Source organism: Pseudomonas reinekei, from assembly GCF_001945365.1.
GTDB lineage: Bacteria > Pseudomonadota > Gammaproteobacteria > Pseudomonadales > Pseudomonadaceae > Aquipseudomonas > Aquipseudomonas reinekei.
Map to the genome: position 1 here is coordinate 57672 of NZ_MSTQ01000011.1, position 56266 is coordinate 113937.

Consider the following 56266-nt stretch of genomic DNA (forward strand, 5'->3'; position numbering starts at 1 on the left):
CGGTGAGCAACAAATGCTCGCCATCGCCCGTGCGCTGATGAGCCGGCCGAAACTGCTGTTGCTTGATGAGCCCAGCCTTGGCCTGGCCCCCATCGTGGTCAAGCAGATCTTCGCCACCCTGCGGGAACTGGCGCAAACCGGCATGACCATTTTCCTGGTCGAGCAGAACGCCAACCATGCCCTTCGCTTGTCCGATCGCGCCTATGTGATGGTCAACGGCGAGATTCGCATGGCGGGCACCGGCAAGGAGTTGCTGGTCAACGAGGATGTGCGTAGCGCTTATCTCGGCGGGCATTGATTTGTAGCTTGCAATAAAAACGCCCTGACAAAATCAGGGCGTTTTTTTATACCCGCGTAAACCCTTCAGGAGCTGCCGAAGGCTGCTCCTGCAAGAGCGGCGATGTGAGCTGAGGGAAATTGTGGAAAACAATATTCCGAAGCTTCCAAACCGCGACATAAAGCCGCTGCAAATAGTTGTTTTGTCACAGTTTTGACTTGTCCCCGATTACTGTGGAGCTGGCTGTGAATAACGTGGGAGTAGCTGGCTGAAAGCCTTTGAAACCGTGGCTTGCAGAGGTGTGGTTGTTTTTTGATCAGGCGTTTTTACTCGGCTGAAACAGCGCCTTGTCAACCTTTTTGTTGCTGGTGAAATCCACAGTATTCGGCTTGCACAAGCCTGTGGATAAGTCTGTGATTAAACTCTGGAAAGACTCGGCTGAAGGCCGTGGTTACTGGCTTGGCGCCATCGCCGGTTTGACCTGTCAGTCATGCAAATGGCCGAGGGCTACACAGCAGGACCTTGAGGGTCAAGCGAAAAAGTTTCAAAAACCGGCGCAAAGCCTTGTGGATAGAGGCTTGCAGCTTTTTCACTTGCCCCCAAAGACTGTGGACCGGCCTGTGGATAACGTGCGCGCACATGGCTGCAAGCCACGATCTGTATGGCTTTCCCGATGCTGATCATTTTTTGAGCAGAATGTACCCCAGCAGGCTCTGTTACTGGGGGAACGTGGTTGCCGGTATGAGCGTGGCCGGGCATGCTGGCGGCTGATTTTCTATTCCAATGGCTGGCGACCAGCCGAAGCAAGGAGAACACGATGTCCAACACCCTGTTTATTACCGGCGCGACTTCCGGTTTTGGTGAAGCCTGTGCCCGTCGTTTTGCCGAGGCTGGCTGGAAACTGGTGCTGACCGGCCGTCGTGAAGAACGCCTCAATGCGCTGTGCGCCGAGCTGTCGGAGCAGACCGAAGTGCACGGCCTGGTGCTCGATGTACGGGATCGCAAGGCGATGGAAGAGGCCATTGCCAACCTGCCGCCGTCCTTCGCGACACTGCGCGGGCTGATCAACAATGCCGGCCTGGCGCTGGGTGTTGACCCGGCACCCAAGTGCGATCTCGATGATTGGGACACCATGGTCGACACCAACGTCAAAGGCCTGATGTACAGCACTCGCTTGCTGCTGCCGCGCCTGATCGCTCACGGTCGTGGTGCGGGCATTATCAACCTGGGTTCCGTCGCCGGTAACTATCCGTACCCGGGCAGCCACGTGTATGGCGCCACCAAGGCGTTCGTCAAACAGTTCTCCCTGAACCTGCGCTGCGACCTGCAAGGTACGGGCGTGCGAGTCAGCAACATTGAGCCGGGCCTGTGCGAGAGCGAGTTCTCGCTGGTACGTTTTGCCGGTGATCAGGAGCGTTACAACGCGACCTACGCCGGTGCCGAGCCGATCCAGCCGCAAGACATTGCCGACACCATTTTCTGGGTCCTCAATGCCCCGGCGCACATCAACGTCAACAGCCTGGAGCTGATGCCGGTGAGCCAGACCTGGGCCGGGTTTGCTATCGAACGCAAATCTTAAGACCGCATAACGGCCAATCGCGGGCAAGCCCGCTCCCACTGGGTTTTGCGGTGTGCATACGCCCTATGCCGCGCGAGAAATCACTGTGGGAGCGGGTTTGCCCGCAAAAGCTATCTGGAAGTCAACGCAGATAATCAGCCAACCCGCTATAACAGGTCGCCAGGTGATACGGCGTGGTCGACGGCATGTCCCGACGGCTGACCGCGCCGTGAGCATCGCGGCACTCATGCCAGCCACCGGCATGCAGGAAATGCTCTTGCAAGGCCCGTAACTGGCGTAACACCGCCGCTTCGCTGTGCGGGCGCAGTGTCAGCGCCCTCAGGTATTCGGCCTGAGCCCAGATGCGCTGGGTGGCATCTCGCGAGCCGCCGTCAGGGCCGAGGTCGAGCATGGCTTGCACCGCACCGGACGATTGATCGACGCCCAATTGCTCGGTAAAGGCGAAGGCCCGTTCCAGTGAGGCATGCAATTTCGAGCCGCGCAGCAGCGCCGATGATTCCAGCAGGTAATACCATTCGAACTGGTGCCCCGGCTCAAACCAGTTATCCACAGCTCCCAAGGGCTTTTCCATCAACACGCCGTGTTGCGTATCTATAAAGCGTTTCTGCAGGGCTGTGCATAACTCGATGAGCCCGCGTTCCACAGCAATGTCTTCACGTACCGATAAGGTCGCGAGGAAGGCTTCGGCCAGATGCATCAACGGGTTTTGCAGGGGGCCGCTGCCGAGTGACGACCAGTCTCTGTCGAGGCTGGCTTCGTACAAGCCATCGCCTGTGGAAAATCGCCGGGCGATCACTTCCAGCGCGGCGTTGAGCACCGATTCCACCAGCGGCTCGCGAACCTTCTCCCAGTAATGGGCGCAGGCGAACAGGATAAAGGCGTGGGTGTAGAGGTCTTTGCGTTGATCCAGAGGGGCACCCTGTGGATCGATGCTGTAGAACCAGCCGCCATGCTCGGCGTCGTGAAAGTGCCGTTGCAAGGAACGGAACAGCGCCGCCCCACGCTCTTCGGCGCCCGGCACCTGGCCGATCAGGCTGGCGAACAGATACAGCTGGCGTGCGCAGGCCATGGCCCGATAGCGTTGCGGTGGCAGTGGCTGGTGCCCGGCGTCCAGCGCCTCATAGGGCAGTGCCATGTCGGCATTCCAGCCGGGACCTTGCCAGAGCGGCACGATGACGCCCTGGAAGTGCTGTTGCACCGAGGCGAACAGGGTGGTCATTTCAGGCTGGGAGGCGGAGCGGGGAACATGCGGCATTGGCTGGCGTCGTCACGGCAGGGGCGATTGCGCGACATGTTATCAGGCCTGAGAGATGTGGTGTCTGTCTGACCGCCATCGCTGGCAAGCCAGCGCCCACAGGGTCAGTGCAAACCCCTAGGGGAGCTGGCTTGCCAGCGATGAAGCCTTAAGGGGCGCGAAAGAAATCAGCTGGCCAACAACCAGACCCCGGTCGCCGCCGACGCCGCACCTGCCAGTCGTACCAACGGCGCAGCCGCCTGAGGCAACACCCGCACCAACGCATAACCCGCCGCATGCAACGCGGCAGTCGCCGCCACGAACCCGACGGCATACGCCCAGGGGCTGGACATGTCCGGCAGCTCCAGGCCATGGGCGACACCATGGAACAAGGCAAACATCGCCGTGGCTGCCACCGCCAGGCTCAACGGCGGACGCACCGCCAGCGCAACCGCCAGGCCCAGCGCCAACACCGATGCGGCAATCCCGCTTTCCAGTGCTGGCAGGTTCAGCCCTTCAAAGCCCAACAGGCCGCCGAGCAACAGGGTCCCGACGAAGGTGCACGGCAGCGCCCAGCGCGCGGCGCCTTTTTGTTGTGCCGCCCACAGGCCTACAGCGAGCATCGCCAGCAGATGGTCGAGGCCGCCGATGGGGTGGCTGATGCCGGCGATCAAGCCATTGTCGCCGTGCCCCGGGTGGGCGAAAGCGAGGGTCGGGGTGAGCAGCAGGGCCGCGGCGGCCAGGATGCGTTTCAGTGTCATGGATAAGCTTCCTTGTTGGTAAATGTCGATCAGGCTGCGGTCAGCAAGCCTTGGCGTTCGATGAAGGCAATGATGTCTTCCAGGCCTTGGCCGGTTTTCTGGTTGCTGAAGACGAATGGCTTGCCGTTGCGCATGCGTGTGGTGTCGCTGTCCATCAGGGTCAGCGATGCGCCCACCAGGGGCGCCAGGTCGATCTTGTTGATCACCAGCAGGTCGGACTTGCAGATACCCGGCCCGCCCTTGCGTGGCAGCTTGTCGCCCGCGGACACGTCGATCACGTAGATGGTCAGGTCCGACAGTTCCGGGCTGAAGGTGGCCGATAGATTGTCGCCACCGGACTCCACCAGAATCAGGTCCAGCCCCGGAAAGCGGCGGTTGAGCTGGTCCACGGCTTCGAGGTTGATCGAGGCGTCTTCGCGAATCGCCGTGTGCGGGCAACCGCCGGTCTCCACGCCAATGATCCGCTCCGGTGCCAGCGCTTCGTTGCGCACCAGGAAATCGGCGTCTTCGCGGGTGTAGATGTCGTTGGTCACAACGGCCAGGTTGTAGCGGTCGCGCAGGGCCAGGCACAGGGCCAGGGTCAGGGCGGTTTTGCCGGAGCCGACCGGGCCGCCGATGCCGACGCGCAGAGGTTGTGTGTTCATGTGGTTCTCCAAAATAACAGGCCCTAGGAACGGAACAGACGGCTGTACTGGCGCTCGTGGGCCATACACGCCAGGGACAGGCCAAACGCGGCGCTGCCAAAGTGTTCGGGGTTGATCTGGCTGGCGTCCTGCTGGGCTTGTTGCAGCAGCGGCAGCAGTTCGCTGGTCAGGCGCTGGGCGGCTTGCTGGCCCAGCGGCAGGGTTTTCATCAGCACCGCCAGTTGGTTTTCCAGCCAGCTCCAGAGCCAGGCGGCCAGCGCATCCTGCGGGCTGATTTGCCAGGCACGGGCGGCCAGCGCCCAGCCCAAGGCCAGGTGGGGTTCGGGACGTTGCTCAAGGAAGGCGCGGGCGGCTGCATCGAGTTCTGGCAGGCCGTTAAGCAGCTGTTGCAGGGAATAACCCATCTGCCGGCTTTCCTGATGCAGTTCGCGGGTTTCGCGGCTGGCGCGGTGTTCTTCGCAACGTTGCAGCAGTTCGCACCAGTTTTCTTCGGTGGCAGCTTTGCAATGGGCAAGCAGCAGCGGGGCCTCGAAGCGGGCGAGATTGAGCAGCAGTTGATCGCTGATCCAGCGCCGCGCGCTATCAGAATCGTGGACGCGGCCATTCTCCACCGCCATTTCCAGACCTTGGGAATAGCTGTAGCCGCCAATCGGCAATTGCGGACTGGCCAAACGCAGCAATGCCCATGCGGGGTTCACAGGCGCACGCCGAACTGATGCAGCTTGGGCGGGTAATTGAAGTCTTCATCGCCGTGACGTGAGTGGTGATGACCGCCGCCGTAGGCACCGTGTTCCGGCTGGAAGGGGGCCTCGATGTTGTCGGCGTGGGCGCCCAATTGTTCGAGCATGGCCTTGAGTACGTAATCGTCGAGCAGGCGCAGCCAGCCGTCACCGACTTGCAGGGCGACGTGACGATTGCCCAGGTGATAGGCCGCGCGGGTCAGTTCGAAGGCATTGGCGCAGGTGACATGTAGCAGTTGTTCGGGGCGGGCACAGACGCGGACGACGCGACCGTCTTCGGCCTGTAGACATTCGCCGTCGTACAGCGGCGATTGCCCGCGCTCCAAAAACAACCCGACGTCTTCACCCTCGGCACTGAAACAGCGCAAACGGCTTTTGCTCCGGGCTTCAAATGTCAGGTGCAACTCGGCGGCCCAAACGGGTTGAGGGTCGATTCTGCGATGAATCACCAGCATCGGAAAGCTTCCAGCAATGGACAATGCTGAGGCTAGAGCAAGGGGCTTGCCAATCGGCGTGATGTGTAGGAAATGCCTGAAGGAAGGGTAGGGCGTGCGGCGCAGCGCTGGGGGTTTTGGTTGAAGTTGGTGCGAGTTATTTTTCGATGCACCAACTTAAGGCGGCTCAGGGCTTGCCTGTGGGAGTGAGCCTGCTCGCGATTGGGGCGTCACGGCTCTTCAGGTGCAGCGCGTTCTCGTTCTTCGCGCGCAGGCTCGCTCCTGCAAAGGGCGTTACTCGGTACTGCCCAGACCCTGCCAATGTTTGAGGCCGATAAAGATGAAGCGCAGTTGCTGGGTGATCTTCGCCTGGGGCGTCAAATGCTCGGGTAACGCCTCGGCCGGTGGGTCGATGATGTCCGGCAGGGTAGCGAACACGCTTTTGACGATCAGGTCGGCCATGACGCTCAAGCCGGCGATGTCGAGGTGTTGCAGCTTGGGCATCAGCGACAGGTCTGCGGCCAGGTCCGAACTGATGTTTTCGCGCAGGCGACCAATCGCCTGGCGCACGGGCTGCGAGCCACCGTACTGCTCGCGGGCCAGAAACAGAAATTGCGAGCGGTTGGCGCTGACCACATCGAGAAAGATCCGCACCGACGCATCAATAATGCCGCCCATCACGAACTCGTTGTGCCGCACCAGGCGAATGGTTTCGCGAAAGGTCTGGCCCACTTCGCTGACCAGCACCAGGCCCAGTTCGTCCATGTCGGCGAAATGCCGATAGAAACCGGTGGGCACGATCCCGGCAGTTTTCGCCACTTCGCGCAGGCTCAGGCTGCCGAATCCCCGGCCGCCTTCCATCAAATGACGGGCAGCGTCCATCAGGGCGTTGCGGGTTTGTTGCTTCTGTTCGGCGCGGGGCAGCATCGCAAGGGTGTTTTCTGAAGTAGGACAGCGGCGCACTCTAGCAAATCGTCTTCGCTGGCGTCGAACGGGGACAGGGAGATCGAACGGGGAAGTATTCGGCTTCTACAAACGCTACATCCAGAAAGTCAAAAGCCCAATCCGGTGATTGGGCTTTTTTTCAAGGCCACCATGGGCTCAGCTCATAGCGCTGTTGCGTTCGATCACACGGTCACCACCACCTTCAGCCAGGGTTTGGCCAGGGGTGCGATCGGAACCGTCAGCAGCAACAGCTTGACCTTGTGGGGTTTGGTCGTAGCCGTCTTCAGTGATCAGGTTTTTTTCTTTCAGGCGATCGTTACCGCCTTCAGCCAGGGTTTGGCCTGGGGTGCGGTCCGAACCATCGGCAGCGACGGTGTGGCTGAATACCGAATGATGGTCTTTGGCTTGTGGGGTGGCCTGTTCGGCGGCTGGCAGGGCGAAAGCGGTGCTGGCCAGCATTGAGAGGGTAAGACTAAGCAGTAATTGGCGTTTCATGATTGGGTGCTCCGTAGGAGGGCGATAAAGTGGGTACGAGGGCAATGCTACTCTCGATAAGTCGATATAAAAGTTCATAAACGCAATGTTAATAATCAACGGAATTGATTGTTCTCTGCAGGCCTTGTAAACCGGGGCTTTGCGGCCGTTGCTTTTGCACCGGGGTGGGTATTTTCGACTCACTCGTGCCACGCAAAAGTGCGGGGCCGGTAACGTTGCAGGAGGGTAGAGAGCGGAAAGCGAGGGTTGGATTGCGGGAAAATCAGGTATTCGATTAAACCTGCCGACCGTTTTTCAGTCGTAGATTTCATAACGGGCCGTTTTTGGTCCCGCGTTTTTCATGGGCGTCGCCGTCGGGGCGTTCAGTCGTATCAGGAGTTTTGTGCAATGACGCGCCCCCGTAGAATTATCGCCTGGACCACGGCCACCCTCGTTGTATTGCTGGCGGTGCTGGTGCTGATCATCGTGTTTTTCGACTGGAACCGGATCAAGCCACCCCTCAATGCCAAAGTCTCCGAAGAGCTGCATCGGCCATTCGCCATCAACGGCAATCTGGCGGTGATCTGGCGTCGCGAGCTCGACGAGGGTGGCTGGCGGGCCTGGGTGCCGTGGCCACATGTGGTGGCCGAAGACCTGACCCTTGGTAATCCGGACTGGTCGAAAACCCCGCAGATGGCCAGCCTCAAGCGGGTTGAATTGCGCCTTTCGCCGTTGGCCTTATTGGGGCAGCGCGTGGTCATCCCGCGCATCGATCTCACTGAACCCAATGCCGAGCTGCAGCGCCTGGCTGACGGGCGCGCCAACTGGGTGTTCAAGTTCGACCCGAAAGACCCGAACGCCGAACCTTCGTCGTGGGTTGTGGACATCGGTGCAATAGGCTTCGACAAAGGCCATGTCACCCTTGACGATCAAAACCTGAAGACGCAACTCGACCTGCTGATCGACCCGTTGGGCAAGCCGATTCCCTTCAGCGACATCGTCGGCGACAAGGCCGCGAAAAAAGCCTCGGATGGGGGCGCAGCCCCCATGGACTATGCCTTTGGCCTGAAGGTCAAAGGCCAATATCACGGCCAGAAGCTCGTGGGTCAGGGCAAAATCGGCGGACTGCTGGCGTTGCAGGATGCGACCCGGCCGTTTCCACTGCAGGCGCAGGCAAAAATCGGCGATACCCGTGTCGAGCTGGCGGGCACCCTGACCGACCCGCTGAACCTCGGCGCCTTGGACCTGCGCCTCAAGCTGGCCGGCAGCAGCCTGGGCAATCTCTACCCGCTGACGGGCGTGACCCTGCCGGATACCCCGCCGTATGCCACCGACGGACACCTGATCGCCAAGCTGCACGAGCCTGGCGGTGCGGAGTTCCGCTATGAAGCATTCAACGGCAAGATTGGCGAAAGTGACATCCACGGCAGCCTGACCTACGTCGCGGGACAGCCTCGGCCAAAACTCAGCGGCTCACTGCTTTCCAATCAATTGCTGTTTGCTGACCTCGCCCCGCTGATCGGTGCCGACTCCAATGCCGAGCAAAAGGCCCGTGGTGGCGAAAGCAAGCAACCGACTGACAAAGTATTGCCGGTCGAGGAGTTCAAGACTGAACGCTGGCGCGATATGGACGCCGACGTCGAGTTCACCGGCAAACGGATCGTGCACAGCGAGAAATTGCCGTTCAATGATCTTTACACCCATCTGGTGCTGACCGACGGTGTCCTCAGTCTTGAACCGCTGCGGTTTGGCGTGGCGGGCGGCAAGCTGGATGCGCAGATCCGCCTCAATGGTCACACCGAGCCCTTGGAGGGGCGGGCGAAGCTCACCGCGCGCGGCTTCAAGCTCAAGCAGTTGTTCCCGACCTTCGAACCGATGAAAACCAGTTTCGGCGAGCTCAACGGCGATGCCGACATCACCGGTCGCGGCAACTCGGTGGCCAAACTGCTGGGCAGTGCCAACGGCAACCTGAAAATGCTGATCAACGACGGCGCCATCAGCCGCGAGTTGATGGAACTCGCGGGGTTGAACGTGGGCAACTATGTGATCGGCAAAATCTTCGGTGACAAGGAAGTGAAGATCAATTGCGCCGCGTCCGACTTCGACATCAAGAACGGTCTGGCGACGACGCGATTGTTCGTCTTCGATACCGAGAACGCGATCATCTATATCGATGGCACGGCGAACATGGCCACCGAGCAACTGGACTTGACCATCACCCCGGAATCCAAAGGCTGGCGTTTGATCTCGCTGCGTTCACCCTTGTATGTGCGTGGCCAGTTCATCAAGCCCGACGCGGGCGTTAAGGCAGTGCCATTGATGCTGCGCGGCGCCGGGATGGTTGCGCTGGGCGTGATCGCGGCTCCGGCGGCGGGACTGCTGGCGCTGGTGGCGCCGAGCGGCGGCGAGCCGAATCAATGCGCGCCGCTGCTGGAGCAGATGAAGTCGGGCAAGGCGCCGGTCACCGTCAAGCCAACAAAATAATCGGGCGCCTGTCAGGGCCTCATCGTCGGAACGCAGCCCGGAGCAGGCTTGCGATAGCGATCTTTCATGCCAACGCATCCCCCGACGCCGACGCTTCTTCACGCAACCAGGCAAAAAACGCCCGCACCGGCGGATGCCGCTCGCGACCGGGCACGCACAGGGCGCTGTAACCGGCGCCATCCACCTGCACATCTCTCCGATAAGGCGACAGCAATCCGTTGGCGACACTTTCCGACACCAGAATATTGCTCGCCAGCACCAGGCCTTGCCCGGCGATGGCCGCTTGCAGGGCGTAATGCTCTTCGTCGTATTCACGCACGGCGGGTTGGCCGCTCAGCCATGTCTCGCCGGATTGTGCGCACCACGCCTCCCAGCCGTGTGCGTAAAGCTTGGAGTTGTGCCAGTGCACGCTGATCAGCGTTGGCGTGCGCTGGGTTGCCAGCGCCACTTGCTCGGGCGAGCCATAGACGCCAAAGGACTCATCGAACAGGCATAACCCGTACAAGTTCGGGTAGTCATCAAGGCTGTAGCGCACCACCAGGTCGACGCTGGCGTCCTGATGCAGGTCGATGACTTCGCAATGGGTGTCGAGGCGAACATTGATGGTCGGGTGCCGAGCGTAAAAGCGTCCCAGCCGTGGCACCAGCCACAGCGCGGCGAAGGCAGCAGTGGTGGAGATCGTCAGGCTGGTGCCACTGCGCTGCGGTCGCAGGGTGTCGACGCTTTGCGCCACATCGAGAAAAGCCCCGTGCAGGCTGTGGAACAGCCGTTCGCCGCATTGCGTCAAGCGCACTCTGCGGGGCAGGCGCTCGAACAGCGGCACCCCGAGCCAGGCTTCCAGCGAGCGGATCTGATGGGACACCGCCGTCGGTGTCACCGACAGTTCTTCGGCGGCGGCCTTGAAGCTCAGCAGGCGCGAGGCGGATTCGAAGGCACGCAGGGCCGTCAGCGGCAACGAGGCAAACATTGAATGCTCCATGGATGAAATAGATTCATCCAGAATGATTTTTGCTCATTTGAATGAACGCAGTTGTGCGCTTCAAGCTGAGAGCCACAAGTGTTTCAGTCTAGCCGTTGAGGAGATTCAGATGAGTAAAATTCTTGCTATTCATGCCAGCCCACGAGGTGAGCGTTCGCACTCGCGGCGATTGGCCGAGGTGTTTCTTTCGGCGTTGCAAGCGCATCATCCGCAGGTGCAGGTGACCCGCCGTGAAGTCGGGCGGGCGCTCATTCCCCCGGTCAACGAAGCGTTTGTGGCGGCCGCGTTTTATCCCGAACCCCAGGCCCGGCCATTGTCGATGCAGGCGGATCTGGCGTTCAGCGATGAACTGGTCGGCGAATTGCTCGGCCACGATGTACTGGTGATTTCTACGCCGATGCACAACTTCAGCGTGCCCAGTGGCTTAAAGGCCTGGATCGATCAGATCGTGCGGCTTGGGTTGACCTTCAATCACACCCTCGACAACGGTATCGCGCAATACGAGCCGCTGGTGCAGGGCAAAAAGGCCGTGATCGTCACCAGTCGCGGCGGCTTCGGTTTTGGTCCGGGCGGCGAACTGGAAGCGATGAATCACGCCGATCCCTTGCTGCGCACGGTGCTCGGTTTCATTGGCATCACTGACGTCACGGTGGTCGCGGCGGAGGGCGAGGAATCCGAGGCTCGCACTTTCGCGGTGTCCGCCGCCGAGGCCGAACAGCGCTTGCTCGCGCTGGCCAGGGCGTTCTGAAAGCCTGTCGGAGGTCAAGTTGCTGTCAGTGGGGCTGATCGTCGCGGGCGTGGTTGGGCTGAAGTAGGGCGGATGTCATAGACTGGTCGTCGAGTTGTCATCTTCGCTGGCGATGCTTGGCGGATGTCTTGCATCACGCCTTGCGTCACCTTTCGATCACAAGGATGTCCGCCCATGTCGCAAGGTTCTGCCCCGCGTTACCCAATGGTGCTGGTCCCGGGAATGCTCGGGTTTATCCGCCTGGTGTTCTATCCGTACTGGTACGGCATTGTCGATGCCCTGCGCCGGGGTGGTGCGACCGTGTTCGCTATTCAGGTTTCGCCGCTCAATTCCAATGAAGTGCGGGGTGAGCAACTGTTGGCGCGGATCGAAGAGATTCTGCGCGAGACAGGGGCGCAGAAAGTCAACTTGATCGGCCACAGTCAAGGCTCGCTGACCGCCCGTTATGCGGCGGCCAAGCGTCCGGACCTAGTCGCCTCGGTGACGTCGGTCGCGGGGCCGAACCATGGTTCGGAACTGGCCGACTACCTGCACCGGCACTATCCCCATGACAGCACCCAAGGTCGCTTGCTGACCTTTTTGCTGCGCATGATCAGCGCCGTGATGTGCTGGCTGGACACCGGTTATCGGGGGCCGAAACTGCCGGTGGACATCCATGGCTCCCACCATTCACTCACCACTGAGGGCGTCGCGCTGTTCAACCAGCGTTATCCGCAGGGCCTGCCCGATACGTGGGGCGGGCACGGGCCGGAGGAGGTGAACGGAGTGCGTTACTACTCCTGGTCCGGGACTCTGCAACCGGGCAAGACCGATCGCGGGCGCAACCTGCTCGACGGCACCCATCGCAGTTGCCGATTGTTCGCCAAAACTTTCGTGCGTGAGGCCGGACATTGCGATGGAATGGTCGGCCGCTACAGCTCGCACCTGGGGACGGTGATTGGCGATGAATACCCGCTGGATCATTTCGACATCGTCAACCAGTCGCTGGGGCTGGTGGGGAAGGGGGCCGAGCCGATCAGACTATTTGTCGAGCATGCGGCGCGGCTAAGCGCGGCAGGGCTTTAGGCCGACTGTGGCGAGGGAGCAAGCGCCCTCGCCACGAAAGAATTACGCACGGCCCAGCACAGTGGTCCAGCGCTCTGAAACGATCACCCCGCCCAACGTCAACACCCCGCCCACCAAGTGATACAGCGCCAGTTGCTCATGCAGCACCACCGCTGCGATCAGCGCAGTCATCACCGGCAGCAAATTGAAGAACATCACCGTCCGGCTCGGTCCCAGGCGCACCACCGCCTGCATCCACGCCAAAGGCGCGACCATCGAAGCCAACAGGCAGGCGTACAGCACCAGCGGAATATTGTGCAAAGTGGGACCGGTTTTCGCTGAAGCGAGAAACAGCGGAAACAGCACCACCACCGCCACCAGCACCTGCAGATACAGCAACACCAGCGGCGGCAATTTCAGCTGCCATTTCTTCAGCAGGGTGCTGTAGACCGCATAGGCCAGTGTGGCGACCAGCATCATCGCGTCGCCCCGATTCACGCCATGTTCCAGCAGCAAACCCAGGCTGCCGGATGACACGACCACCAACACTCCGGCGAACGACAGTACCGCGCCGGCCAGTGCGCCGGCGGTCAGGCGTTGGCCGAGGCTGATGATCGCCATGGCGAGGGACATCAACGGCATCAACGACAGAATGATGCCCATGTTGGTGGCCGAGGTCAGGGCCGCGGCGAAATAGGCCAGGCTCTGGTACACCGCCATGCCCAGCACGCCGAGGATGACAATCTTGCCCAGGTTCGGGCGAATCTGTGGCCAATGGGCAATCACAGGCTGGAGCATGAAAGGCGTGAACAGCACACCGGCCAGCAGCCAGCGATAGAAACCGATCTCGGCGGGGAAAATTACCCCGGCCGACATTTTGGTGATCACGGTGTTGCCGGCCCAAATGAAAATGGCCAGCAGGGGATAAGCGTATTGCATCGGGAAAAACCAGAACGTTAATGAAGAGCGATTATCCACTGTCTGGATGCAAGCCTATACTCCGATCCAGACAACCCGCCTTTGATTCCGGACAGCATGACCCGTAAACACATCGACTTGCTGGATTTCAGCGAACTGCCGGCTCCGGTGTACTTCCGTTATGCCGACTTCGGCACCCACGAATACGCTTCGGCGCACCGGCATCCCTGGGGCACGCTGGAATATGCGGCGCACGGCGTTTTGCACATGGATGTCGACGGCCGCCGATTCCTCTCGCCGCCGCACTACGCGGTGTGGGTGCCGCCCGAAGTCGAGCACAGTTTCTACAGCCATCAGCCGATCAATTACCGTGCGGTTTGCCTGGCACCGGCGGTCTGTGATGATCTGCCGCAACAGGCCTGCACACTCGCCATCAGTGACATCCTTAAGTCCATCCTCAAGGATTTCGCCGCCCGTGACGTAAAGATTCCCGAGCACGCTGCGGATAAACGCCTCGCCCAGGTCCTGGTGGACCAGTTGCAACAGGCGCCGGTGCATGAGTGTTACCTGCCCTATGCCTGCACGCCGGGACTGCTGGGCATCTGCGAAGCCCTGCAAGCCGATCCGGGTGATAACCGGGCTTTGGCGCATTGGGCGGCGCAGGTTCACGTCAGCGAACGAACTCTGGCGCGGCAGTTTGTCCGTGAGTTGGGCATGAGCTTTGGGGAGTGGCGCCAGCGTCTGCGTTTTCTGGCCGCGATTGACGCGCTGGACAGTCATCGCAGTATTCAGGAGGTTGCTTTCGACATGGGCTACAGCACGGCTTCGGCATTTATTGCGATGTTCCAGCGTCAAGCGGGTTGTTCGCCTGATTATTATCGGCGATCCATGCGCCGCTCCTCAGCCGCACGCAGAATGCCAGGCGTTTGAGGGGGCGGCTCGCACAACCGGTCAATGACCAACCGGAGGATGGTGTAACAAGGCTTGACTACACTCTGGGTGAATGCCGCATCGTTCGGTGCGGCCACAAGGAGAAAACTCCATGAAGATAATGCGTGCCCCTTTGTTGATGGTCGGTTTGCTGCTCTGTTCCCAAAGCTTTGCCGCAACTGACCAGCAGAACAAAATGACCACCTGCAACGCTGAGGCGACCGCAAAAACCCTCAAGGGCGATGAGCGCAAAGCCTTCATGAGCAATTGTCTCAAAGCCACCCCGGCAGCCAACGATGCCGGCACTGCCTTGACCCCGCAGCAAGAGAAAATGAAAACCTGCAACGCCGATGCGGCCACCAAAGCCCTCAAGGGTGACGAGCGCAAGGCGTTCATGAGTGATTGCTTGAAGAAGAAATAAACATTCGGCGGAATTTGTGGGGGCTGTGAAGGCCTCATCGCGGGCCGCTCCCACAGGTTTCTCTGTTGGACTCTATTTACATGATCAACCGCAGACTTGTGGGCGCGGTCTTGCCCGTGATGGCGCCGTAACCGGCGCTGCAAAAAGCAGATTGGCCCCCGACCAAGGTCGCCCCACACAATCCCTAGTGCTGACACCGGATCGCTGGCAGACTGCCAATCCTTTTACGCCGTTCGTTTTGAGGCTGTATGCCAACGTTTTCTCAGCGTCAAGTTTTGCTGGTCATCAGCTGGGTCATTATTTTTGGCGGACTGCTGCTGGTGATACCGCTGCGGTTGCTGCCGAGCCTGCTGGCCGGGTTGCTGGTGTTCGAACTGGTCAACATGCTCACCCCGCAATTGCAGCGGCTGATCGAGGGCCGGCGTGCGCGTTGGCTGGCGGTGGCGTTACTGGGGACGTTGATTGTCAGTGTGCTGACGCTGATCTTCGCCGGTGCCATCAGTTTCCTGTTACACGAAGCAGAAAACCCCGGGGCTTCCCTGGACAAGTTCATGGGCGTGGTCGACCGCGCCCGGGGTCAGCTTCCGCCGTTCATCGACGCCTATCTGCCAGCCAGCGCCGCCGAGTTTCGCGTGGCGATTGGCGAATGGGTCAGCAAGCACCTGAGCGATTTGCAATTGGTGGGCAAGGACGCGGCGCACATGTTCGTGACGCTGCTGATCGGCATGGTGCTGGGGGCGATCATCGCCCTGCAACGCATTCCCGACCTGACCAAGCGCAAGCCCCTGGCCGCCGCGCTGTTCGATCGTTTGCACCTGCTGGTCCAGGCCTTTCGCAACATCGTGTTCGCACAAATCAAGATTTCCCTGCTCAACACCTTCTTCACCGGGATATTCCTGGCGGTGGTGCTGCCGATGTTCGGCATCAGTTTGCCGCTGACCAAGACCCTCATCGTCCTGACGTTCCTGCTTGGCCTGTTACCGGTGATCGGCAACCTGATGTCGAACACCCTGATCACCATCGTCGGCCTGTCGCTGTCGATCTGGGTGGCCTTGGCGGCGCTGGGTTACCTGATTGTTATCCACAAGCTCGAATACTTCCTCAACGCGCGCATCGTCGGCGGGCAGATCAGTGCCAAGTCGTGGGAGTTGCTGTTGGCGATGCTGGTGTTCGAGGCCGCGTTCGGCCTGCCGGGGGTGGTGGCGGGGCCGATTTATTACGCGTATTTGAAGAGCGAGTTGAAGCAGGTGGGGATGGTTTGATGGGCGGTTGATCTGATTGTGGCGAGGGAGCTTGTCGGAACGCCGCACCGTCCCGCTGGGGCGCGAAGCGGCCCTAAAAATGGGACTGCTACGCAGTCCAACGGGAGCAAGCTCCCTCGCCACAGAGGATCGGATCAGCCCATTGGGCCATAGCGCTTGGCAGCCTCGATCGCCAGTCCGCTGCCGATACTGCCAAAGATGTTGCCTTCCACATGCCGCGCATTCGGCAGCATCGCCGAGACGCTGTTGCGCAATGCCGGAATCCCGCTCGAACCACCAGTGAAGAACACCGTATCCACCTGATCCACCCGCACATTGGCATCAGCCAGCAACCGGGTGACGCTGTTGCGCACGCGCTCCAGCAGGTTATCGATGGCCGATTCGAACAGGGCGCGGCTCAGTTCGACGCTCAGGCCGGCTTCGATCCGGTCCAGCGGCACGTGACGGCTGTCGGCGTGGGTCAGCTGGATCTTGGTTTCTTCCACTTCCATCGCCAGCCAGTGCCCGGCGCGCTGTTCGATCAGTTTGAACAGGCGATCGATGCCGCCGGTGTCTTCGATGTCGTAGCGCATGCTGCCCAGGGCCAGGGTCGACTTCTGCGAGTACACCGAGTTGATGGTGTGCCAGGTCGCCAGGTTCATGTGGTGGCTGGTGGGCATGTAGGCGCCGCTCTTCATCCGGCTGCCGTAGCCGAACAGCGGCATCAGGCCTTGCAGGCTCAGCTGCTTGTCGAAGTCGGTCCCGCCGATATGCACGCCGCCCGTGGCGAGGATGTCGTCGTGGCGGTTGTCATGGGTGCGACGCTCCGGGGACAGGCGCACCAGCGAGAAGTCCGAGGTACCACCGCCGATGTCGACGATCAGCACCAGTTCTTCTTTTTCAATGGTCGACTCATAGTCGAACGCCGCCGCGATCGGTTCGTACTGGAACGACACATCCTTGAAGCCGATGGCGCGAGCCACGTCCACCAGGGTGTTTTCCGCTTCCTGATCGGCCATTTCGTCGTCATCGACAAAGAACACTGGACGGCCCAGCACCACTTCTTCGAACTCCCGACCGGCGGTGGCTTCGGCACGTTTCTTCAACTGACCGATGAACAGCCCCAGCAGGTCCTTGAACGGCATCGCCGTGCCGAGAACGCTGGTGTCGTGCTTGATCAGCTTGGAGCCCAGCAGGCTCTTGAGCGAGCGCATCAGGCGGCCTTCGTAGCCTTCCAGGTACTCGTGCAGCGCCAGCCGGCCGTACACCGGGCGGCGTTCTTCCATGTTGAAGAACACCACCGAAGGCAGGGTGATCTTGTCGTCCTCCAGCGCGATCAGCGTTTCCACACCGGGACGCAGCCAGCCGACGGTGGAGTTGGACGTGCCGAAGTCGATGCCGCAGGCACGGGCTGGAGATGCGTTTTTCATGTCTTTCAGGTTCCGGTTAAAAAACGGCCGCGCAGTGTATGTCAGTGCGGCACAGAATCGAAGGCCGACTATCCGCTAAATCTTGCCTTTAAGCGCCTTGAAAGATGCGCCGTCACCCCCAAACTACCCTGCATCAACCGGACAGCCGGGCATCGACCGCAAGTCGGCTCGCCAGCTGCCGATAAACTTCTGATGCGCTGCCCGCTCACAACTTTGAGATTGGTCAAGCCCTGCGCTGCAAACAGGCGCATGCTGTGGCAAGTGGCGCGATTTCGATAACGGATGGTGATTCCCGCGATGGACTTCAAAGACTATTACAAGATTCTCGGTGTGGAGCCGACGGCAGACGACAAGGCGATCAAGGCCGCCTATCGCAAGCTGGCGCGCAAATACCACCCTGATGTCAGCAAGGAAAAGGACGCCGAGGCCAAGTTCAAGGATGCCTCCGAGGCTTATGAAGCGCTGAAAAGCGCCGATAAACGTGCCGAATACGACGATTTGCGCCGTTACGGTCAGCACGGTCAACCGTTCCAGGGACCGCCGGGCTGGCAGAGCCGTGGTGGTTTCGGTGGCGGTGGCCAGGACACCGGCGACTTTTCGGACTTTTTCAGTTCGATTTTCGGTAACCGTGGCCCTGGTTTTGGTGGCGCAGAGTCTCGTCGCAGCAGCGGCCGTCGAGGGCAAGACGTGGAAATGGAGCTTGGGATTTTTCTCGAAGAGACCCTCTCGAACGAATCGAAGAAGGTGACCTTCCAGGTACCGCAGTACAACGCGGCAGGCCAGCACGTCAGCAACACCCCGAAAAGCCTGAACGTGAAGATCCCCGCCGGCGTGACCGACGGCGAACGCATTCGCCTCAAAGGCCAGGGTGCCCCCGGGATCGGTGGCGGCGCCAATGGCGACCTGTACCTTACGATCCGTTTTGCGCCGCACCCGAAATTCGATGTCGAAGGCGAGAACCTGATCATCACCTTGCCGCTGGCCCCGTGGGAGCTGGCGCTGGGTACTGAAGTCGCGGTGCCGACCCTGACCGGCAAGATCAACCTCAAGGTTCCGGCCGGCAGCCAGAACGGCCAGCGCATGCGCGCCAAGGGCCACGGCCTGCTGAACAAGGCGGGCGAGCGCGGTTACCTGTTCGTGCAATTGAAGGCGGTCATGCCGAAAAAATCGGACGATGACATCAAGGCCTTGTGGCAGGAACTGGCGAAAAAAGCCGCATTCGACCCGCGAGAACATTTCTGATCCAAGAGAAGGAGTAGCCCATCATGAGCAACCCCCTGATCGTTCAACTGGACCTGGCAGAATTCTGTGAGGCGACCGACTTGTCGGACGTCTATGTGATCGAAATCGTCGAGCACGGCATCCTCGAACCTCAGGGCGCCGTGCCCAACGATTGGCGCTTCACCGATTACGAACTGATCCTGGCCAAACGCGCGGCCAAGCTGCGGCGCGACCTGGAGCTGGAGTGGGAAGGGGTTGCCCTGGCGCTGGACTTGCTCGAGGAAGTCCAGCAACTTCGGGCGGAGAACCGGATGTTGAAGCAGCGGTTGGGGCGGTTGGTGGTGGAGTAGTCGGCACAAAAGCCCGCTGCTCGCAACGGCTTCAAACCTTTCTGGGCAGCACCACGGTAAACAGCGTGCCGTCCTCTTCATTCGAACTGACTTCAATCGTCCCCTGGTGGGCGTTGACCACTTCCTTGACGATAAACAAGCCCAACCCGAGGCTGGTTGAAGGCTGGCCCAGTTCTTCGTCCGCGCTGCGCACCAGCGGATCGAAGATGGTCGCAATGGCGTCTTCTGGAATAGGCGTGCCGAAGTTATGCACCGTCAGGCGCACCGCCTGCGGTTCGCCCTTGAGGGTCACCGTCACGTCGCGTTTGTTCGAGCCGTGCTGCAAAGCGTTGCCAATCAGGTTCTGCAAGAGCTGAGCGAGTCGACCGGCATCCCATACGCCGCGTGTGTCACCGTGTATTTCCAGGGTCGGGTCGCAGGCAGGGTTGCCGGCGCACGCTTCGGCAATCGCCGCATGGGCCACGTCGGCCAGGTCCGTGGGCGTCGGCTCGATCGGCAGGCTCTTGCCCAGGCGGCTGCGCACGAACTCCAGTAAATCACCGACCATCACCGCCATGTGTCGCGTGCCCCGCTGGATGTGGGTCGCGCAGGCCAGGGCATCGCCCTCCAGTGTGGTTTTGCGCAGCAGCAATTCGATGGACATGCTCACCGCTTGCAGCGGCGCGCGCAGGTCGTGTCCGAGGACCGCGAGGAAGATGTCCCGCGAGCGATTGACCTGCTCGGCATAGGCCGCCGTGGATTCGGCCAGGGCTTCGTCGATGGCTTCATTGAAGCGAATCATGTCCTGGAAGTAAGCCATGTCCGGGGACTGAAGGCTGTCGACCCACAGGCGGATCACGCAGGCGCGCAGATGGCGAAATTCGCTGGTCATCTGCACCAGATCAAATCCCACGGTGTGGCGCAGCTCGCCGTGGCTGGCGCCGGCCTCGTCCAGGCTCGGGGTTTTTTCCGGGCCTTCACCCTTGGCCTTGGCCGCTTGTTCACTGGGCGTTTGCGGTTTGGTCATGTCCCGCGCGGCGGCCAGCAGAATTGCCTTCGCGTGATCGCGCAATGCGGCACTGTCCATGGATTCGGCGGCCGGGGTGATGGTTGCGGCGAACTGCTCCCACTCATCGACGATGCGATCAACGTTTGCTGCGATGAATTCGGAAAGACGCATAGTGGATACCTGAGCATGAATCGAAGGAAATCGATTCGAATAGTAGTCCCTTTAGTGGGAAAAACACGACCACTCATACAGCGGCATAAAGCCCGGCTGCCGTGGCGGTATTTATGTATTGGCGGCTCTTTGATTTTCGAACGGACCGAGCGCTTTAGCGTGCTGGTTGAACAGTAATTTGCGCTTTTGTTTCGGGTGTCGGTGGATAAGTCTGTTCACTCCTTTCCTGTCACCAAGGTGAATAAAAAGTGACTGATTTGCATGGAAGCAACTCGCTGGAAACGCCCACCCAAACCAACGGCGTTCATTACGATCGTGTACTCGACGTGATCCCTGGCGCGATAAAAAAGGCCTCGGTAGCGAGGTTGAAAACCCTTGAAACACTGCGCCCCGACATCCCCCAATGGTACAGCAGCGCCCGGGAAGTCGACCGCCAATACCTCAAGGAGTCAATTGAAGAACAGGGTCGCTTGCAAGGCCTTCTGGACAAGACCCTGGGCGATTTGCGGCACGACATCAATGCCTTCGCCGAACCCCTGCTCAAGGCGTCGATGCAGGCGAATTTCAAGGGCGTTGAAAACATCGACGCGCTCAGCGTGCAACTTGAAGTACCCAGTAAAATTGCCATGGTCATCGACACCGGGGCCAGTCGCGTTCGACAGTCCACGTTGCTGGACGCGGCATTGCACAATTTCGAGGCAGCAGAAACCGCCGAAGACGCCTGGCGCAGCAGCTCGGGTATCTATCGCAGGGACGAGCATGGCAGCCTCGCGCTTGAATCCGCCATTTCCTTGCCCGGGTTTGCATCGATGTGCCGCCGCCTCGACATTGGCGGACAGTACCAGCGGCATATCAAATCCATCCTGCTGCCGGCGATCCCTGAAGCCCGGCGCGCCTTGCAGGACGAATCGGTGGCCAGTGAAAAAGCCACTTTTCAGGTGGCGTCACTGGTTGCCCGCTTGAAGGGCGATATCAGCGATCATGCCTACGGCAAACTCGGGCAGATCCTCGAGAGTCAGGCCAATACCACGCTGTACGACCGGCCGTTGCAATGCCACCGACTGTCGCTGATGGGCTTTCGGTTGACCGGCATCGTGCTGTTCAGTGCCGTCAGCGATCCGTCGCAGATCAAACAGGCGATTGATGCCTTGACCCCCGACTCAGTGAAGTTCTGGAGCGAATGGTCACAGCGCCTCTCGATATTGCCGGGTGCGGAGTACGAGCGGTTCAAATTGCTGCAGGCGTTTTTCGCCAATGGTCCCCAGGGCCTCAACGATGAGCTTTTGCGCCGCGACGACATCTACCACCAGAGCCGTTTGGCCGGCCCCGTGATCGCCTATGTACCCGATGATCCGGAACATCCGCTCAAGGAATACCCCTCGCTCGCCGCGTTCATGAAGACCCTGATCGGTCAGCTTCGAGACACGCAATACCAGGCCTTCTTCAGCCGGTTCGTGGCGCAAAAGGACAAGGGACTGTTTTTCAGCCGGGTCAACGAACGTCTCAAGACGCTGACCTGGCAGGAACGCGAACCGCTGGACATGGGGCCATGGTGGCGCGAAACGGCAGTCGAGAACCCCGACGCGGAACCCATCACCAATCAGATCACCGGCGACCTGTGGACGACCTTGTTCGTTGAGCGTCGCGACAAGGCCATCGCCGATGCCCGTCGCATCGCGGTGCCGACCGACGACGAGGACGCCAACGCCCGCTTCAAGCGCCTGACCAGTTACCTGGACATCGGCTGGAACCTGTTCAACTTCGCCGCGATGCTGGTGCCCGGTCTGGGCGAGGCGATGCTGGGCATCATGATTGCGCAGATGCTCGCCGAGGTGGCCGAAGGCATCGAAGACTGGAGCAAAGGCGACAAGGAAGAGGCCTCGGCCTACTTCAACGGGGTACTGATCAACTTTGCGCAGTTGACGCTGATGGGCGCCGGTCACGCATTGCCTGGCGGCCAACTGACACCGATCAAGGTCTCGCCCTTCGTCGAAGGGCTCAAGCCTGTGGAGGTCGCTGGCAAGCCGCGTTTATGGAACCCGGACCTGACGCCCTATCAACAATCGGTCACCTTGCCCAAGGATGGCGTCGTCGGTGAAAAGGGCCTGTACCGGCAACTGGATCGGGACCTCCTGCGCCTCGACGACAAATGCTACGAAGTCAAACAGGACCCGGACACGGGCGAGCACCGTCTGCAACACCCTTCACGAGCCAACGCCTATCAGCCCTTGCTGGAGCACAACGGCGCTGGCCTCTGGAAGACTGAGCTCGATCAACCGCTGGAATGGGATCGGCGTCAATTGCTCCAGCGCCTGGGCGCCTCGGTCGATGGCTTTAGCGATGAAACACTGGAGCAGATCCTGACCGTCAGTGGCGTTCACGAGAATGCCTTGCGCCGGCTGCACGTGGAGCACGAAACCCCACCCGCGTTGCTGACCGATACCCTCAAACGCTTCAAGGCGTACGCCGACGCCGATGCATGCGCCGGACAAATACTGGCCGACCGCGTCGGGCAGGAGTGGGCCGATCTTGCCGTGCGTTTCATGACTGAGTTGTCGGGCTGGCCCGAGGGCAAGGCCATCCAGGTGTTCGAGGGGCCAGGCCTGTCGGGGGCGGCGATCAAGGAAGGCTATGCCGACGCGTTGCCCGCCGATACCTTGCAAATGACCTGGCAGGATTTACTCGCCGGAGCGCTGCCTGCACGAGTGGTCGGGTTCCTGGATGAACAGGCCCTTCGCAAAATGCTGGGGCAGTGGTTTGCCGGCGATTCAAAGGTGCGCATCAAGGCTTTGCGCGAGCGCCTGGCCGATCAGGCGCGTGGCAGTAAACGGCGTTTGTTCGACAAGTTGTACGAGCGCCGGGAGCGTACAGACGATGCCCGAGTGAATTTGCTCAAGGGCAACGAGTCGTCGCTGTCGACCAGCGTGGCGCAAGCACTGGTGGATCAAGCACACACCTCGGACCTGCAACATCTGACCGAGAAAAAACGCGTGCCCTTGAGGTTGTCCCAGCAGGCCGGGGAAGCGGCGCACCAGTTGCGAGTGGCGCGAGCCTATGAAGGTCTGTATCTGGACGAGCTGCACAACACGGACACTGAGCGCCTGGAGCTGAGCACCCTCGCAGCCCTGCCGGGCTGGCCTGCGGACCTGCGTCTGGAAATTCGCGACTATTCATTTACAGGCCCCCTGCGCGACAGCCTTGGCCTGGAGGACGCGCCGATCCGCAAAGTGCTGATCCGGGGCGAGGATGGCCGCTATGAAGCTCGGGACGTACGCGATCAACACCTGCACGGTGCGGACACGCTCTATGCTGCCGTACTGCACGCTTTACCCGACCCACAGCGCATTGCCCTGGGTTATGAAATCCATGACGCGGCAGGGCTTGAGCAAGCGCTGAAGTCAAAACCACTGGATCGGCTTTTGTTTGAGCCTGTGCTGCGGGAAAACCCGGTGCTCAAACCGTCTTACGACCCCAGCGTCATGCGCTTGCGCGGCGGCATGCCAGGTTATACGCAAGTGCCGTCTGGCATGGGACTGCGGCGGCGGACTCGCTCGCTGTATCCAGGCTTCAGCGCCGAAGAAGTCGAAACCCTGCTCGGCGAGTTCAGTCAGAACGGTGGTTCGGCCGATGAACGACTGACCGCTCTTGAGGCCGAGTTCAATCAGTTGAATCGCGCGATGCAAAACTGGATGAACTCACCGACCAGGTCTTTGCGTTTCATGCCGGCGGGGGTTGCCGAGTGGAACGCGCGTAACCGCCTCTACACAGCCATAAGGCAGTGCTGGCAGCGAACCGGCCCCGAGGGCATGCAAGTGGCCGGTGCCATGCATACGCAATGGCTGAACCTGGACGACCTGCGTTTGCTTCCTAGGCTCCTCGAGACGTTACCGAAACTGGAGGCCAACTTCGATCATGTCACCAGGCTGAGCCTGCGCAGCGGCGAATTGCGCAACGAGCACATGACCTTTCTCGCTTCGTTTCGCCAGGTGCGTTATCTCAACCTGCAAGACAACCTGCTGACCGCCGTTCCCGAGGTGATCGGTGAGATGAGTCATCTCAGTGACCTGTCCCTCAATGAAAATCAAATAGAGCTGGATGCATCGGCAGTCGATCGCTTGAAAAGGCTGGTTCATCTGCGCTCGCTGGGCTTGCGTGGCAACCCCTTGAAGCTCGCGCCGAACATAAGCCGGATGCCGCAATTGCAGGTCCTTTTACTCAACGAAACGGGCCTGGACACTTGGCCTGACGGGCTGTTTTCCCAGTCGCGGCCGCGCAGTATCTACCTCGACCTGCGACACAACCCGATCACCCGCATTCCGGAGGTCGCACCGGGGTCGTTTCGTGCCGAGTTGTTGGCGCGCACCGTGGTCAGCCGTGAGCCGCGCTGGATCTCGCCGGATAACCTCGACACCCTCAGGTCCTACATTGAGTCGGTCGGCATGGACCCTGACCGGCCGTATCCGTCACGCGGCACGCTGGACAGCGCCGATTGGTCGGCAGGCATGACCGAGCGGGAGTGGCAGCAGAAGCAGGAAATCTGGAACGCGGTCGAGGATGAGTTCGGCTCGGTGCCGTTTTTCAATGAAATCCACCAGCTCACGCAATCCGCCGACTTTACGGCGGGCAGGATCTATCGGGCGAGCCTGACGGCAAAAGTCTGGCGGATGATCGAGGCCATGGCCGAGAACAGCGAGCTTCGCATCAAGCTGTTCACCGAAGCCGCGACACCTACCGAATGCGTGGATGGCGGTACGCAACTGTTCAATGCGATGGGCCTGCAGGTGCTGATTCACGAGGCCTACGCACTGGGCAGCGCGAACCTGATCGAAGCCCGGCTGCTGGAACTGGCCCAGGGCAAATCGCGGCTCGATGAACTCGGCGCCATCGCCCGTCAGCGCGTGGCGGCGCGGTTGGCCGCGGGTGAAAGCTTCCGACGGCTCGACGGGCTTGGCAATGTCACCGGCACCATCGATGAGGTGGAAGTGCATCTGGCCTACATGACCGATCTGGCGCGGCGCCTCGATCTGCCGTGGCAAGCCCGGGGCATGCAGTTCCGCAAGATCGCCGGGGTCACCAAGGAAATGATCGACGAAGCATTCAAGCGGATGGTGGCGCTGGAGGAAGGCGATTTGCTCGTCGATCGCATCCTCGAGCAGCCGCTGTGGAAAACCTGGCTGGAGTCTTCGAACGCCGAACAACTGAACAGCCTGAAGCGCCAGATCGACGCCACCACTGATTTGCAGGACGCCCTGCAACGCCGCGCCGAGGCAGCCGAACCGGCCGTCAAGGCAGCTTTGGAGGTGGAGATCAACGCGCTGTGTCGCGAGTTGGGCAAAGACGAAAATGCTTTCCCCGAAGGGCAGGTCATGAGTGATGAGGACTACAGCCAGGCGTTGACTGACATTGATCAGCAGATCCGACAGAAGCTGAAATCAATCACTCAACAAGCGATGGATCGAGCGAAGTTAAAGCGTCTGCTCGCGGATTAAACGGCATTCGCGGAAGTCTGTTTAACCGCTGTCAGGGTTACTTCCCGAAAGCTACAAAACCTTGTGCCGTTGCCTACAGGTGCGCCAGAATCCGCCGGCTTGTGCGCCTTGCGGCCACTCGGTAGCTTGATTCGTGTCACTGGTTGTCAGTGATCGGGTTTAGTAGCCCGTGGTGTTATCAGCAAGGTGCAGAGGCTCTGTCAGTCAGGTATCCCATCCCTGAACTTGATGGCAGCTGTGCGCAGGGCGCTTCGGCGCGCCGGTAAATGCTGATCTCCCCGGTCTACTAACCTGTGCACAGCCGCCACCCTTCTTTTAGTAGAGAAGTGTTGGCGGCTCCATTCAGGAGTAATCAGCGTATGTTCAAAGTAACGCCAAACCCGCCAGACACCGATCCAGCATCGCCCTACGATTCCCTCGATTCCAGCAAACTCCACGAAGCCGCCGAACGCGCCCTCGACCACCACTTCCCGCCCGTGCAAAAGAAGCTACCGAAACGTGCCGGCCAACTCTTCAGCGTCTGCCCTGACGTCAACACTGAATCACTCCTGGCCAATGCCTCGGAAGATCTGCTGTCCATCAGCGCCATCGCCGCCGACCTCGCCGAACATGTGCAAGGCTCGAGCCGCTCCGTTGCCCTGGCACTCAGCCACATGGCCGACAGCGTGCATTTGCTGATGGATAAAGCGCTGGATCATCTGGATGAACCGGAAATGGCGGCGATAGTCGCCAGACAACAAAGCCGGGTCGGCTGAGCAGTACCGCAGAAAAAGCAAACCCGATGGCAGTCAACCGCCATCGGGTTTCTATCAGGTGCACCAGGCATAGCGCGTTGCGCGTAAGCGCAACCAGTTAGGCTGTGGTGGCCTCGCTGGTGACTTGGAGGCGAAAGTCCTCTACACACCCGGCAAGGGGAGGTGTTAGCCAGAGGCAAGGATGTCGTAGGAAAAAGACGTTTTCCTTTGGGGAAATTTCTTAATCGTTGCTTTGACCCTGCCGTGAGGGTCGTGACGCTGATAGCGTCCGCGGCATTATTTCAGAACACCCTTCCATAGGATAAGGATTTTGAAATGTATGCACGCTTTCAGCCGTCGTTTACCAACGACGTTTCCTCAGAGTTCCTCAGCCGTCTGGACAACTCGCCCTTCACCGAAGAGCAACTTGCGGGCTTTGACGACAAAGTCATGGCGATCATCCATCAACAGCAGGCTTACGCGGAAGAACATCCCCCTTGTGCCATCTTTCGTGTGGCAACCGAGGGCAGCCAAACCCGCGATGGCGGCGTAATCCAAAGGGCCGCCGCGCCGCTGGTGTTCACATTGGAAAGTGGCCAGAAAGTAACTGCGGCGCAGAAAGGCGATTATGTCGTGTATGCCGATGGGACTACGGCGCAGATTGTCACGGGCGCGGGACAAGGGAATAGCGATTTAGCGCTGGTCGGCAGCCGTCTTTGCAATGGCGACGAAATCATCAACACACCGCAAGGCGCTTACCTGTTCATTGCGCGTGAAGGTGTATCGATAGCTGAGGATTTTCTGCCCTCTACCACTGAGGAAGAAATCCGATGAGCAAGGGATATTTCATTGGTCTTGATGACAAGACCACCTGTGGTGGCAAGGTCCTGGATGGCGATACCCGAATCATGATGTATGGCATCGCCCATGCTCGCGATGGTGATCGAGTCACCTGTGGCAAGGACGGCAAGACCTATCAGATCGTCGGTGGCATCTCCAACATGATTAGTCATGGCAGGGCGATGGCGGGCACACTCGATAGCTACAGCAACTGTCCCTGTAAAGCTGAACTGATCCCCTCGGTGTTCACGGCCACCTATCGAAAGGAAGTTGCACCGGCTGCCGATCGACGCGCCGCTCAATCGGCCTCTGCTCAGGTCACCAGTCACTCGGAGGCGTCCCGCCCATCCGGCTTTGCGCCTTCGAACCCTCCTGTACCTGTGATATTCGGCCGCGTAGAACCTCAGGAACCGGGGTTCCATGTGGTACCCAAAAGCATGACCCGTGAAGCCTTGGAGGCCACGCTGTTCGCCAGGCGTGATCCGGGCGTGATGAGCAAGTTCCAGGCGCTGAACCCTGGGCGAGGCGAGGTCAAGGCAGGGTCGCTGATCGTATTGAGCGATCCGAATAACGCGGCCTGCACCTACGAGGAAGCGCTGTTGATGGAGGCCGCGCAGCAGGTCAGGGCGGACCTCGATCCGCTGACACCGGATGAAGCCGATTTCATGTTCCGCCACGCGGCTGAAATCGCCAGTTTTACCGGCCCGACTTCGACCTGGCTTGGCGTTGGCGCGGCGGTGATGGAGAAACACTTAAACAATCTGCGCGACACTCTTCAAGCCATGGAGCGCCTGCATCAGGACAGCTATCGTCAGCAGGGTCATCTCAAATCGCCGCAGTTCTTCGCCGAGCGCCAACGCTTGCTCGCCCAACTCGATGCCCACTTGCTCAACTCCAAGCGCCTGCGTGGCCAGACTACTTTGGGTGAGCACCCGAAGTTGAAGACGGCGCTCGGCATTTCCAGTCGTAGTCTGGTGCACCACTGGGACAAGGCTGGTGCGCCGGGGCAGATACCGGGTTACGCCAACCATGTGAATGCGACCAGTCGGGCGGCGAAGTATATGAGTGCTGGTGCTTACATTGGCATTGGTATTGGTGGTGTTTCTTCGCTATTGGCCATTCAGGAAGTATGTGTTGGCGACTCTGGAGCTGCTTGCGAGAAGATCAAGTTCACCGAAGGGGGCAAATTTGCTTTGTCGACTTTAGGCGGATACGGGGGAGGAGAGTTGGCATTTTTAGCTAGCGGTCCCATATGTCTTGCTCTAGGGTTCACTACAGGGATAGGGGGGGTTATCTGTGTTGCGGGTATGGTCGGGACCGGCGCATTGGTAGGCACAACTGCGGGAGGCGAGGGCGGAGAGTTCTTGGGAGAAAAACTGTATGAGCTTAAAATACAGTGATTGGCTCTTGGTCTCATTGGGCTGCCATCATTGTTGTTGGCGGGCCTTTTATGTTGATTGTCCTAACTTTTGCATACAGTATTTATTTGAGTTTTCATTTGGATCTGATGTTGGATTCCTTAAAAAACTGTCGACATATCGTTATTTGGGGAAAGGGCCTGCGGAACCAAGGGTGGATGGGACGGGTGTTGCTAGTCGCTAAGATTGCGGGAATGGTAATGTGGCCAGGTCCGGGTATCCGTACCGGTCAGATGGATCCAGTTGATATAAAAAACTTCCCTCCTCACTTGAAGCGGCTCCTGAAAATAAAAATAATCATTTCGGCGATTATCGTAATCTGGGGAGCGCTTGCGTTCGCGCTAGTAAAGCTCGGTTAATCTAATAAGCAACCTCCAATTGAAAGCGATCAAGGTTATTTTCAGTCGAAATGTAGTTCTTAATTGGGCACGCCAATTAGGTATCAGGCGCTGCCGAAGAGACTGTGGGACAGACTTGGACTGGTCTCGATACTGGATACGATCAATCGGTTTAATCGCGTCAGCCTGAACCGCCGCATACGGAACCGTATGTGCGGTGGTGTAAGAGGACGGCGGCTGCAAAGCCGCCTCCTACTCGATTTTTTCACGCAGTCCCGTGAGACAAAGCTAACGCAATGCCTGAAGGAGTAAGCTTGCTGGCGATGCCCTCGAATGCGTTGCGTTTATCCAGTCCACACGCTTTATCGTTGACGACCGTCGCTGCGATGCGGTGACCCGACAAGCCAGCTCATGCCAAGGACGGGCCCCACGTTGCCATGCCCCTTTTTTGGGTGAGCAGATCAACTTCAGAACAGAAAATACCGCTGCGCCATCGGCAGCACATCCGCCGGCTCACACCACAACAAAATGCCGTCAGCCTTGACCTGATAGGTCTGCGGATCGACGTCGATGTCCGGCAGGTAGTCGTTGTGGATCAGGTCGGTTTTCTGAACGTCGCGGCAGCCTTTGACCACGGCGATTTTCTTCTTCAAACCCAGCGCTTCGGGCAGGCCGGCTTCCTGCGCCGCCTGGCTAATGAAGGTCATGCTGGTGGCGTGCAGCGAGCCACCGTAGCTGGCGAACATCGGGCGGTAGTGCACCGGTTGCGGGGTCGGGATCGAGGCGTTGGCATCGCCCATCAAACTGGCGGCGATGGCGCCACCCTTGAGGATCAGCGTCGGTTTGACACCGAAGAACGCCGGGCGCCACAGCACCAGATCCGCCCATTTACCCACTTCCACCGAACCCACTTCATGGCTGATGCCGTGGGTGATCGCCGGGTTGATGGTGTACTTGGCGATGTAGCGTTTGGCGCGGAAGTTGTCGTTGCCTGCGCCGTCACCGGGTAGCGGGCCGCGCTGTTTTTTCATTTTGTCGGCGGTCTGCCAGGTGCGGGTGATGACTTCGCCGACGCGGCCCATGGCCTGGCTGTCGGAGCTGATCATCGAGAACGCGCCGAGGTCGTGGAGGATGTCTTCGGCGGCAATCGTTTCGCGACGGATGCGGCTTTCAGCGAAGGCCACGTCTTCGGCAATGCTGGGGTCCAGGTGGTGGCAGACCATCAGCATGTCGAGGTGTTCGTCGATGGTGTTGCGGGTGAACGGCCGGGTCGGGTTGGTCGAGCTCGGCAGCACGTTGGCGAAGCCGCAGGCCTTGATGATGTCCGGCGCATGACCGCCCCCGGCACCTTCGGTGTGGTAGGTGTGAATGGTGCGGCCCTTGAAGGCGGCGAGGGTGGTTTCGACGAAGCCCGATTCGTTGAGGGTGTCGGTGTGGATCGCCACCTGCACATCGTACTCATCGGCAACGCTCAGGCAGTTGTCGATGCTTGCCGGCGTGGTGCCCCAGTCTTCGTGCAGTTTGAGGCCGATGGCGCCGGCCTTGACCTGTTCGATCAGCGGCTCCGGCAGGCTGGCGTTGCCTTTGCCGGTGAGGCCAATGTTCATCGGGAAGGCGTCGGCGGCTTGCAGCATGCGCGCCAGGTGCCATGGCCCGGAGGTGCACGTCGTGGCGTTGGTGCCGGTGGCCGGGCCGGTGCCGCCGCCGATCATGGTGGTGACGCCGCTCATCAGCGCCTCTTCGATCTGCTGCGGGCAAATGAAGTGAATGTGGGTGTCGATGCCGCCGGCGGTGAGGATCATGCCTTCACCGGCGATCACTTCGGTGCTGGCGCCGATGGCGAGGGTGACGCCCGGCTGCACGTCCGGATTGCCCGCCTTGCCGATGCCGGCGACACGTCCGTCCTTGAGGCCAACGTCAGCTTTGACGATGCCCCAGTGATCGACGATCAGTGCGTTGGTGATCACCGTGTCGACCACTTCGGCGGCCAATAACTGGCTTTGGCCCTGGCCGTCACGGATGACTTTGCCGCCGCCGAATTTCACTTCTTCGCCGTAGGTGGTGAAGTCCTGTTCCACTTCGATCCACAGTTCGGTGTCGGCCAGACGGACCTTGTCACCAACGGTGGGGCCGAACATGTCGGCGTAGGCCTGACGGGAAATTTTCATTCGTTTGCCTTGAGATTCAATTGAATTTGAAATCGTTCGCTGCGCTCACTTTCGCGAGCAGGCTCGCTCCCACAGTTGATTGCATTCCCCTGTGGGAGCGAGCCTGCTCGCGAAGGGGCCGAAACAGACACCGCCTTAATCAGAGATTCCCCATGATCCGCCCGGCAAACCCGAACACCCGGCGATGCCCGGCCAGGTCGACCAACTCGACTTCCCGACTCTGCCCCGGCTCGAAGCGTACGGCGGTGCCGGCAGGAATGTTCAGACGCATGCCGCGGCTGGCGGCGCGGTCGAAGTTCAGGGCGTCATTGGTTTCGAAAAAGTGGTAGTGCGAACCGACCTGGATCGGCCGGTCACCGCTGTTGGCCACCGTCAGGCTGATCGTGCGGCGGCCGACGTTGAGTTCGATGTCGCCGGGCTGGATCTGGTATTCACCGGGAATCATCAATGGGCTCCTTGGAGAATCTTGTAGAAGAGGGCAGTGGGCTTGTAGCGGCCACTCGGATCGCAGGCGTAGTCGGGAATTTCCCCGGCGCGGGTGTAGCCCAGGGCTTTGTAGAAATCTTCGGCGGGCGAGCCGGCCTCCGTGTCGAGGAAGAGCATGCCGCGCTTGTGTTGCAGGGCGGCCTGTTCCAGCGCACTCATCAACTGTTGGCCAAGACCACGACGCCGGGCATGCTCGCGCACCAGCAGTTTCTGCACTTCGGCGCGGTTCAAGCCGTTGGCCTTGCGGCACAGGGCCAATTGCACGCTGGCTTGCACCTGTTCGTCCTTGACCACCACCCACAGCAACACATTGCCCTTGATCAGATTGTCCTGGACCTCATCGAAATAGGCGTGGGCCTGCGTCGCATCGAGATCGGCCATGAAGCCGACACTGGCGCCATAGCCGACGGCATCGAGCAGCAGATCAATCAGGCCCTGACGGTAGTGCGCGAAGCTTTCTACGTTGACGCGTCGCAGTTGGGCGGGGTTCATGGGCGATCACTCCTTGTTGTCGGCAGGTGGCTGTGCGCCAGGATTGAGGGTCAGTTGCATAAAGGTCAGGTCCAGCCAGCGACCGAACTTGGTGCCCACCTGTGGCATCTGCCCGGTGGTGATGAAACCGATGCGCTCATGCAGGCGAATCGAGGCGGCGTTGCCACTTTCGATGGCCGCGACCATGACGTGTTTGCCACAGCGTCTGGCGCGCTCGACCAGCACGGTCATCAGCTTTGGCCCCAGGCCATTGCCGCGTTGATCGCTGCGCACGTACACCGAATGCTCGACGGTGTGGCGGAAGCCGTCGAACGGACGCCAGTCGCCGAACGAGGCGTAACCCAGCACGGTGTTGTCTGCGTCGACGGCCACCAGGATCGGATAACCCTGGGATTGCCGGGCGCTGAACCAGGCCTGGCGATTACCGAGGTCCACGGCCTGCTCGTTCCAGATCGCCGTGGTGTTGAGCACGGCGTCGTTGTAAATGTCGCGGATCGCCGGCAGGTCGGCATGCACCGCATCGCGGATGGAGTAAGTCATGGGGTGACCTCAGGCGATCGGTTGGTGGACGGTGACCAGTTTGGTGCCGTCAGGAAACGTCGCTTCTACCTGGATCTCCGGAATCATTTCCGGGATGCCGTCCATCACTTGTTCACGGCTGAGCAGGGTGGTGCCGAAGTGCATCAGTTCGGCCACGGTCTGCCCATCGCGAGCGCCTTCGAGCAGCGCTGCGGAAATGTAGGCCATGGCCTCCGGGTAATTGAGTTTCACACCGCGAGCCAAACGCCGCTCGGCGACGAGGCCGGCGGTGAAGATCAGCAGCTTGTCTTTTTCGCGTGGGGTCAGGTCCATGGGTGCAATCCATCAGGGCAGATTAAAAAGTATTCGGGTATATGAACACGCCCCCTGTGGAACTGGCTTGCGGGACCTCAAGGCCGCCAAAAGCATCGCTGGCATGCCAGCTCCCACAGGGATCGGTGTTCAGGTGTTCCATATTCTGGGTGGGACGGCTTCGCGACCGAGTAACGCCGGGCGAAGCAATCGCCACAAATCTATCAGCCAGCCTCGCGCCAACAGCGCTTCGCTGGCCAGGCACCGGGCGACCAACAGCCCCGGCAATTGCGTCAGATCCCCGCGCACGGCATGGGGCAACGAGCGACAGCGTTCCAGCAAGTCATTATCGATTTCCCCGGTCACCAGCAAGGTGGCAAACACCGGTTGCCCATCCAGCCCAATCGGCGAGTCGAGCAAACCGTCAGCCCCGACAATGCGCTGGCGTTCGTGCCAGAGCAACTGGCCATCGCGGTGGATATCCAGTTGCGCCTGAAAATACCCCAGGTCAAAGCGCTCGCCACTGGCCGGTCGGCCCAGGGCCACGACGTCCCAATAGAACAAGCGGGCATCGCCTTCAAGGTCGATAGCGGTGCTGAGTTCGGCCTGCGCCGCACTGAAAATGATCGTCTCCTGGGGCAGCCATTCCAGTGTCGCACCGGTCGCCACCTGCAATTTCAATTGCTGATAAGCGGGGCCGGCGGCGCGATACCACTTGGCGGCGCCGGGGCTGGTGATCTGCGCCCAGGCGTCGGTGCCGACGCTGGCCGATATGTTCAGCCGATCACCGCCGGCAATCCCGCCTGGCGGGTGGACGATGATGTGCTGGCAGACCTCAGGCCCTTCGGCATACAGGTGCTTTTGCACCCGCAGCGGACCTTTGTGCCGACGCTGGACCGGGCGAGTGGTGTTGTCGAATCGGGCGTAGCCCAGTTCCAGTTCGGCATGCCAACTGGGGGTAAACAAAACGCCGGATGCAGGAAGAGTCATGTTCAGTGCTTATCGAGGGGGGCCTCAGGAGGGTTGCAAAGGCTGTGCCGCGGGGAATCACCGACAGCGGGGGACCAGGCGCCACCGACGCGCACCAGTTGAGGGCGCGACGTGGACGGCGGTGCGACAAATTGGTGCCTGGAGCTCGCCGAGGAGAAAGACTCAGATCGTGACCAGCCCGCGCACCCCCTCGGCTTCCATGTTCTCGCCGCGCCCCTGTTGCACGATTTCGCCCCGTGACATCACCAGGTACTGATCAGCCAGTTCGGCAGCGAAATCGTAGAACTGTTCCACCAGCAGAATCGCCATGTCACCACGGGCGGCGAGTTTTTTGATGACCGCGCCGATCTCCTTGATCACCGAGGGCTGGATGCCTTCTGTGGGCTCGTCGAGGATCAGCAGGCGAGGGCGGCTGGCCAGTGCGCGACCGATCGCCAGCTGCTGTTGCTGACCGCCGGACAAGTCACCCCCTCGGCGTTGCTTCATTTGCAGCAGCACCGGGAACAGCTCGTAGATGAACGCCGGGACTTCTTTCGCCTCGCTGCCGGGAAAGCGCGAGAGGCCCATCAGCAGGTTTTCTTCCACGGTCAGGCGGCCGAAAATTTCCCGGCCTTGGGGCACATAGGCGATGCCGGCGTGCACGCGCTGGTGTGGCTTGAAAGCGGTGATGGCTTTGCCTTCCCAATTGACCGCGCCTTCCTTGGCTGGCAGCAGCCCCATCAGGCATTTGAGCAAGGTGGTCTTGCCCACGCCGTTACGCCCGAGCAGGCAGGTGACTTCACCGACCTTCACATCGAACGTCAGGCCGCGCAGGATGTGGCTTCCGCCGTAGTATTGGTGCAGTTTTTCGACTTGCAGCATGTTCAAATTCCCTCTGTTGCACACAGGTTTGTATTTGCAGGACTATCGACCGAGGTAAACCTCGATGACGCGCTCGTTGTCCTGCACCTGCTCCAGCGAGCCTTCGGCCAATACGCTGCCCTGGTGCAACACGGTGACGTGGTCGGCAATCGAGCCGACGAAGCCCATGTCGTGTTCCACCACCATCAGCGAATGTTTGCCGGCCAGGCTTTTGAACAGCTCGGCGGTGAATTCGGTTTCGGCATCGGTCATGCCCGCCACCGGTTCGTCGAGCAGCAGCAGTTGCGGGTCCTGCATCAGTAACATGCCGATTTCCAGAAACTGCTTTTGCCCGTGGGACAGCAAGCCGGCGGGGCGATTGACCGAGGCGGTCAGGCGAATGGTGTCGAGCACTTCGGCGATGCGATCCTTCTGCTCGCCATTGAGCCGCGCCCGCAGGCTGGCCCACACCGACTTGTCGGTTTTCTGCGCCAGCTCAAGGTTTTCAAACACGCTCAGCGCTTCGAACACCGTCGGCTTCTGAAACTTGCGACCAATACCGGCCTGGGCGATCTGCACTTCGCTCATCTGCGTCAGGTCCAGGGTTTCGCCGAACCAGGCCTTGCCGTGACTGGGCCGGGTCTTACCGGTGATCACGTCCATCAGCGTGGTCTTGCCCGCGCCGTTGGGACCGATGATGCAGCGCAGTTCGCCGACGCCGATGTACAGGTTCAGATTGTTCAGGGCCTTGAAGCCGTCGAAGCTGACGCTGATGTCTTCCAGGGTCAGGATCGTGCCGTGACGGGTGTTGAGGCCCTTGCCGGCGCGCTGGCCAAGACCGATCGTGTCGCGGCTGGTGCCAGCGTCCTTGTTGGGCTCCACGGGGAAAAACGCCGGTTCGAGCATGAATTCAGCCGTCGCAGTGGTTCTCATTGTTCACCTCTTTTCTTCAGCAAGCCGATCACACCCTTGGGCAGGTACAAGGTCACGACGATGAACAGCGCGCCTAGGAAGAACAGCCAATACTCGGGGAACGCCACGGTGAACCAGCTCTTCATGCCGTTGACCACACCGGCGCCGAGCAATGGGCCGATCAGTGTGCCGCGACCGCCCAGCGCCACCCAGACTGCCGCTTCGATGGAGTTGGTCGGCGACATTTCGCTCGGGTTGATGATGCCGACTTGCGGCACGTACAACGCACCGGCCAAGCCGCATAGCACTGCGCTCAACACCCACACAAACAGCTTGAAACCGCGCGGATCGTAGCCGCAGAACATCAAGCGGTTTTCCGCATCGCGCAGTGCGGTCAGCACCCGGCCAAACTTGCTTTGCGCCAGACGCCAGCCGATAAACAGACTCGCCACCAGCAACAGCACCGTGGCGAAAAACAGCACCGCGCGGGTGCCCGGTTCGGTAATGCCGAAGCCGAGAATCGTGCGGAAATTGGTAAAGCCGTTGTTGCCGCCGAAGCCGGTTTCGTTGCGGAAAAACAGGAGCATGCCGGCGAAGGTCAGGGCCTGGGTCATGATCGAGAAATACACGCCTTTGATCCGCGAACGGAAGGCGAAGAAGCCGAACACCAACGCCAGCAACCCCGGCGCCAATACCACCAGACACAAGGTCCAGAGGAAGCTGCTGGTGCCGGTCCAGAACCACGGCAGCTCGGTCCACGACAGGAACGTCATGAATGCCGGCAAACCATCGCCCGCGGCCTGGCGCATCAGGTACATGCCCATCGCATAACCACCGAGGGCGAAGAACAGACCATGACCGAGGGACAGTAGCCCGGCATAACCCCAGACCAGATCCAGCGCCAGGGCAACGATGGCGTAGCAAAGAATCTTGCCCACCAGCGTCAGGGTGTAGGCGGACACATGCAGTGTGCTGTCCGCCGGTAACAGTGACAGCAGCGGCAGCGCCAACAGCAGGACAAGGATCACGGCACCGATAGCCATTGAAACTTTCGGGCCGGCTTTCTGTGTAGCGGTAACGAGCAGGGGCTGGTTCATCAGTCGATCACCCGTCCTTTGAGCGCGAAGAGGCCTTGCGGACGTTTCTGGATGAACAGAATGATCAGCGCGAGGATGAGGATCTTGCCGAGCACGGCACCGATTTGCGGCTCGAGAATCTTGTTGGCGATCCCGAGGCCGAACGCGGCGAACACGCTACCGGCCAGTTGCCCGACACCGCCGAGCACCACCACCAGGAACGAGTCGATGATGTAGCTCTGGCCGAGGTCCGGGCCGACGTTGCCGATCTGGCTCAAGGCCACGCCGCCAAGGCCGGCGATGCCCGAGCCAAGGCCAAAGGCGAGCATGTCCACGCGTCCGGTGGGTACGCCGCAGCAGGCAGCCATGTTGCGGTTCTGGGTGACGGCGCGCACGTTCAGGCCCAGGCGCGTTTTGTTCAGCAGCAGCCAGGTCAGCACCACCACAAACAAGGCGAAGGCGATGATGACGATGCGGTTGTACGGCAGCACCAGATTGGGCAGCACTTGAATCCCGCCCGATAACCACGCGGGGTTGGCCACTTCGACGTTCTGTGCGCCGAACACCAGTCGCACCAGTTGAATCAGCATCAGGCTGATGCCCCAGGTGGCAAGCAGGGTTTCCAGCGGACGGCCATAGAGGTGGCGAATCACCGTGCGCTCCAGCGCCATGCCGATGGCGGCGGTGACAAAAAATGCCACTGGCAGTGCGATCAGTGGATAGAACTCAATGGCCTGCGGCGCGTAGCGCTGAAACATCAACTGCACGACATAGGTCGAGTAGGCACCGAGCATCAGCATCTCGCCGTGGGCCATGTTGATCACGCCGAGCAGGCCGAAAGTGATCGCCAGGCCCAGTGCCGCGAGCAGCAGAATCGAACCCAGGGACATGCCGCTGAAGGCCTGGCCCAAGAGCTCGCCGACCAGCAGTTTGCGTTTGACTTGTGCGAGGCTGGTTTCGGCCGCAGTCCGTACAGCGGCATCGGCTTCGACACCAGGATCGAGCAAGCCTTCGAGACGGGTGCGGGCCAGCGGATCGCCGGTTTCACCGAGCAGGCGAACGGCAGCGAGGCGCACGGCCGGGGCGCTGTCGACCAATTGCAGGTTGGCCAGGGCAAGGCTCAGGGCGCTGTGGACGCCTTCGTCCTTTTCGCCCGCCAGTTGCTGGTCGAGAAATTTCAACTGTGCCGGTTTGGCACTTTTCTGTAGTTGCTGTGCAGCGGCCAGACGCAGCTTGGCATCGGCGGCGAGCAGTTGGTGGCTGGCGAGGGCGGTGTCGATCAAACCCCGCAAGCGGTTGTTCAGGCGCAAGGTTTTCGGCTGGCCGTCGACGGTCAATTCGCCTTGTTGCAGGGCGTTGATCAGTTCGACGCGGGCCGGATCGGGCTGCGCGGCCCAGGCTTCCAGCAGCTTGGCTTGCTGCACGGGATTGGCGGCGACGAAGTCTTCGGCGTCGCCGGCGTGAGAGGCCATTGGCAACAAGAGTGCGATAGCCAGAAAAAGTCGGTAAAGGGCAGTTGGCATAGAGAGTCGCCTTGACACGGACATTGTGGGAGCGAGCCTGCTCGCGAATGCGGTGTATCCGTCACATAAGTGCTGGATGTGCCGCCGTCTTCGCGAGCAGGCTCGCTCCCACAGGGAATTGTGTCGGACCGGGTCACTGCTTCAGGTCCGACATCCTGTAGCTTTAGTTGCTCTTCATCGCGTAGTCCGGCTTCTTGTCGTTACCCGGGATGAACGGGCTCCATGGCTGAGCGCGGATCGGGCCTTCGGTCTGCCATACCACGTTGAACTGACCGTCCGCCTGGATCTCGCCGATCATCACTGGCTTGTGCAGGTGGTGGTTGGTCTTGTCCATGGTCAGGGTGTAGCCGGACGGCGCGGCAAAGGTCTGGCCGCCGAGGGCTTCACGGACTTTGTCGACGTCGGTGGACTTGGCTTTTTCAGCGGCCTGCGCCCACATGTGGATGCCGACGTAAGTGGCTTCCATCGGGTCGTTGGTCACCGCTTTGTCGGCGCCCGGCAAGTTGTGTTTCTTCGCGTAGGCTTTCCAGTCAGCGACGAATTTTTTGTTCGCCGGGTTTTCAACCGATTCGAAGTAGTTCCACGCCGCGAGGTTGCCCACCAGCGGTTTGGTGTCGATCCCGCGCAGTTCTTCTTCGCCCACCGAGAACGCCACGACCGGCACGTCGGTCGCCTTCAGGCCCTGGTTGGCCAGTTCTTTATAGAACGGCACGTTGGAGTCGCCGTTGACGGTGGAGATGACCGCCGTCTTGCCGCCGGCCGAGAATTTCTTGATGTTGGCGACGATGGTTTGATAGTCGCTGTGGCCGAACGGGGTGTAGACCTCTTCGATGTCCTTGTCGGCCACGCCTTTGGAGTGCAGGAACGAACGCAGGATCTTGTTGGTGGTGCGCGGGTAGACGTAGTCGGTGCCGAGCAGGAAGTAGCGCTTGGCGCTGCCGCCTTCTTCGCTCATCAGGTATTCAACGGCCGGGATCGCTTGCTGGTTCGGCGCGGCGCCGGTATAGAACACGTTCGGCGACATCTCTTCGCCTTCGTATTGCACCGGATAGAACAGCAGGCCATTGAGCTCTTCGAACACCGGCAATACCGATTTACGCGAGACGGACGTCCAGCAACCGAATACCACGGCGACCTTGTCCTGGGTCAGCAGCTGGCGGCCCTTTTCGGCGAACAACGGCCAGTTGGACGCCGGGTCGACGACCACCGGTTCCAGCATCTTGCCGTTCACGCCGCCCTTGGCGTTGATCTCGTCGATGGTCATCAACGCCATGTCCTTGAGCGACGTTTCGGAGATCGCCATGGTGCCGGACAACGAATGCAGAATACCGACCTTGATGGTCTCGGCGGCCTGGACAGTCCAGGTCATGCCCATTGCGGCAATCGATGCCGAGAGTGTGAAAGCCTTGATCAAACTGCGACGCTTCATTGTGCGATCTCCATGAACTTATGAATTTTCTTGGTGGCAGATGCGGACTACTGAAGCTGTGTTTTGCAAGGGCTGTGCCCGGTCGGGCAAAGGCAGGTAAATGTCGTTTTAGAGCGGTTGCGCGGTTTGACGGCGCACCATGAGGGGACGGCTTGCGTGCACTGGTGCGCCGCGATGCGCCACATTGGGGCGAGTCAGCGGCGGCGCATCAGGCCGATGAAGAACAGGCCGCCGATCGCGGCGGTGGCGACGCCGATGGGCAGGTCTTCCGGGGCGATCAGGGTCCGTGCGGCCACGTCGACCCACACCAGAAACACACTGCCGAGCAACACGCACACCGGCAGCAATCGACGGTGCTCCGCGCCGACCAGTCGCCGCGCAATGTGCGGCACCATCAACCCGACAAACCCGATCGAACCGCTGATCGACACCAGGACCCCGGTCATCAGCGAGGCAATCACAAACACCCGCAACCGCACCGATCGCGCATTCAATCCCAAGGTCACCGCAGTCTGTTCGCCCGCCATCAAAGCATTGAGCGGTCGCGCCATGCCGAGCAGCAGCACTAACCCGAGCAACACACTGGCGGCCGGCACCGCGAGCAGTTCCCAGCGCGCCAGCCCGAGCCCGCCGAGCATCCAGAACATCACCGCCGAGCTGGCGCGATGGTCGCCCATGAACAGCAGCAAGTTGGCCACCGCCATCATCACGAACGACACCGCCACGCCACACAGCAGCAGGCGATCACTGTCCAGGCGGCCATGGCGGCTGGCGATCATCAGCACCACCAGCATGCTCAACAATGCTCCGATGAACGCGGCAATCGGCAGCGTCAGCAAGCCAACGATTTCACCGACATGCAACACCACGATTACCGCGCCCAACGTTGCGCCGGAGGTGACACCGAGCAAGTGCGGATCGGCCAGCGGATTGCGTGTGACGGCTTGCAGCACCGCACCGATCAACGCCAGGCCAGCGCCGACCAGTGCTCCGAGCAACATGCGCGGCACGCGGATCAGCCAGACGATATGCTGCTGCCCGGCGCTCCAGTCCGGCACACCGAAGCCAAACAGTTTGTGCAGCAGAATCCGCCACACCACGTCAACCGGCACCCGCGCCGGGCCGAAGCCCAGCGACACTACGCACGAGACCAGCAACAGTGCACCGAGGGCAATCAGCAACAGGGCGTAGCGACGATTGATCATGCGCCGTGGAAGCCCTTGGCCAGGGTTTCGACCGCCAGCACGTTATCGATCCCCGGCGTGGCCTGCACGTAGGGGATGACGATGAAACGCTGGTGCTTGATCGCGTCCACCGATTGCAGCGCCTTGTTGCTGCGCAGGAATTCAATTTTCTGTTCGGCTGTGACTTCGCCGTAGTCGACGATCACGATCACCTGCGGGTTGCGCTCGACCACGTTCTCCCAGTTGACCCGGGTCCAGCTCGCCTCGACATCGTCAAGAATGTTGCGCCCGCCCGCGGCGTCGATCAGCGCTTGCGGCATGCCCAGGCGACCGGACGTCATAGCCCGGTCTTCACCGCTGTCATACAGGAACACCCGGGGTTTATCGGCCGGCAGGTCCTGGCGAACCTTGGCGACTTGCGCCTGCATCTGACGGATCACGGCATTCGCGCGATCCTGCACGTCGAAGATTTTGCCCAGGTTACGCAGGTCGTTGTAGGTGTCTTCAAGGCTGGCCGGTGGGCGCTTCATTACAAAGGCGCAGGACTCGGTCAGCTCGTAGACATTGATGCCCAGCGGTTGCAGGGTTTGTGGCGTGAGGTCGCCGCCCACGCGCATGCCGTAATCCCAACCGGCGAAGAAGAAGTCGACATTGGCGTTGAGCAGGGTTTCCACCGAGGGGTATTTGGCCGCCAGTTCCGGCAAGCCATCGAGGATGCTCTGCATCTGCGGCGTCACCGCTTTCCAGCCACTGACGCCGCTGTAGCCGACCATCTGCGGCTTGAGGCCGAGGGCGAGCATCATTTGCGTCATGTTGATGTCGTGACTGACCGCGTGTTTCGGCGCCTGCTGGAAGGTCACTTCGCGGTTGCAGCTCTGGATCGTCAACGGGTAGTGCGTCGCCTCGGCAAATGCCTGGGCGCTGCCCAGCAACAGAATGAGGAAAAGACTGGAGCGCAGCAAATTCATGGTTGGGTTATCCAGGTTATTCGAGGGTAGCCGTGCAAGGGGTGCTCATCGATCAGCGCGTCGACGCCGAAGACGTTGCGCAGCAACGAGGCATTGAGGACTTCTTTCGGTGAGCCGCTGGCTACGATGCGGCCGTGATTGATCACGTACAGCCGGTCACAGAATGCGGCGGCCAGATTCAGGTCATGGATGCTCGCGAGGGTGCCGATCTTCAAACGCTTGACCAACTGTAACAACTCCAGCTGATAGCGCGGGTCGAGGTGATTGGTTGGCTCGTCAAGGATCAACAATTGTGGTTGCTGGGCCAGCGCGCGGGCCAGGATCACCCGCTGTTTTTCGCCCCCGGAAAGGGTGGTGAACGCATGGTTTTCGAAGCCGTTGAGACCGACGGATTCCAGGGCCTGGCAGGCGAGGTTTCGATCCTCGACCGTGTCGGCATCGAACAGGCCTTTGTGCGGCGTACGGCCCATGGCGACCACTTCTTCGACGGTCAGGCCGAAGGCATCGGGAAACTCCTGAAGCACCACGGCGATGCGTTGCGCGCACCAGCGTGAGGATTGCTGCCAGACGTTCTGATGGTCGAGCCGGACCTCGCCGCTTTCCGGCTTGCTGAAACGCCAGGCACAACGCAACAGGCTGGTCTTGCCGCTGCCGTTGGGGCCGATCAACCCGACAAACTCGCCGGCGGCCACGTGCAGCGAGGCATCACGCAGCTGGAACTGGTGATGACAGTGGCCGTGACCGAGGGGTGTCCAGGCGAGGTTTGTGAGGTTCAGCGAGGTCATGCAATGGCTCTGAAGGTGAAACTAATGGCGCCATCGCTGGCAAGCCAGCGCCTACAGGGGACGTGCACTTCCTGTAGGCGCTGGCTTGCCAGCGATGGCGCCCGAAAAGGGTGATGCGCGGGGGAAGTCTACATGGCTGATCCTCCCGCGCATCTCAGCTGCTTCAAGATGAAGATGAAGCCGACTCAGTTTGTCGGGTGAAGCGCGACAGCACCAGTCGGTCGAGCAGCCAAACCACCACCAGCGAAGCCCCCACCAACGGGAATGCGACCGCCAGTGCGAACATGATGACCATCGCGGTTTTCCACTTCGGCAGGTCGTGGCGCAGCGGCGGTACGCCGAGCTTGCCTTGCGGGCGTCGCTTCCACCAAATCACCACGCCGCTGACGGCGCTGAGCAGGATCATCAGGCAGATCAGCAGCACGATGATCTGGTTGACCACACCGAACATCTTGCCCTCGTGCAGCATCACGCCGATTTCCGTGGCGCGGGCGACGGCGCCGTATTGCTCGTAGCGCACGTCGGCAAGGACCTTGCCGGTGTACTGGTCGACGTGGAGGGTGGCGTCGTTGCGTGGGTCGTCGGCGAACACGGCGATGGTAAAGACGCCGGTGGCGGTGGTCGGGAAGGTGATGCTGTAACCCGGTTCGACCTTGCTCCGGGTGGCGATGTTTTGCACGTCTTGCAGGCTGATGGTCGGCGCGGCCGGGCCGGCGTCCGCACCGCCGTGGGCCATGTGTTCGGCGTGATCACCGGACATCGGCATCGGTGTGTTTTCCATCGCCCAAGGCACGGTCTGGCGGGTGGCGCTGTTGAGGCTGCGGGCCTCGACGTCGGACGTCGGCACGTTGTCCCACATCGCCGCCGGGAAGACGTTCCATACGGCCGCGTATTGTTTGCCCCAGAACCCGGTCCAGGTCATGCCGCTGAGCAACATCAGCAGCAACAGGGCGGCGCCCCAGAATCCGGTGACGGCATGCAAATCACGCCAAAGCACCCGCCCGCGACTGCTCAGGCGTGGCCACAAGATGCCGGCCGCCTGGCCACGCGGCCACCACAGGAACACCCCGGAAACCACCAGTACCACGCCCCACCCGGCAGCCAGTTCCACCAGCCGGTCACCGACAGTGCCGATCATCAATTCGCCGTGAATTGCCCGGGCGATGGCTTGCAGGTTCTTCTTCGCGTCCTGATCACCAAGGATGTCGCCGTGGTATGGATCGACGAACACGTTCAGCTCGGTGCCGTCATTGATCACGACAAACTGGGCGCTGCGTTCGGCGCTGACCGGTGGCAGGTACTGCGTGATCGTGGCTTGTGGATACGCGTCTTTCACGCGCTTGAGCAAGTCATCGGCCGGAATCGTGTGATGGCCGGCCGGGACGTTGAGCAGGCTGCTGTACATCAATGAGTCGAGCTGCGGCTTGAACAGGTAAATGGTGCCGGTCAGGGCCAGCATCACCATGAAAGGCGCAACGAACAATCCGGCATAGAAATGCCAGCGCCACGCCAGGTTGTAGAAATTCACTTTGGGCTGTTTCATCACGTGTGCTCCGCATTGGCTGGATCTTTTAGTTGTCTGTTTTGCGGTTGCTGTGCAACCGATCGCGAGCAGGCTCGCTCCTGCAGGGGAGCGAGCCTGCTCGCGAAGCTTTTAGAAACTCATGTCCACCTTGGTCCAGAGCGTGCGCCCCGGTTCCTTGATGGCTTGCGGGTCATTGGCCGGGTAGCCGAAACCGGCGTTGCCGGCCAGGTTCAAGTGTTCGGCGTAAGCCTTGCCGAACAAGTTGTCGACGCCGCTGCTGACCTTCCAGTGCTGGTTGATCCGATAGGCGCCGTTGAGGGAGAACACGCCGAAGCCCGGCGTCTTGTCGAAGTCCTTGCCGACCACGTTGCCCTTGTTCTGGTCGATACGGTTTTGCGCGGCGACCACTCTCCACAGTGCGCCGGCGCTCCAGTTATCTTCGCTGTAGGTCAGGCCGAAACGTGCATCCAGCGGTGGCATTTGCGGCAATGCACTGCCATCGCTGCTGTTCTTGCCCCAGGCGTAGGCCAGGGTCGCATCGGCTTTCCAGTGGTCGGTAAAGTTGTAGGCGGCGCCCAGTTCGCCACCCATGACTCGCGCGTCGATGTTCTCGGCTTGCGAGGTCATGCCCATCATGCCAGGCGTGTAGTTGAACAGGATGTAGTCGCGGACCTGGCCGACGTAGCCCGAGGCCCAGGCTTCCAGGTCTTCGGTCTTGTATTGCAAGCCGAAGTCGAGCTGGGTGGTTTTTTCCGGTTTGATCGAGTCGAAGGCATTCACCGATCCGACAGGGCCGGAGTTGGGCGAAAACAGCTCCCAGTAATCCGGGAACCGCTGGGTGTGCCCGACGCCCGCGTATAACGTGGTCGGGCTCTCGGCCAGGTCGTGTTCGTAGCGGATGAAGCCGCTGGGCAGCGTGTCAGCGCGGGTGTCATCGGCCGTCGGGTTCGGGCGGGTCATCATTCCCGAGCCGGTGGTCTGGCGAAAATCCTTGGCTGAAGCGCGGTCCAGGCGTGCACCGCTGATCAAGCGATCACGCTCGGCGGCGTACCAGGTCAGTTCGCCGAACACCCCGTAGTTATGGAAGTCGGCATCTTTGGTGTAGGGCAGGTCCTTGTAGGTATCGACGCCCATGGCACTGCGCTGACGGTGTTCGTTGGTCTGCGCATCGATGCCGCTGATCAACTGCACATCGGCCCAGCGCCAGGTGCCCTTGATTCGCGCGCCGAGGGTACGGCGGTCGACGCTGGACGCCATAGGCCCGGCCATCATCCCGATGCCGGACGGCGTGCGCAGGGTGTAGTTGTCCATCACATGGTCGGCGTAGTTGTAGTAGACCTGCGCCTCGAGTTTTTCCAGCACATCGCTGATGTTGGATTTCTCGAAGCGCAGGCCCAGGCTTTCGCGCTTGAATTGCGAGCCGTCCATGCCGCGACCGGCGTACCGTGCCTCGCCGTCGCCCTTGCCGGCGGTCAGCTCCAGCAGGGTATCGGCGTCCGGGGTCCAGCCCAGTGCGACGTCGCCGTTCCATTTGTCATAGCGCGAGGCGACGGTGTCGTTGTTGCCGTCCTTGTAATCGTCGGCCTGGGCGGTGTTGCCGATCACCCGCACATAACCCAGTGGCCCGCCTGCGGCGGCGTCCACCACTTTGTCGAAGCGGCCATTGGAACCGGCCAGCACGCTGGCGTTAACCCGTGTGCCGAGTTCGCCGAAGCTTTCTGGCTCGCGGTCGAAGAGGATGGTCCCAGCCGAGGCGCCCGGGCCCCAGAGTACGGTCTGCGGGCCTTTGATGACGGTCAGTTTGTCGTAAGTCTGCGGCGAGATGTACGAGGTGGGTGCGTCCATCCGGCCGGGACAAGCGCCGAGCATCATGCCGCCGTTGGTGAGGATGTTCAGGCGCGAACCGAACATGCCGCGCAGCACTGGATCGCCGTTGGTGCCGCCATTTCGCACCTGGGCAAAACCCGGGATGGTTTTCAGATAGTCCGAGCCATCGCTGGCCGGCACCGGCTGGCGCGGGTCTTTCGGATTGGTGACGATGGTCAGCGGCGAACTGGGAGCAATGGCGGTGATGACCGTCGGGCTCAGTTCTTCAGGGTGACCGGTGTGTCCATCGGCCAGCACCGGAGGTGTCAGCAATGCCCCGCACAGAATGGCGGTGGCGTGCCGGTAACGAATGCTGGATTCGTTTTGGGTAAAAGAGGCTTGGGCAGGGCTCAAGCGTGTGTCAGCAGAAAACCTGGACATGACAATTTCCATCGAACAGTCGTAAACGACACGGCGGACAACCGGTGCAATCCCTGTGGGAGCGGGTTGTCTCGCGAGCCGCGTGAAATCAGCGGTGGCTATTTACGTGACGATGGGCGGGGCGCGGGTGCGGGCGCCGGGGAAGAAGGTTTGCCGGGCATGGCCCAGGCGCGGGGCGGGTATGGCGTACGTGTTGACGGGCGGGATATTGAAGGCGACGAAGGATCCGCCGCCGGTCAATGCCGGGCAATTGAACAGCAGGCTGCAATAGCCGCATTTTTCCCAGATCGCATGGTGACCGGACGCTGGCGGGCAATGTTCGGCGGACGGTTGTGCACCGTGGTCGGCGTGGTCCATCGCCGACATGTCCATGCTCATGTCCATTGACATGCTCATCGACATTGAGGTGCTCTGACCCATCGGCATCGACTGAGAAATCAGTGGACCGATAAAGATCATCAGCATCGCAAACAGGCTGATCCAGCTGCCGCGCGTCAAACTTGATATCTGACGACGGTGTGCGGATGACCTGGCGCTTGGCGGGCGCATGGACGGATTCGGCTCAGTGGGTTACTGAGCGTGAGCGTGCTGTTGCGTGCCTTCGGGCGGCTGCTTCTGGACCGCCACTTCGACCGTCACGTCACCGGACTTCTCGAAATGCAGGGTCATCGGGAAGCGCTTGCCGTCGACGAGCAGGCTACGGTCTTTCAAGTTCAGCAGCATCACGTGGTAGGCCATCGGTGCAAACATGACATTGCCACCGGCAGGGATATCCACACCGGGAACCGGCTGCATTTTCATCAGGTCGTTTTGCATCACATGCTCGTGCAGCTGCGCTTCACCAGAGATCGGTGAGTCGACGCTGAGCAAGCGGTCGGCGGTTTTGCCCGCGTTGTGAATGACGAAATAGGCGGCAACAGTAGGGGCGTTGGGCGGCAGTTCCTGCGACCACGGGTGAGCGATTTCCAGTGCGCCGACTTTGTATTCGTGGGCATTGGCAAAGCAGGCAGGCAGCAGCAACGCGGCCAGAACGATGATTTTGTTCAACATGGCAGTTCTCCAGAGCGATTCAAAACGCAGGTCAATTGCGAGAAGGAATCACACCAGAGGGGAGGCTCGGGGATTGAGGCTTGGCCATTGCTGGCGCGGTGTCGGCATGCTGAGTGCCGAAGGTCGCAGGCTTCGATTGGACTCGAACTGCGCAAAATACAGTTGCGGCTCATGGCCGGGCAACGCCACCAACGGGGCGGAACCTGAGCAGCACCAGCAGTGCTGCATGTTGGAATGATCGTCGTTTTGCGGAGCTTTCTGTTCGATGTCGCCCAAGGTAATCGCCACCAATTTGGTGCCGCTGGACGAGCAGAAGCTGCCCCACAACAATTGTTCGGCCGGCGATTTTGCCGCCTGCGCCATCGCACCGGTCATCGGCATGGCGAGCATGTTGAACAGCACTGCGAGGCAGGCGATCCAGGCAATTGCGAGCCGTTGTCGGGACATGGGACAAAATCCGGTGGGTGGGCGATCAGGCGCGAGCTATTTAGCCTGATCAGGGCCGATAAGTAAAAAGAGTGCGTGCGGTGTGGTGTCGCATCTCATCAGACAACAGTGGCATGCAAACGCAGACCGAGCGCCTTCATAACCTTCATGATAGTCGCGAATTCCGGATTGCCAGTGCTGCTCAGAGCTTTATATAGACTCTCACGTCCCAAGCCGGCATCACGGGCAATTTGTGTCATGCCCTTTGCTCTGGCGATGTCGTTGAGAGCCGCTCGAATCAGGACGCCGTCACCGGCATCTTCTTCAAAACAGGCATCCAGGTAAGCCGCCATTTCTTCCGGAGTCTTGAGAAACTCGGCGGCATCAAAACGGGTGAATTGTTCGGCCATGATCTACTCCTCATTACCGATTTTTTGTGCCATTTGAATGGCACGTTTGATATCTCTTTTTTGAGTCGACTTGTCTCCGCCTACCAGCAGCAGATAAACCCTTTCGCCTTTGCGGGTGAAATAGATCCGATAGCCGGGACCATGATGAACGCGCATTTCATAGACCGTTGCACCAATGGAGTCACAGTCACCAAAGTTTCCATGTTCGGCAGCGCGGAGTCTGGCAATGATGCGAGCCTTGCCAGGGGTGTCCCTCAGTGAGTCGAGCCAATCGGCAAATATTTGGGATCGTTTGAAGTCGATCATGTCTGAATCGTATTCCTCGGGATACAAACTGACAAGCGCCGCTTTTCTCTGGATGAGGCTGGCCACCCACTGTGAATGTCGGACTTGTACTTGCTCGGATTAAAGGAACTTGAATATGGGCTTGAGATATAGAGAGGAACAGCCAGCATTTTCCTGGAATATTGCCAGCAAATTCGTAGGTTTCTGCAGTCCTTAGGAAAGGTCCGACAGGGATAGGTTTTCCAGTAATTGTCGGACCGATTCAAACTCCCGCTCAACCCCCGGCAACACCGGCCGCTTCAAAACAATCACCGGCACCCCACGCTCGCGCGCCACTTCCAGCTTCGGCTCTGTCGCGGTGCTGCCGCTGTTCTTGCTGATCAGCACGTCGATCTGCCGACGTTCAAACAACGCTCGTTCATCGTCGATCAGGAACGGCCCTCGTGCGCCGATCACTTCGCAGCGTGCGTTGCCGGGGTAAACGTCGAGTGCGCGCAGGGTCCAGAATTGTTCAGGGGGAATTTCGTCCAGGTGGTGCAACGGCTCGCGGCCGAGGGTGAACAGCGGGTGGCGGAAGGGTTTCAAGGCTTCGATCAGTTCGGCCCAGTCGCTGACTTCGCGCCAGTCATCGCCAGCCTGCGCTTGCCATGCCGGACGTCGCAGCGCCCAGCAGGGAATACCACTCAACCGCGCTGCAGTCGCGGCGTTCTGGCTGATTTGCGCGGCGTACGGGTGAGTGGCGTCCAGCAGCAGGCCGATGCGCTCATCGCGAATGAATCGCGCCAGACCCTCGGCACCGCCGTAACCGCCGACGCGAACCTGGCATTGCAGATCCGTCGGCACGCGGCCGACCCCGGCCAGGCTGTAGATGTGCTCTGGCCCCAGCGTGCGGGCGAGGGCCAGCGCCTCGGTGACGCCGCCGAGCAACAGAATTCGTTTCATTGAAAAGCCCCCGCATGTCCGACGATCCCACCCTGGCGGTCGATGGCAAACACCTCGACCTGAACCTGCGCCGGGACTACGCTGCGGGCAAACGCCAAGGCGTGCTGGCACACCGCGTCGCCGAGGGCGATGCCGGCGGCGCTGGCCATGACCAATGCCTGCTGGCTGGTGTTGGCCTCGCGGATGCCCTGCTGCAACGCGGCATCGGCACCTACCGCTGCGGCCCATTCGGCCAGTTGCGGCAGGTCGATGCTCGAATGCCGGCTGTGCAAGTCCATGTGCCCGGCGGCCAGTTTGCTGATCTTGCCGAAGCCGCCACAGATGCTGAGTTTATCCACAGGCACCTTGCGCAGATGCTTGAGCACGGCACCGATGAAGTCGCCCATCTCGATCAGGGCAATTTCCGGCAGGTTGTAGACCCGGCGCATGGTGTCTTCGCTGGCGTTGCCGGTGCATGCGGCGATGTGCTGGTAACCGTTGGTTTTCGCGACATCGATACCTTGGTGGATCGAGGCAATGTAGGCCGCGCAGGAAAACGGCCGGACGATGCCGCTGGTACCGAGGATCGACAGGCCACCCAGAATTCCCAGGCGCGGGTTCATGGTTTTCAAGGCCAGTGCTTCACCGTTTTCGACATTGACTGTCACCTCGAAACCGCCGCTGTAGCCGCGCTCTGCCGCGAGTTGGGTCAGGTGATCGCCGATCATTTTGCGCGGCACCGGGTTGATCGCCGGTTCGCCGACGCCCAGCACCAGCCCGGGGCGGGTGACGGTGCCGACGCCGCGTCCGGCATTGAAGCGCACGCCGGGCTCACTGAGCAGTCGCACCCGGGAGTAGAGCAGGGCCCCGTGGGTGACGTCGGGATCGTCTCCGGCATCCTTGATCGTGCCAGCCTCCGCACCGTCGTCCGCCAGTCGACAGAACTCAAGACGCATCTGCACCTGCTTGCCTTTGGGCAAGATAATTTCCACCGCGTCCGCCGCCGTGCCGGTGAGCAACAGGCGGGCCGCCGCGAGGCTGGTCGCCGTGGCGCAGCTGCCCGTGGTCAGGCCACTGCGCAGCGGGGCGGGTTGTTCGGCCGTTTCGTCACGCATCGAGAGGTTTCGTCGTGTCCAGTAACGTAATCGGCAAGGCCTGGCGCCAAGTGTCGAATTCACCCAGCGGTTGCGCCTGGGCGATGTGGATGCGCGTCAGTTCCCCGCCGCGCTGTTCACGCCATGCCATCAGGGTCATTTCACTTTGCAGTGTGACCGCATTGGCGATCAGCCGGCCACCGGGTTCGAGGGCGGCCCAGCAGGCGTCCAGCACGCCTTCGCGAGTGACGCCGCCACCGATGAAAATCGCGTCCGGGCGCTCGAGGCCTTCAAGTGCTTGCGGCGCACGGCCACGGATCAGTTGCAGGCCGGGCACGCCGAGGGCGTCGCGGTTGTACTCGATCAATGCCTGGCGCCCCTCATCGGCTTCAATGGCCAGTGCCCGGCAGCTGGGGTGGGCACGCATCCATTCGATGCTGATCGAGCCGCTGCCGGCGCCGACATCCCACAGCAATTCGCCGGGCGTCGGGGCCAGGCGTGCGAGGGTGATCGCCCGGACGTCACGCTTGGTGATCTGACCATCGTGCTTGAATGCCGAATCTGGCAGGCCAGCCAGTCGTGACAGGCGTGGCGTGGTCGGTTCGGCGATGCAGTCGATGGCGATCAGGTTCAAATCGGCGATGGCCGGGTCGGTCCAGTCGCTGGCGATGCCTTCGATACGCCGCTCGGCTTCACCGCCCAAGTGTTCCAGAACAGTCAGACGGCTCGGCCCGAAACCGCGCTCACGCAGCAGCGCGGCGATGGCGGCGGGGCTGTTTCCATCGTTGCTCAATACCAGCAGGCGCACGCCGCTGAATAATTGCGCGCTGAGTGCGGCGACGGGGCGGGCAACTACCGACAGCGTGACCACTTCCTGCAATGGCCAGCCCATTCTGGCGGCGGCCAGCGAGCAAGAAGAGGGCGCGGGCAGCGTCAGCATTTCTTCGCCGGGCAAGTGCCGGGCGAGGCTGGCACCCACGCCGAAGAACAGTGGGTCACCGCTGGCCAGCACACAGACAGGCTCGCCGCGCAGGGCCAGTACCGGCTGGATAGAGAACGGGCTCGGCCAGCAATCACGTTCGCCGCGAATGCACGGCGGCAACAAATCCAGGTGCCGTTGGCCGCCGAAGATCCGTGAGGCACGCAGCAGCGCATGCCGGGCGTTCTTGCCCAGACCTTTGAAACCGTCTTCACCGATGCCTACTACTGTCAGCCAGGGCGACATGCCTGCTCCTTGATAAATTGCCCCATGACCGGGTTCGGGACTGGGCGCAATGATACCGCGCCGCTGCGGTTTTTTACGCATACCACGCAGCTCGCGCCGCAACCGTTACGTATTGCCGCTCGGTCAGCCCACCCCTGTGCGCCTGTGAGGCGCGGGGCGTCCGTTCGAGCGTGTCGGGCTTCTGCAGGCGTTGACCTTCCCGTCGTCCGACAAGCTTTTCATCCGCCGTTGCAAAGCAGGCATAATACCGCCCGCTTCGCCCGCGAAGTGCCTCGCCACCTGAACGGGTCATCCCCTTGAACGAACGCCCAGTATCCACCGCCTTACGCCCCTCGGCCTGTCCGGGGTTGCTGCGTATCGTCCCGGCACTGGATGGCGGGATCTGCCGGATCAAGCTCAGTGGCGGTTCGATCAGCAGTGCCCAGGCCAATGCTGTGGCGGATGTCGCCGAGCGCTTCGCCAGCGGCGCGATCGAGGCGACCAATCGCGCCAATCTGCAAGTCCGCGGCATCGGCCGTGAGCCAGCGGCATTGATCGAGCGCTTGCTGGACGCAGAGCTTGGGCCGCAAAACGCGGCAGGCGATGATGTGCGCAACCTGATGCTCAGTCCGGGGGCCGGGATCGATCGCAAGATGCTGCTCGATACCCGTCCCTTGGCTGAGCAGATTCTCGCCTCGCTGCAAAATCACCCGCCGTTCCACGACCTCAGCGCCAAGTTCGCCGTCCAGCTCGATGGCGGCGAGGCGTTGGCGATGCTCGAACATCCGCACGACCTGTGGCTCTCGGCGTATGCAGGTGACGGCGAGGTGCGTCTGGCCTTCGGTTTGGCGGGTTGCCCGCTGGACACGGCTCAAGGTTCGGTGTCGCTCGACGATGGTCACCGCCTGGTGGTCGCGGTGCTTGAGTTGTTCCTTGAGCTGGCACGTCCCGAACAAACCCGGATGCGTCATTTGCTCTGCGAATATTCGCTCGCAGATTTCCTGACGCGACTGGCTGGACGCGTCTCCCTCCAGGTCATGACCGATTGGCGGCGAACCGCCGATTCGAGCGTGCTGCACATCGGCGCACACCCCCAGGCTCAGGTTGACCTGGTCTACGTGGGTGCCGTACCGCCACTGGGACGGCTTGACCCGACGATGCTGCGAGGCGCGGCACAACTGGCCGATGAGTTCGGCGACGGCAGCCTGCGGTTTACCCCGTGGCAGAATCTGCTGTTGCCCAACGTTCGTAGCGAGCACGCCGCTGAAGTCACCGCGCGCCTTGGACAGTTGGGCCTGTTGTGTGACGCCGGGCATACGTTGACCCGGTTGATTGCCTGTACCGGTTCCAACGGCTGTGGCAAAGGCCTGGCCGAGACCAAAGGCGATGCCTTGCAACTGGCCGCTTTGCTGCAACGTCACGGGCATGTGCTGAATGTGCACTTGAGCGGTTGCCCGCGTTCCTGTGCCGCCGCGCACACGGCGCCAGTCACATTGCTGGCCGTCACCCCCGGCCACTACGATCTCTATTTTCGCGATGCAGCGCAGCCCGGTTTCGGCGCGCTGCACGCACGCAACCTTACTATTGAAGCGGTCGCGGCCCTGCTCGACGCCCGCTCACGGAGCCCCCTTGATGCTTGATTACATCCGCGACGGTCAGGAGATCTATCGCAACTCCTTCGCGATCATCCGCGCCGAAGCCAACCTGGCGCGAATCCCGGCCGATCTGGAAAAACTCGCAGTTCGGGTGATTCACGCCTGCGGCATGGTCGAGGCCATCGACGGTCTGCAGTTTTCCGAAGGCGCGGGCAAGGCCGGGCGCGATGCGCTGGCTGCTGGCGCGCCGATCCTGTGTGATGCGCGGATGGTGTCCGAAGGCATTACCCGGGCGCGCCTGCCGGCGAACAATCAGGTGATCTGCACCTTGCGCGACGAGAGCGTTCCGCAACGGGCTCGTGAATTGGGCAACACCCGTTCAGCCGCCGCGCTGGAGTTGTGGCGCCCGCATCTGGAAGGCAGCGTGGTGGTCATCGGCAATGCACCGACCGCACTGTTTTACTTGCTGGAAATGCTCGACGCCGGCGCACCGAAACCGGCGCTGATCCTCGGCTTCCCGGTAGGTTTCGTCGGTGCCGCCGAATCCAAGGCAGCGTTGGCAGCGGACAGCCGTGGCGTGCCTTTCGTCATCATGCAAGGTCGCCTGGGCGGAAGCGCCATGGCCGCTGCGGCCGTCAATGCCCTCGCCACGGAGATCGAATGATGCACAAACCTGGACGTTTGATCGGCCTTGGCGTGGGTCCCGGTGACCCAGAACTGATCACCGTAAAGGCCTTGCGCCTGCTGCGCGAATCGCCGGTGGTGGCGTACTTCGTCGCCAAGGGCAAAAAGGGCAATGCATTCGGCATCATTGAGGCGCATCTGCAAGCAGCGCAGAACCTGTTGCCACTGGTTTACCCGGTGACCACCGAGGCATTGCCGGCGCCGCTGTCCTATGAACAAGTGATCAGCGACTTTTACGATGACGCCGCCACCGAACTGGCGACGCATCTCGATGCCGGTCGCGACGTGGCGGTGATCTGCGAAGGCGATCCGTTCTTCTACGGCTCCTACATGTACCTGCACGACCGGCTCGCCGAGCGCTATCAAGCCGAAGTCGTCCCAGGTGTGTGCTCGATGCTCGGCGGCGCCTCGGTACTGGGTGCGCCGCTGGTGTATCGCAATCAGAGCCTGTCGGTGTTGTCCGGCGTGCTGCCCCACGACGAGCTCAAACGTCGTCTGGCCGACGCCGACGCCGCAGTGATCATGAAACTGGGGCGCAACTTTCCCAAGGTTCGTCAGGTGCTGGAAGAACTCGGCCTGGCCGAACGGGCGTTGTACGTCGAGCGCGCGACCATGGCCAATCAGAAGATCGTGCCGCTGGATCAGGTGGAGCCGATGTCTTCGCCGTATTTCTCGCTGATCATCGTTCCCGGCGAAAGGTGGCAAGGCTGATGACCCGATCCGATCCGGCGATTGTCATTCTTGGCAATGGCAGCCTCACCACCGCGCGGCGGCTGCAACAGGTTTACCCCGGCGCCCTGATCCATGGGCTGGCCGAACGGGTCGATGGCGCGGACCGTATCTATCACGACTTCGGCGCGACCCTGCGCGAGCTGTATCAACAGGGCACGCCGATCATCGCGTTGTGCGCGGCCGGCATCGTGATCCGCACACTGGCGCCGTTGCTGCTGGAGAAGGGCGCCGAGCCGCCGGTGCTGGCCGTGGCCGAGGACGGTAGCGCGGTGGTGCCGTTGCTCGGTGGCCTGGGCGGCGTAAACGTGATGGCGCGAGAGATCGCCGCGCATCTCGACGTCGCGCCGGCTATCACCACCAGTGGTGAATTGCGTTTCGGCACTTGCCTGCTCAACCCGCCCAGCGGCTATACCTTGGGCGATCTGGAACTGGGCAAGCGTTTCGTTTCCGATCTGCTCGCCGGCGAAACGGTGCGCATCGAAGGTTCGGCGCCCTGGCTGGCGCAAGCGCAACTGCCTGAGGATGCCCAGGCGCGGCTGGCGGTGCATGTCAGCCATGCCGAACGCAGCCCTGTGGCCAACGAATTGCTGATCTATCCACGCAATGTGCTGGTGGCGGTCAGTGACGAGGTTGCCGATGTGCCGAACGTGGTGCGCGAGGCGCTGCATCGGGCCAAAATCGCTGTGCAGTCGCTGGCGTGCCTGCTGGCTCCCGACAGCGCCATGGCCAGCCAGGCGCTGCGTGAGGCGGCACGCGAACTGGGTGTGCCGTTGCGTTTTGCCGCTGTTGTCGGCGGTGCCTGCGAACTGGCGCGCCAGGCTATCGGATCGGGCGTTTGCGTCGTGGGTGATGATGCCGTTGCCGTTGCGCTGGCTGAGCAGCCATTGGACCCGATGCACATCGGCCGTGCGCGCGGTCGCCTGGCGGTGATTGGTCTGGGGCCGGGTGCAGCCGAGTTGATGGTACCGGCAGTGAAGGCTGAGCTCGCCCGTGCCAATGATGTGCTGGGTTACGAAACCTATGTACGCATGGCCGGGCCCTTCCGTGCAGATCAGGTGCTGCATTGCACTGACAACCGTGAGGAAATGCAGCGAGCACGGCATGCGTTCGAACTGGCGGCCCAAGGGCGATCGGTTGTGGTGGTGTCGTCTGGTGACCCGGGTGTGTTCGCCATGGCTGCCGCGGTGCTCGAAGCGCTTCATGAATCCACCGATGCTCATTGGCACAACGTCGAGCTCGAGATCCTGCCGGGCGTATCGGCCTCGCTGGCAACCGCGGCCCAGGCCGGCGCCCCCTTGGGTCATGACTTTTGTGTGCTGTCGCTGTCGGACAACCTCAAGCCGTGGTCGATCATCGAGAAACGGCTGGACCTGGCCGCTCAGGCAGACTTGGCCCTGGCGTTCTACAACCCGATCTCCCGTTCACGGCCGTGGCAACTGGGGCAAGCCCTGGACATCGTCGCCCGGCACCGCGTGCCTGAAACACCTGTGGTGCTGGGGCGCGATATCGGTCGTCCGGGGCAGACACTGCAGGTGACGACGCTGGGGCAGCTCACCCCGGATCAGGTTGATATGCGA

54 protein-coding genes and 1 pseudogene (2 of these 55 only partly in view) are annotated in these 56266 nt (G+C 61.0%); 19 read left to right on the top strand and 36 right to left on the bottom strand.

The features are described 5' to 3' along the window. Window positions 1-298: the 3' portion of an ABC transporter ATP-binding protein gene (locus BVK86_RS18460; protein WP_075947768.1), read on the top strand. It extends 419 nt beyond the left edge of the window; the window shows 298 of its 717 coding nt (coding positions 420-717); the start codon falls outside the window, past its left edge; the stop codon is at window positions 296-298. A gap of 486 nt (window positions 299-784) precedes the next feature. On the opposite strand, the gene BVK86_RS29820 is transcribed toward BVK86_RS18460, so the two are convergent. Next, window positions 785-1102, bottom strand: a complete 318-nt coding sequence (locus tag BVK86_RS29820; protein WP_157720445.1) for a hypothetical protein — start codon at window positions 1100-1102, stop codon at window positions 785-787. On the opposite strand from BVK86_RS29820, the gene BVK86_RS18470 reads away from it, so the two are divergent. Beyond that, entirely contained in the window at window positions 1095-1856 is a 762-nt protein-coding gene (locus BVK86_RS18470; protein WP_075947889.1) for an SDR family oxidoreductase, read from the top strand. The genes BVK86_RS29820 and BVK86_RS18470 overlap by 8 nt on opposite strands. 121 nt (window positions 1857-1977) lie before the next feature. Here the strand turns inward: BVK86_RS18470 and BVK86_RS18475 are convergent, their stop codons facing one another. The 7 genes from BVK86_RS18475 to BVK86_RS18505 all read right to left on the bottom strand — a co-directional run bounded on the left by BVK86_RS18475 (window position 1978) and on the right by BVK86_RS18505 (window position 7109). Further along, a complete protein-coding gene (locus tag BVK86_RS18475) occupies window positions 1978-3111 on the bottom strand; it encodes an AGE family epimerase/isomerase (protein ID WP_075947769.1) in 1134 nt (377 codons plus the stop codon). 167 nt (window positions 3112-3278) lie between these two features. After that, window positions 3279-3851 carry a HupE/UreJ family protein gene (locus BVK86_RS18480; protein ID WP_075947770.1) on the bottom strand — a complete coding sequence of 191 codons (573 nt, stop codon included), beginning with the start codon at window positions 3849-3851 and terminating at the stop codon, window positions 3279-3281. 29 nt (window positions 3852-3880) lie between these two features. Continuing rightward, window positions 3881-4495 (bottom strand): urease accessory protein UreG, encoded by a 615-nt coding sequence (gene ureG / locus BVK86_RS18485; RefSeq protein WP_056852405.1) that lies wholly within the window; start codon window positions 4493-4495, stop codon window positions 3881-3883. 23 nt (window positions 4496-4518) lie between these two features. Continuing rightward, the gene (locus BVK86_RS18490) at window positions 4519-5193 is read right to left on the bottom strand and encodes an urease accessory protein UreF (RefSeq protein ID WP_075947771.1); all 675 of its coding nucleotides are present in this window, start codon (window positions 5191-5193) and stop codon (window positions 4519-4521) included. Continuing rightward, window positions 5190-5690: an urease accessory protein UreE gene (gene ureE / locus BVK86_RS18495; RefSeq protein ID WP_075947772.1), complete on the bottom strand. Its 501-nt coding sequence runs from the start codon at window positions 5688-5690 to the stop codon at window positions 5190-5192. Before ureE ends, BVK86_RS18490 begins: the two co-directional genes overlap by 4 nt. Before the next feature lie 273 nt (window positions 5691-5963). Then, window positions 5964-6596, bottom strand: a complete 633-nt coding sequence (locus tag BVK86_RS18500) for a TetR family transcriptional regulator (protein ID WP_075947773.1) — start codon at window positions 6594-6596, stop codon at window positions 5964-5966. Between the two features lie 174 nt (window positions 6597-6770). Beyond that, window positions 6771-7109: a hypothetical protein gene (locus BVK86_RS18505; RefSeq protein ID WP_075947774.1), complete on the bottom strand. Its 339-nt coding sequence runs from the start codon at window positions 7107-7109 to the stop codon at window positions 6771-6773. 387 nt (window positions 7110-7496) lie between these two features. Between BVK86_RS18505 and BVK86_RS18510 the strand changes: the two genes are divergently transcribed. Then, window positions 7497-9572 (top strand): AsmA family protein, encoded by a 2076-nt coding sequence (locus BVK86_RS18510; protein ID WP_075947775.1) that lies wholly within the window; start codon window positions 7497-7499, stop codon window positions 9570-9572. Window positions 9573-9636: 64 nt separating this feature from the next. Here the strand turns inward: BVK86_RS18510 and BVK86_RS18515 are convergent, their stop codons facing one another. After that, window positions 9637-10551 (bottom strand): LysR substrate-binding domain-containing protein, encoded by a 915-nt coding sequence (locus BVK86_RS18515; protein WP_162279044.1) that lies wholly within the window; start codon window positions 10549-10551, stop codon window positions 9637-9639. Between the two features lie 109 nt (window positions 10552-10660). Between BVK86_RS18515 and BVK86_RS18520 the strand changes: the two genes are divergently transcribed. Both BVK86_RS18520 and BVK86_RS18525 read left to right on the top strand, forming a co-directional pair. After that, window positions 10661-11299 (top strand): FMN-dependent NADH-azoreductase, encoded by a 639-nt coding sequence (locus tag BVK86_RS18520; RefSeq protein WP_075947777.1) that lies wholly within the window; start codon window positions 10661-10663, stop codon window positions 11297-11299. 174 nt (window positions 11300-11473) lie between these two features. Continuing rightward, complete coding sequence (locus tag BVK86_RS18525; RefSeq protein ID WP_075947778.1) at window positions 11474-12364, top strand: esterase/lipase family protein; 891 nt, start codon at window positions 11474-11476, stop codon at window positions 12362-12364. A gap of 42 nt (window positions 12365-12406) precedes the next feature. Here BVK86_RS18525 and BVK86_RS18530 read toward each other — a convergent pair whose 3' ends face one another. After that, the gene (locus BVK86_RS18530; RefSeq protein ID WP_075947779.1) at window positions 12407-13282 is read right to left on the bottom strand and encodes a DMT family transporter; all 876 of its coding nucleotides are present in this window, start codon (window positions 13280-13282) and stop codon (window positions 12407-12409) included. A gap of 96 nt (window positions 13283-13378) precedes the next feature. On the opposite strand from BVK86_RS18530, the gene BVK86_RS18535 reads away from it, so the two are divergent. The 3 genes from BVK86_RS18535 (at window position 13379) to BVK86_RS18545 (ending at window position 15874) form a co-directional block, all read left to right on the top strand. Further along, window positions 13379-14191, top strand: coding sequence for an AraC family transcriptional regulator (locus BVK86_RS18535; protein ID WP_075947890.1), 813 nt, complete (start codon window positions 13379-13381; stop codon window positions 14189-14191). Between the two features lie 112 nt (window positions 14192-14303). Further along, a complete protein-coding gene (locus BVK86_RS18540; RefSeq protein WP_075947780.1) occupies window positions 14304-14612 on the top strand; it encodes a PsiF family protein in 309 nt (102 codons plus the stop codon). A 248-nt stretch (window positions 14613-14860) separates the two neighbouring features. Beyond that, the gene (locus tag BVK86_RS18545; RefSeq protein ID WP_075947781.1) at window positions 14861-15874 is read left to right on the top strand and encodes an AI-2E family transporter; all 1014 of its coding nucleotides are present in this window, start codon (window positions 14861-14863) and stop codon (window positions 15872-15874) included. Window positions 15875-16008: 134 nt separating this feature from the next. Here the strand turns inward: BVK86_RS18545 and BVK86_RS18550 are convergent, their stop codons facing one another. Further along, window positions 16009-17283, bottom strand: coding sequence for an Hsp70 family protein (locus BVK86_RS18550; RefSeq protein WP_075947782.1), 1275 nt, complete (start codon window positions 17281-17283; stop codon window positions 16009-16011). A 297-nt stretch (window positions 17284-17580) separates the two neighbouring features. On the opposite strand from BVK86_RS18550, the gene BVK86_RS18555 reads away from it, so the two are divergent. Together BVK86_RS18555 and BVK86_RS18560 are read left to right on the top strand one after the other, a co-directional pair. Continuing rightward, complete coding sequence (locus tag BVK86_RS18555; RefSeq protein WP_075947783.1) at window positions 17581-18525, top strand: DnaJ C-terminal domain-containing protein; 945 nt, start codon at window positions 17581-17583, stop codon at window positions 18523-18525. A 23-nt stretch (window positions 18526-18548) separates the two neighbouring features. Further along, window positions 18549-18854 carry a chaperone modulator CbpM gene (locus BVK86_RS18560; protein ID WP_075947784.1) on the top strand — a complete coding sequence of 102 codons (306 nt, stop codon included), beginning with the start codon at window positions 18549-18551 and terminating at the stop codon, window positions 18852-18854. A 31-nt stretch (window positions 18855-18885) separates the two neighbouring features. On the opposite strand, the gene BVK86_RS18565 is transcribed toward BVK86_RS18560, so the two are convergent. After that, entirely contained in the window at window positions 18886-20013 is a 1128-nt protein-coding gene (locus tag BVK86_RS18565; RefSeq protein ID WP_075947785.1) for a sensor histidine kinase, read from the bottom strand. A 248-nt stretch (window positions 20014-20261) separates the two neighbouring features. On the opposite strand from BVK86_RS18565, the gene BVK86_RS18570 reads away from it, so the two are divergent. From BVK86_RS18570 to BVK86_RS30180, 5 genes and pseudogenes are all read left to right on the top strand, one after another. Beyond that, window positions 20262-25502 (top strand): NEL-type E3 ubiquitin ligase domain-containing protein, encoded by a 5241-nt coding sequence (locus BVK86_RS18570; protein ID WP_075947786.1) that lies wholly within the window; start codon window positions 20262-20264, stop codon window positions 25500-25502. A 359-nt stretch (window positions 25503-25861) separates the two neighbouring features. Continuing rightward, window positions 25862-26257 (top strand): DUF6124 family protein, encoded by a 396-nt coding sequence (locus BVK86_RS18575; RefSeq protein WP_075947787.1) that lies wholly within the window; start codon window positions 25862-25864, stop codon window positions 26255-26257. Window positions 26258-26572: 315 nt separating this feature from the next. Further along, window positions 26573-27070, top strand: a complete 498-nt coding sequence (locus BVK86_RS18580) for a hypothetical protein (protein ID WP_075947788.1) — start codon at window positions 26573-26575, stop codon at window positions 27068-27070. Further along, window positions 27067-28476 (top strand): PAAR domain-containing protein, encoded by a 1410-nt coding sequence (locus BVK86_RS18585; protein WP_075947789.1) that lies wholly within the window; start codon window positions 27067-27069, stop codon window positions 28474-28476. Before BVK86_RS18580 ends, BVK86_RS18585 begins: the two co-directional genes overlap by 4 nt. Window positions 28477-28937: 461 nt before the next feature. Further along, window positions 28938-29018 (top strand): annotated as a pseudogene (locus tag BVK86_RS30180) (group II intron maturase-specific domain-containing protein); the annotation flags it as partial. 281 nt (window positions 29019-29299) lie between these two features. Here BVK86_RS30180 and ureC read toward each other — a convergent pair. The 24 genes from ureC to cbiE form a co-directional block, all read right to left on the bottom strand. Beyond that, window positions 29300-31000 carry an urease subunit alpha gene (gene ureC / locus BVK86_RS18600; RefSeq protein ID WP_075947791.1) on the bottom strand — a complete coding sequence of 567 codons (1701 nt, stop codon included), beginning with the start codon at window positions 30998-31000 and terminating at the stop codon, window positions 29300-29302. A gap of 139 nt (window positions 31001-31139) precedes the next feature. Continuing rightward, window positions 31140-31445: an urease subunit beta gene (locus BVK86_RS18605; protein WP_075947792.1), complete on the bottom strand. Its 306-nt coding sequence runs from the start codon at window positions 31443-31445 to the stop codon at window positions 31140-31142. Further along, complete coding sequence (locus tag BVK86_RS18610; protein ID WP_075947793.1) at window positions 31445-31978, bottom strand: GNAT family N-acetyltransferase; 534 nt, start codon at window positions 31976-31978, stop codon at window positions 31445-31447. Before BVK86_RS18610 ends, BVK86_RS18605 begins: the two co-directional genes overlap by 1 nt. 6 nt (window positions 31979-31984) lie before the next feature. Further along, the gene (locus BVK86_RS18615) at window positions 31985-32518 is read right to left on the bottom strand and encodes a GNAT family N-acetyltransferase (RefSeq protein ID WP_075947794.1); all 534 of its coding nucleotides are present in this window, start codon (window positions 32516-32518) and stop codon (window positions 31985-31987) included. 9 nt (window positions 32519-32527) lie between these two features. Then, window positions 32528-32830 carry an urease subunit gamma gene (gene ureA, locus BVK86_RS18620; protein WP_034149685.1) on the bottom strand — a complete coding sequence of 101 codons (303 nt, stop codon included), beginning with the start codon at window positions 32828-32830 and terminating at the stop codon, window positions 32528-32530. 129 nt (window positions 32831-32959) lie between these two features. After that, window positions 32960-33799: an urease accessory protein UreD gene (locus BVK86_RS18625; protein ID WP_075947795.1), complete on the bottom strand. Its 840-nt coding sequence runs from the start codon at window positions 33797-33799 to the stop codon at window positions 32960-32962. A 162-nt stretch (window positions 33800-33961) separates the two neighbouring features. Then, entirely contained in the window at window positions 33962-34660 is a 699-nt protein-coding gene (gene urtE, locus BVK86_RS18630) for an urea ABC transporter ATP-binding subunit UrtE (RefSeq protein WP_075947796.1), read from the bottom strand. Window positions 34661-34702: 42 nt separating this feature from the next. Continuing rightward, window positions 34703-35572 carry an urea ABC transporter ATP-binding protein UrtD gene (gene urtD, locus BVK86_RS18635; RefSeq protein ID WP_075947797.1) on the bottom strand — a complete coding sequence of 290 codons (870 nt, stop codon included), beginning with the start codon at window positions 35570-35572 and terminating at the stop codon, window positions 34703-34705. Beyond that, window positions 35569-36648 carry an urea ABC transporter permease subunit UrtC gene (gene urtC, locus BVK86_RS18640; RefSeq protein WP_075947798.1) on the bottom strand — a complete coding sequence of 360 codons (1080 nt, stop codon included), beginning with the start codon at window positions 36646-36648 and terminating at the stop codon, window positions 35569-35571. The genes urtD and urtC overlap by 4 nt, the downstream gene beginning before the upstream one ends. Beyond that, a complete protein-coding gene (gene urtB / locus BVK86_RS18645; protein ID WP_075947799.1) occupies window positions 36648-38150 on the bottom strand; it encodes an urea ABC transporter permease subunit UrtB in 1503 nt (500 codons plus the stop codon). The genes urtC and urtB overlap by 1 nt, the downstream gene beginning before the upstream one ends. 163 nt (window positions 38151-38313) lie before the next feature. Next, the gene (urtA, locus tag BVK86_RS18650; protein ID WP_057712186.1) at window positions 38314-39579 is read right to left on the bottom strand and encodes an urea ABC transporter substrate-binding protein; all 1266 of its coding nucleotides are present in this window, start codon (window positions 39577-39579) and stop codon (window positions 38314-38316) included. A 194-nt stretch (window positions 39580-39773) separates the two neighbouring features. After that, a complete protein-coding gene (locus BVK86_RS18655) occupies window positions 39774-40784 on the bottom strand; it encodes a FecCD family ABC transporter permease (protein WP_075947800.1) in 1011 nt (336 codons plus the stop codon). Beyond that, window positions 40781-41731 carry an ABC transporter substrate-binding protein gene (locus BVK86_RS18660; RefSeq protein WP_075947801.1) on the bottom strand — a complete coding sequence of 317 codons (951 nt, stop codon included), beginning with the start codon at window positions 41729-41731 and terminating at the stop codon, window positions 40781-40783. Before BVK86_RS18660 ends, BVK86_RS18655 begins: the two co-directional genes overlap by 4 nt. Further along, window positions 41728-42516 carry an ABC transporter ATP-binding protein gene (locus tag BVK86_RS18665; protein WP_075947802.1) on the bottom strand — a complete coding sequence of 263 codons (789 nt, stop codon included), beginning with the start codon at window positions 42514-42516 and terminating at the stop codon, window positions 41728-41730. The genes BVK86_RS18660 and BVK86_RS18665 overlap by 4 nt, the downstream gene beginning before the upstream one ends. A gap of 163 nt (window positions 42517-42679) precedes the next feature. Further along, window positions 42680-44059: a PepSY-associated TM helix domain-containing protein gene (locus tag BVK86_RS18670; RefSeq protein WP_075947803.1), complete on the bottom strand. Its 1380-nt coding sequence runs from the start codon at window positions 44057-44059 to the stop codon at window positions 42680-42682. A 111-nt stretch (window positions 44060-44170) separates the two neighbouring features. Beyond that, window positions 44171-46288 (bottom strand): TonB-dependent copper receptor, encoded by a 2118-nt coding sequence (locus BVK86_RS18675; RefSeq protein ID WP_075947804.1) that lies wholly within the window; start codon window positions 46286-46288, stop codon window positions 44171-44173. A 102-nt stretch (window positions 46289-46390) separates the two neighbouring features. Further along, on the bottom strand, window positions 46391-46837 hold the full coding sequence (locus BVK86_RS18680; protein WP_075947805.1) for a DUF2946 domain-containing protein: 447 nt from the start codon (window positions 46835-46837) through the stop codon (window positions 46391-46393). Window positions 46838-46858: 21 nt separating this feature from the next. After that, window positions 46859-47338 (bottom strand): copper chaperone PCu(A)C, encoded by a 480-nt coding sequence (locus tag BVK86_RS18685; protein ID WP_075947806.1) that lies wholly within the window; start codon window positions 47336-47338, stop codon window positions 46859-46861. A gap of 48 nt (window positions 47339-47386) precedes the next feature. Continuing rightward, on the bottom strand, window positions 47387-47785 hold the full coding sequence (locus BVK86_RS18690; protein WP_075947807.1) for a DUF2946 domain-containing protein: 399 nt from the start codon (window positions 47783-47785) through the stop codon (window positions 47387-47389). A gap of 98 nt (window positions 47786-47883) precedes the next feature. Continuing rightward, window positions 47884-48174 (bottom strand): addiction module antidote protein, encoded by a 291-nt coding sequence (locus BVK86_RS18695; protein WP_075947808.1) that lies wholly within the window; start codon window positions 48172-48174, stop codon window positions 47884-47886. A gap of 3 nt (window positions 48175-48177) precedes the next feature. Next, a complete protein-coding gene (locus BVK86_RS18700) occupies window positions 48178-48480 on the bottom strand; it encodes a type II toxin-antitoxin system RelE/ParE family toxin (RefSeq protein ID WP_075947809.1) in 303 nt (100 codons plus the stop codon). 192 nt (window positions 48481-48672) lie between these two features. After that, window positions 48673-49401: a cobalt-precorrin-6A reductase gene (locus BVK86_RS18705; protein WP_075947810.1), complete on the bottom strand. Its 729-nt coding sequence runs from the start codon at window positions 49399-49401 to the stop codon at window positions 48673-48675. Then, window positions 49398-50495 carry a cobalt-precorrin-5B (C(1))-methyltransferase gene (locus tag BVK86_RS18710; protein WP_075947811.1) on the bottom strand — a complete coding sequence of 366 codons (1098 nt, stop codon included), beginning with the start codon at window positions 50493-50495 and terminating at the stop codon, window positions 49398-49400. Before BVK86_RS18710 ends, BVK86_RS18705 begins: the two co-directional genes overlap by 4 nt. Next, entirely contained in the window at window positions 50488-51699 is a 1212-nt protein-coding gene (cbiE, locus tag BVK86_RS18715) for a precorrin-6y C5,15-methyltransferase (decarboxylating) subunit CbiE (protein ID WP_075947812.1), read from the bottom strand. The genes BVK86_RS18710 and cbiE overlap by 8 nt, the downstream gene beginning before the upstream one ends. 296 nt (window positions 51700-51995) lie before the next feature. On the opposite strand from cbiE, the gene cobG reads away from it, so the two are divergent. The 4 genes in view from cobG to cobJ are tightly spaced (each overlapping or abutting the next) and all read left to right on the top strand, a layout consistent with a single transcriptional unit that may run on beyond the window. Next, on the top strand, window positions 51996-53318 hold the full coding sequence (gene cobG, locus BVK86_RS18720) for a precorrin-3B synthase (protein ID WP_075947813.1): 1323 nt from the start codon (window positions 51996-51998) through the stop codon (window positions 53316-53318). Then, window positions 53311-53937, top strand: coding sequence for a precorrin-8X methylmutase (locus BVK86_RS18725; protein WP_075947814.1), 627 nt, complete (start codon window positions 53311-53313; stop codon window positions 53935-53937). Before cobG ends, BVK86_RS18725 begins: the two co-directional genes overlap by 8 nt. Beyond that, complete coding sequence (locus BVK86_RS18730) at window positions 53937-54668, top strand: precorrin-2 C(20)-methyltransferase (RefSeq protein ID WP_075947891.1); 732 nt, start codon at window positions 53937-53939, stop codon at window positions 54666-54668. The genes BVK86_RS18725 and BVK86_RS18730 overlap by 1 nt, the downstream gene beginning before the upstream one ends. Further along, window positions 54668-56266, top strand: partial view of a precorrin-3B C(17)-methyltransferase gene (cobJ, locus tag BVK86_RS18735; protein WP_075947815.1) — the 5' portion only. The gene runs 99 nt beyond the window's last position; only the first 1599 of its 1698 coding nucleotides appear in the window; the start codon lies at window positions 54668-54670; its stop codon lies off the right edge, out of view. Before BVK86_RS18730 ends, cobJ begins: the two co-directional genes overlap by 1 nt.

Coding starts and splice junctions, on each gene's coding strand:
- BVK86_RS18540 (WP_075947780.1), top strand. CDS start 14,304: ATGAAGATAATGCGTGCCCCTTTGTTGATGGTCGGTTTGCTGCTCTGT.
- BVK86_RS18550 (WP_075947782.1), bottom strand. CDS start 17,283: ATGAAAAACGCATCTCCAGCCCGTGCCTGCGGCATCGACTTCGGCACG.
- cbiE (WP_075947812.1), bottom strand. CDS start 51,699: ATGTCGCCCTGGCTGACAGTAGTAGGCATCGGTGAAGACGGTTTCAAA.
- BVK86_RS18510 (WP_075947775.1), top strand. CDS start 7,497: ATGACGCGCCCCCGTAGAATTATCGCCTGGACCACGGCCACCCTCGTT.
- BVK86_RS18585 (WP_075947789.1), top strand. CDS start 27,067: ATGAGCAAGGGATATTTCATTGGTCTTGATGACAAGACCACCTGTGGT.
- BVK86_RS18580 (WP_075947788.1), top strand. CDS start 26,573: ATGTATGCACGCTTTCAGCCGTCGTTTACCAACGACGTTTCCTCAGAG.
- BVK86_RS18615 (WP_075947794.1), bottom strand. CDS start 32,518: ATGACTTACTCCATCCGCGATGCGGTGCATGCCGACCTGCCGGCGATC.
- ureC (WP_075947791.1), bottom strand. CDS start 31,000: ATGAAAATTTCCCGTCAGGCCTACGCCGACATGTTCGGCCCCACCGTT.
- BVK86_RS18675 (WP_075947804.1), bottom strand. CDS start 46,288: ATGTCCAGGTTTTCTGCTGACACACGCTTGAGCCCTGCCCAAGCCTCT.
- BVK86_RS18670 (WP_075947803.1), bottom strand. CDS start 44,059: ATGAAACAGCCCAAAGTGAATTTCTACAACCTGGCGTGGCGCTGGCAT.
- ureE (WP_075947772.1), bottom strand. CDS start 5,690: ATGCTGGTGATTCATCGCAGAATCGACCCTCAACCCGTTTGGGCCGCC.
- urtA (WP_057712186.1), bottom strand. CDS start 39,579: ATGAAGCGTCGCAGTTTGATCAAGGCTTTCACACTCTCGGCATCGATT.
- BVK86_RS18560 (WP_075947784.1), top strand. CDS start 18,549: ATGAGCAACCCCCTGATCGTTCAACTGGACCTGGCAGAATTCTGTGAG.
- BVK86_RS18545 (WP_075947781.1), top strand. CDS start 14,861: ATGCCAACGTTTTCTCAGCGTCAAGTTTTGCTGGTCATCAGCTGGGTC.
- BVK86_RS18500 (WP_075947773.1), bottom strand. CDS start 6,596: ATGCTGCCCCGCGCCGAACAGAAGCAACAAACCCGCAACGCCCTGATG.
- BVK86_RS18695 (WP_075947808.1), bottom strand. CDS start 48,174: ATGGCCGAACAATTCACCCGTTTTGATGCCGCCGAGTTTCTCAAGACT.
- BVK86_RS18690 (WP_075947807.1), bottom strand. CDS start 47,785: ATGTCCCGACAACGGCTCGCAATTGCCTGGATCGCCTGCCTCGCAGTG.
- BVK86_RS18515 (WP_162279044.1), bottom strand. CDS start 10,551: ATGGAGCATTCAATGTTTGCCTCGTTGCCGCTGACGGCCCTGCGTGCC.
- BVK86_RS18575 (WP_075947787.1), top strand. CDS start 25,862: ATGTTCAAAGTAACGCCAAACCCGCCAGACACCGATCCAGCATCGCCC.
- BVK86_RS18610 (WP_075947793.1), bottom strand. CDS start 31,978: ATGAACCCCGCCCAACTGCGACGCGTCAACGTAGAAAGCTTCGCGCAC.
- BVK86_RS18605 (WP_075947792.1), bottom strand. CDS start 31,445: ATGATTCCCGGTGAATACCAGATCCAGCCCGGCGACATCGAACTCAAC.
- BVK86_RS18565 (WP_075947785.1), bottom strand. CDS start 20,013: ATGCGTCTTTCCGAATTCATCGCAGCAAACGTTGATCGCATCGTCGAT.
- BVK86_RS18705 (WP_075947810.1), bottom strand. CDS start 49,401: ATGAAACGAATTCTGTTGCTCGGCGGCGTCACCGAGGCGCTGGCCCTC.
- BVK86_RS18520 (WP_075947777.1), top strand. CDS start 10,661: ATGAGTAAAATTCTTGCTATTCATGCCAGCCCACGAGGTGAGCGTTCG.
- BVK86_RS18665 (WP_075947802.1), bottom strand. CDS start 42,516: ATGACCTCGCTGAACCTCACAAACCTCGCCTGGACACCCCTCGGTCAC.
- BVK86_RS18555 (WP_075947783.1), top strand. CDS start 17,581: ATGGACTTCAAAGACTATTACAAGATTCTCGGTGTGGAGCCGACGGCA.
- urtD (WP_075947797.1), bottom strand. CDS start 35,572: ATGAGAACCACTGCGACGGCTGAATTCATGCTCGAACCGGCGTTTTTC.
- ureG (WP_056852405.1), bottom strand. CDS start 4,495: ATGAACACACAACCTCTGCGCGTCGGCATCGGCGGCCCGGTCGGCTCC.
- urtC (WP_075947798.1), bottom strand. CDS start 36,648: ATGAACCAGCCCCTGCTCGTTACCGCTACACAGAAAGCCGGCCCGAAA.
- BVK86_RS18725 (WP_075947814.1), top strand. CDS start 53,311: ATGCTTGATTACATCCGCGACGGTCAGGAGATCTATCGCAACTCCTTC.
- BVK86_RS18475 (WP_075947769.1), bottom strand. CDS start 3,111: ATGCCGCATGTTCCCCGCTCCGCCTCCCAGCCTGAAATGACCACCCTG.
- BVK86_RS18470 (WP_075947889.1), top strand. CDS start 1,095: ATGTCCAACACCCTGTTTATTACCGGCGCGACTTCCGGTTTTGGTGAA.
- urtB (WP_075947799.1), bottom strand. CDS start 38,150: ATGCCAACTGCCCTTTACCGACTTTTTCTGGCTATCGCACTCTTGTTG.
- BVK86_RS18730 (WP_075947891.1), top strand. CDS start 53,937: ATGCACAAACCTGGACGTTTGATCGGCCTTGGCGTGGGTCCCGGTGAC.
- BVK86_RS18700 (WP_075947809.1), bottom strand. CDS start 48,480: ATGATCGACTTCAAACGATCCCAAATATTTGCCGATTGGCTCGACTCA.
- BVK86_RS18655 (WP_075947800.1), bottom strand. CDS start 40,784: ATGATCAATCGTCGCTACGCCCTGTTGCTGATTGCCCTCGGTGCACTG.
- BVK86_RS18625 (WP_075947795.1), bottom strand. CDS start 33,799: ATGACTCTTCCTGCATCCGGCGTTTTGTTTACCCCCAGTTGGCATGCC.
- BVK86_RS18710 (WP_075947811.1), bottom strand. CDS start 50,495: ATGCGTGACGAAACGGCCGAACAACCCGCCCCGCTGCGCAGTGGCCTG.
- BVK86_RS18660 (WP_075947801.1), bottom strand. CDS start 41,731: ATGAATTTGCTGCGCTCCAGTCTTTTCCTCATTCTGTTGCTGGGCAGC.
- BVK86_RS18685 (WP_075947806.1), bottom strand. CDS start 47,338: ATGTTGAACAAAATCATCGTTCTGGCCGCGTTGCTGCTGCCTGCCTGC.
- BVK86_RS18505 (WP_075947774.1), bottom strand. CDS start 7,109: ATGAAACGCCAATTACTGCTTAGTCTTACCCTCTCAATGCTGGCCAGC.
- urtE (WP_075947796.1), bottom strand. CDS start 34,660: ATGCTGCAAGTCGAAAAACTGCACCAATACTACGGCGGAAGCCACATC.
- BVK86_RS18525 (WP_075947778.1), top strand. CDS start 11,474: ATGTCGCAAGGTTCTGCCCCGCGTTACCCAATGGTGCTGGTCCCGGGA.
- BVK86_RS18535 (WP_075947890.1), top strand. CDS start 13,379: ATGACCCGTAAACACATCGACTTGCTGGATTTCAGCGAACTGCCGGCT.
- BVK86_RS18480 (WP_075947770.1), bottom strand. CDS start 3,851: ATGACACTGAAACGCATCCTGGCCGCCGCGGCCCTGCTGCTCACCCCG.
- ureA (WP_034149685.1), bottom strand. CDS start 32,830: ATGGACCTGACCCCACGCGAAAAAGACAAGCTGCTGATCTTCACCGCC.
- BVK86_RS18530 (WP_075947779.1), bottom strand. CDS start 13,282: ATGCAATACGCTTATCCCCTGCTGGCCATTTTCATTTGGGCCGGCAAC.
- BVK86_RS18680 (WP_075947805.1), bottom strand. CDS start 46,837: ATGCGCCCGCCAAGCGCCAGGTCATCCGCACACCGTCGTCAGATATCA.